49 protein-coding genes, 2 rRNA genes and 1 pseudogene (2 of these 52 running past the window's edge) are annotated in these 57671 nt (G+C 38.9%); 24 read left to right on the top strand and 28 right to left on the bottom strand.

Annotated elements, in window-relative coordinates:
• The 5 genes in view from citC to FTX43_RS04655 are tightly spaced (at most 30 nt apart) and all read right to left on the bottom strand, a layout consistent with a single transcriptional unit that may run on beyond the window.
• Positions 1–396, bottom strand: the 5' portion of a protein-coding gene (citC, locus tag FTX43_RS04675) for a [citrate (pro-3S)-lyase] ligase (RefSeq protein WP_002309876.1). 639 nt of this gene lie to the left of the window's left edge; 396 of the gene's 1035 nt are visible here — the first part of the coding sequence; it begins with the start codon at positions 394–396; its stop codon lies off the left edge, out of view.
• A 12-nt stretch (positions 397–408) separates the two neighbouring features.
• The gene (locus tag FTX43_RS15120) at positions 409–534 is read right to left on the bottom strand and encodes an OadG-related small transporter subunit (RefSeq protein WP_002316536.1); all 126 of its coding nucleotides are present in this window, start codon (positions 532–534) and stop codon (positions 409–411) included.
• A gap of 15 nt (positions 535–549) precedes the next feature.
• Complete coding sequence (locus tag FTX43_RS04665) at positions 550–1665, bottom strand: sodium ion-translocating decarboxylase subunit beta (RefSeq protein ID WP_002344765.1); 1116 nt, start codon at positions 1663–1665, stop codon at positions 550–552.
• 30 nt (positions 1666–1695) lie between these two features.
• On the bottom strand, positions 1696–2094 hold the full coding sequence (locus FTX43_RS04660) for an acetyl-CoA carboxylase biotin carboxyl carrier protein subunit (RefSeq protein ID WP_002309879.1): 399 nt from the start codon (positions 2092–2094) through the stop codon (positions 1696–1698).
• A gap of 18 nt (positions 2095–2112) precedes the next feature.
• Entirely contained in the window at positions 2113–2445 is a 333-nt protein-coding gene (locus FTX43_RS04655) for a hypothetical protein (RefSeq protein WP_002312306.1), read from the bottom strand.
• 410 nt (positions 2446–2855) lie between these two features.
• On the opposite strand from FTX43_RS04655, the gene FTX43_RS04650 reads away from it, so the two are divergent.
• The 3 genes from FTX43_RS04650 (at position 2856) to citG (ending at position 5916) form a co-directional block, all read left to right on the top strand.
• Entirely contained in the window at positions 2856–4202 is a 1347-nt protein-coding gene (locus FTX43_RS04650) for a CitMHS family transporter (protein ID WP_002335107.1), read from the top strand.
• Positions 4203–4340: 138 nt separating this feature from the next.
• On the top strand, positions 4341–5036 hold the full coding sequence (locus tag FTX43_RS04645; protein ID WP_002309882.1) for a GntR family transcriptional regulator: 696 nt from the start codon (positions 4341–4343) through the stop codon (positions 5034–5036).
• Positions 5029–5916, top strand: coding sequence for a triphosphoribosyl-dephospho-CoA synthase CitG (gene citG / locus FTX43_RS04640; RefSeq protein WP_002309884.1), 888 nt, complete (start codon positions 5029–5031; stop codon positions 5914–5916). The genes FTX43_RS04645 and citG overlap by 8 nt, the downstream gene beginning before the upstream one ends.
• On the opposite strand, the gene FTX43_RS04635 is transcribed toward citG, so the two are convergent.
• Complete coding sequence (locus tag FTX43_RS04635; RefSeq protein WP_002312302.1) at positions 5865–6599, bottom strand: response regulator transcription factor; 735 nt, start codon at positions 6597–6599, stop codon at positions 5865–5867. The genes citG and FTX43_RS04635 overlap by 52 nt on opposite strands.
• 54 nt (positions 6600–6653) lie before the next feature.
• Between FTX43_RS04635 and FTX43_RS04630 the strand changes: the two genes are divergently transcribed.
• Positions 6654–8438, top strand: coding sequence for a sensor histidine kinase (locus FTX43_RS04630; protein WP_104835530.1), 1785 nt, complete (start codon positions 6654–6656; stop codon positions 8436–8438).
• 887 nt (positions 8439–9325) lie between these two features.
• Here FTX43_RS04630 and FTX43_RS14865 read toward each other — a convergent pair.
• Together FTX43_RS14865 and FTX43_RS04625 are read right to left on the bottom strand one after the other, a co-directional pair.
• Positions 9326–9463: a hypothetical protein gene (locus tag FTX43_RS14865; protein WP_002320647.1), complete on the bottom strand. Its 138-nt coding sequence runs from the start codon at positions 9461–9463 to the stop codon at positions 9326–9328.
• 94 nt (positions 9464–9557) lie between these two features.
• On the bottom strand, positions 9558–10136 hold the full coding sequence (locus FTX43_RS04625) for a TMEM175 family protein (protein WP_147606802.1): 579 nt from the start codon (positions 10134–10136) through the stop codon (positions 9558–9560).
• 168 nt (positions 10137–10304) lie between these two features.
• On the opposite strand from FTX43_RS04625, the gene FTX43_RS04620 reads away from it, so the two are divergent.
• A complete protein-coding gene (locus FTX43_RS04620) occupies positions 10305–10502 on the top strand; it encodes a hypothetical protein (RefSeq protein WP_002309889.1) in 198 nt (65 codons plus the stop codon).
• Between the two features lie 101 nt (positions 10503–10603).
• On the opposite strand, the gene FTX43_RS04615 is transcribed toward FTX43_RS04620, so the two are convergent.
• On the bottom strand, positions 10604–11422 hold the full coding sequence (locus FTX43_RS04615; RefSeq protein ID WP_002309890.1) for a ZIP family metal transporter: 819 nt from the start codon (positions 11420–11422) through the stop codon (positions 10604–10606).
• Positions 11423–11586: 164 nt separating this feature from the next.
• Between FTX43_RS04615 and spxB the strand changes: the two genes are divergently transcribed.
• Positions 11587–13317: a pyruvate oxidase gene (spxB, locus tag FTX43_RS04610; RefSeq protein WP_002313922.1), complete on the top strand. Its 1731-nt coding sequence runs from the start codon at positions 11587–11589 to the stop codon at positions 13315–13317.
• 431 nt (positions 13318–13748) lie between these two features.
• Here spxB and FTX43_RS04605 read toward each other — a convergent pair whose 3' ends face one another.
• Positions 13749–14270, bottom strand: coding sequence for an HdeD family acid-resistance protein (locus tag FTX43_RS04605; protein ID WP_002309892.1), 522 nt, complete (start codon positions 14268–14270; stop codon positions 13749–13751).
• Positions 14271–14519: 249 nt separating this feature from the next.
• Here FTX43_RS04605 and FTX43_RS04600 point away from each other — a divergent pair, with 249 nt between their 5' ends.
• The gene (locus FTX43_RS04600; protein ID WP_147606800.1) at positions 14520–16142 is read left to right on the top strand and encodes an ABC-F family ATP-binding cassette domain-containing protein; all 1623 of its coding nucleotides are present in this window, start codon (positions 14520–14522) and stop codon (positions 16140–16142) included.
• 128 nt (positions 16143–16270) lie between these two features.
• Here FTX43_RS04600 and FTX43_RS04595 read toward each other — a convergent pair whose 3' ends face one another.
• From FTX43_RS04595 to dnaA, 14 genes are all read right to left on the bottom strand, one after another.
• The gene (locus FTX43_RS04595) at positions 16271–17134 is read right to left on the bottom strand and encodes a DegV family protein (RefSeq protein WP_002316532.1); all 864 of its coding nucleotides are present in this window, start codon (positions 17132–17134) and stop codon (positions 16271–16273) included.
• Between the two features lie 543 nt (positions 17135–17677).
• Positions 17678–18970 carry an adenylosuccinate synthase gene (locus FTX43_RS04590; RefSeq protein WP_002309895.1) on the bottom strand — a complete coding sequence of 431 codons (1293 nt, stop codon included), beginning with the start codon at positions 18968–18970 and terminating at the stop codon, positions 17678–17680.
• Between the two features lie 423 nt (positions 18971–19393).
• Positions 19394–20761: a replicative DNA helicase gene (gene dnaB / locus FTX43_RS04585; protein ID WP_002288373.1), complete on the bottom strand. Its 1368-nt coding sequence runs from the start codon at positions 20759–20761 to the stop codon at positions 19394–19396.
• Positions 20762–21035: 274 nt separating this feature from the next.
• Positions 21036–21488 carry a 50S ribosomal protein L9 gene (gene rplI, locus FTX43_RS04580; protein ID WP_002288372.1) on the bottom strand — a complete coding sequence of 151 codons (453 nt, stop codon included), beginning with the start codon at positions 21486–21488 and terminating at the stop codon, positions 21036–21038.
• 5 nt (positions 21489–21493) lie between these two features.
• On the bottom strand, positions 21494–23467 hold the full coding sequence (locus tag FTX43_RS04575) for a DHH family phosphoesterase (protein WP_002313920.1): 1974 nt from the start codon (positions 23465–23467) through the stop codon (positions 21494–21496).
• Positions 23468–23608: 141 nt separating this feature from the next.
• Positions 23609–23845, bottom strand: coding sequence for a 30S ribosomal protein S18 (gene rpsR, locus FTX43_RS04570; protein ID WP_002288370.1), 237 nt, complete (start codon positions 23843–23845; stop codon positions 23609–23611).
• Positions 23846–23870: 25 nt separating this feature from the next.
• A complete protein-coding gene (gene ssb / locus FTX43_RS04565) occupies positions 23871–24383 on the bottom strand; it encodes a single-stranded DNA-binding protein (RefSeq protein WP_002288368.1) in 513 nt (170 codons plus the stop codon).
• A 50-nt stretch (positions 24384–24433) separates the two neighbouring features.
• Positions 24434–24733: a 30S ribosomal protein S6 gene (rpsF, locus tag FTX43_RS04560; protein WP_002288366.1), complete on the bottom strand. Its 300-nt coding sequence runs from the start codon at positions 24731–24733 to the stop codon at positions 24434–24436.
• A gap of 531 nt (positions 24734–25264) precedes the next feature.
• The gene (gyrA, locus tag FTX43_RS04555; RefSeq protein WP_147606798.1) at positions 25265–27736 is read right to left on the bottom strand and encodes a DNA gyrase subunit A; all 2472 of its coding nucleotides are present in this window, start codon (positions 27734–27736) and stop codon (positions 25265–25267) included.
• 19 nt (positions 27737–27755) lie between these two features.
• A complete protein-coding gene (gene gyrB, locus FTX43_RS04550) occupies positions 27756–29702 on the bottom strand; it encodes a DNA topoisomerase (ATP-hydrolyzing) subunit B (protein WP_002288364.1) in 1947 nt (648 codons plus the stop codon).
• Positions 29699–30823: a DNA replication/repair protein RecF gene (gene recF, locus FTX43_RS04545; protein WP_002309899.1), complete on the bottom strand. Its 1125-nt coding sequence runs from the start codon at positions 30821–30823 to the stop codon at positions 29699–29701. Before recF ends, gyrB begins: the two co-directional genes overlap by 4 nt.
• A complete protein-coding gene (gene yaaA, locus FTX43_RS04540; protein WP_002293125.1) occupies positions 30810–31052 on the bottom strand; it encodes a S4 domain-containing protein YaaA in 243 nt (80 codons plus the stop codon). Before yaaA ends, recF begins: the two co-directional genes overlap by 14 nt.
• Positions 31053–31279: 227 nt before the next feature.
• Positions 31280–32410, bottom strand: a complete 1131-nt coding sequence (gene dnaN, locus FTX43_RS04535) for a DNA polymerase III subunit beta (protein ID WP_002293124.1) — start codon at positions 32408–32410, stop codon at positions 31280–31282.
• Between the two features lie 197 nt (positions 32411–32607).
• Positions 32608–33942, bottom strand: coding sequence for a chromosomal replication initiator protein DnaA (gene dnaA / locus FTX43_RS04530; protein WP_002293122.1), 1335 nt, complete (start codon positions 33940–33942; stop codon positions 32608–32610).
• 521 nt (positions 33943–34463) lie between these two features.
• Here dnaA and rpmH point away from each other — a divergent pair.
• The 4 genes from rpmH to jag all read left to right on the top strand — a co-directional run bounded on the left by rpmH (position 34464) and on the right by jag (position 36663).
• Positions 34464–34598 (top strand): 50S ribosomal protein L34, encoded by a 135-nt coding sequence (gene rpmH, locus FTX43_RS04520; RefSeq protein WP_002293121.1) that lies wholly within the window; start codon positions 34464–34466, stop codon positions 34596–34598.
• Between the two features lie 117 nt (positions 34599–34715).
• Complete coding sequence (gene rnpA / locus FTX43_RS04515) at positions 34716–35072, top strand: ribonuclease P protein component (RefSeq protein WP_002293120.1); 357 nt, start codon at positions 34716–34718, stop codon at positions 35070–35072.
• Positions 35069–35887 (top strand): YidC/Oxa1 family membrane protein insertase, encoded by an 819-nt coding sequence (locus tag FTX43_RS04510; RefSeq protein ID WP_002309900.1) that lies wholly within the window; start codon positions 35069–35071, stop codon positions 35885–35887. Before rnpA ends, FTX43_RS04510 begins: the two co-directional genes overlap by 4 nt.
• A 17-nt stretch (positions 35888–35904) precedes the next feature.
• Entirely contained in the window at positions 35905–36663 is a 759-nt protein-coding gene (jag, locus tag FTX43_RS04505) for an RNA-binding cell elongation regulator Jag/EloR (protein WP_002320644.1), read from the top strand.
• 168 nt (positions 36664–36831) lie between these two features.
• Here the strand turns inward: jag and FTX43_RS04500 are convergent, their stop codons facing one another.
• Positions 36832–37170: a hypothetical protein gene (locus FTX43_RS04500; RefSeq protein WP_002335102.1), complete on the bottom strand. Its 339-nt coding sequence runs from the start codon at positions 37168–37170 to the stop codon at positions 36832–36834.
• 217 nt (positions 37171–37387) lie between these two features.
• Here FTX43_RS04500 and FTX43_RS04495 point away from each other — a divergent pair, with 217 nt between their 5' ends.
• From FTX43_RS04495 to guaB, 11 genes and pseudogenes are all read left to right on the top strand, one after another.
• Entirely contained in the window at positions 37388–38722 is a 1335-nt protein-coding gene (locus FTX43_RS04495) for a hypothetical protein (RefSeq protein WP_147606796.1), read from the top strand.
• 140 nt (positions 38723–38862) lie between these two features.
• A complete protein-coding gene (locus FTX43_RS04490) occupies positions 38863–40146 on the top strand; it encodes a hypothetical protein (RefSeq protein ID WP_147606794.1) in 1284 nt (427 codons plus the stop codon).
• A gap of 188 nt (positions 40147–40334) precedes the next feature.
• Complete coding sequence (gene mnmE, locus FTX43_RS04485; RefSeq protein ID WP_002309907.1) at positions 40335–41732, top strand: tRNA uridine-5-carboxymethylaminomethyl(34) synthesis GTPase MnmE; 1398 nt, start codon at positions 40335–40337, stop codon at positions 41730–41732.
• 16 nt (positions 41733–41748) lie between these two features.
• A complete protein-coding gene (mnmG, locus tag FTX43_RS04480) occupies positions 41749–43650 on the top strand; it encodes a tRNA uridine-5-carboxymethylaminomethyl(34) synthesis enzyme MnmG (RefSeq protein ID WP_065772633.1) in 1902 nt (633 codons plus the stop codon).
• A gap of 233 nt (positions 43651–43883) precedes the next feature.
• A pseudogene (gene rsmG / locus FTX43_RS04475) lies at positions 43884–44596 on the top strand (16S rRNA (guanine(527)-N(7))-methyltransferase RsmG).
• A gap of 11 nt (positions 44597–44607) precedes the next feature.
• Complete coding sequence (locus FTX43_RS04470; protein ID WP_002293108.1) at positions 44608–45375, top strand: ParA family protein; 768 nt, start codon at positions 44608–44610, stop codon at positions 45373–45375.
• A complete protein-coding gene (locus tag FTX43_RS04465; RefSeq protein WP_002293107.1) occupies positions 45362–46252 on the top strand; it encodes a ParB/RepB/Spo0J family partition protein in 891 nt (296 codons plus the stop codon). Before FTX43_RS04470 ends, FTX43_RS04465 begins: the two co-directional genes overlap by 14 nt.
• Positions 46253–46272: 20 nt before the next feature.
• Positions 46273–46464 (top strand): DUF951 domain-containing protein, encoded by a 192-nt coding sequence (locus FTX43_RS04460; RefSeq protein WP_002293106.1) that lies wholly within the window; start codon positions 46273–46275, stop codon positions 46462–46464.
• An 8-nt stretch (positions 46465–46472) separates the two neighbouring features.
• Entirely contained in the window at positions 46473–47573 is a 1101-nt protein-coding gene (gene ychF / locus FTX43_RS04455; protein WP_002293105.1) for a redox-regulated ATPase YchF, read from the top strand.
• Between the two features lie 89 nt (positions 47574–47662).
• Positions 47663–48358 (top strand): DUF1129 domain-containing protein, encoded by a 696-nt coding sequence (locus FTX43_RS04450; protein WP_002309913.1) that lies wholly within the window; start codon positions 47663–47665, stop codon positions 48356–48358.
• 383 nt (positions 48359–48741) lie between these two features.
• Positions 48742–50226 carry an IMP dehydrogenase gene (gene guaB / locus FTX43_RS04445; RefSeq protein ID WP_002293341.1) on the top strand — a complete coding sequence of 495 codons (1485 nt, stop codon included), beginning with the start codon at positions 48742–48744 and terminating at the stop codon, positions 50224–50226.
• Between the two features lie 311 nt (positions 50227–50537).
• Here the strand turns inward: guaB and serS are convergent, their stop codons facing one another.
• The 3 genes from serS to FTX43_RS04430 form a co-directional block, all read right to left on the bottom strand.
• A complete protein-coding gene (gene serS / locus FTX43_RS04440) occupies positions 50538–51809 on the bottom strand; it encodes a serine--tRNA ligase (protein ID WP_002313908.1) in 1272 nt (423 codons plus the stop codon).
• Between the two features lie 293 nt (positions 51810–52102).
• Positions 52103–53311 carry a cell wall metabolism sensor histidine kinase WalK gene (locus FTX43_RS04435; RefSeq protein ID WP_002309915.1) on the bottom strand — a complete coding sequence of 403 codons (1209 nt, stop codon included), beginning with the start codon at positions 53309–53311 and terminating at the stop codon, positions 52103–52105.
• Positions 53298–53987 (bottom strand): response regulator transcription factor, encoded by a 690-nt coding sequence (locus tag FTX43_RS04430; RefSeq protein WP_002295268.1) that lies wholly within the window; start codon positions 53985–53987, stop codon positions 53298–53300. The genes FTX43_RS04435 and FTX43_RS04430 overlap by 14 nt, the downstream gene beginning before the upstream one ends.
• Positions 53988–54727: 740 nt before the next feature.
• Between FTX43_RS04430 and FTX43_RS04425 the strand changes: the two genes are divergently transcribed.
• Together FTX43_RS04425 and FTX43_RS04420 are read left to right on the top strand one after the other, a co-directional pair.
• A 16S ribosomal RNA gene (locus FTX43_RS04425) occupies positions 54728–56287 on the top strand.
• 344 nt (positions 56288–56631) lie between these two features.
• A 23S ribosomal RNA gene (locus FTX43_RS04420) occupies positions 56632–57671 on the top strand; it runs 1875 nt beyond the window's last position.
• The 16S and 23S rRNA genes sit together here, the layout of an rRNA operon.

Below are 57671 nucleotides of genomic sequence, written 5' to 3'. Positions count from 1 at the left end.
TGCTTTGTATTCATTGAAATTCGGTGCTCCTAACTCCATAAAAGCGACTTCTCTCGTTGAAAAGACTTCTTTAAAACCTAACGATCGGAACACTCTTTGATTTTCCAATTTAGTATAAATAAAATAATGCAACTTGCCTTCTTCTCTAAGCTTCTCGATTAAATGGTTGATGATCCGAATCAGAAGTTTTTCCGACTGATATTTTTTACAGACAGCAATGTATTTAATGACCTGCCCTTCATAAGACCCTGAGGCAATCAACTGATCACCATCATAAATACCAACTGTATAATCTGGACACTCGTTTCCACTCAACCCTACAGTATGCAACAATTCCTGCCACTTAATCATTGTTTGATGTTCTTTAGATAGCCAAAGCTGTTTAAGTACGTACATAAAAGCCCTTCTTTATTTTTTTATCGGAAATGTCTTGGTCAGCAGTAAAGAAGCTAAATAAATAATCAAAATCACTACGAATACGCCGCCCCAGCCAAACAATAGTAATTCGAATGCCTTATATAAATCTTCTGTCATTTTTATTCCTCCTTTTTATGTGAGCAGTGCCAAAAGCAGTCCACCTGCGATAACGGAAGCAATCTGACCTGAAACATTCGCTCCAGCTGCATGCATCAAAATAAAATTCTGCGGATCTTCATCTGTTGCCATCTTCTGTATGACTCGACTAGACATTGGAAAAGCAGAGATCCCAGCTGCACCAATCATTGGATTCACTTTTTCTTTGCGGAATAGATTCAGCAGTTTTGCGAATAGCACTCCACCGACAGAATCCATGATAAAGGCTACTAGCCCTAGACCGATCACTATCAATGTATCGACTTTCAAAAATTCTTCGTACTGCATCTTGACAGAAATCGACAGACCTAACAAAATACTGATGATATTCACTAATTCGTTTTGTGCTGTAATAGATAATCGATCCAACACGCCACATTCTCTCAACAAATTCCCAAACATCAAGAAACCCACAAGAGGTAAAGACACAGGTGCAATAAGCCCAGCTACGACCGAAATCACTACAGGAAACAATATCTTAGCTGTTTGAGAAACTTCGCCTGCACGGTAGCTCATACGGATTTGACGTTCTTTTTTGGTCGTTACTGCTTTGATGGCGACTGGTTGGATGATTGGAACTAGTGCCATATACGAATAAGCAGCAACCATAATCGCTCCCATATATTTTGAATTCAGCGTATTCGCTACAAAAATAGATGTTGGCCCGTCTGCGGCTCCGATAATCCCAATCGAGGCTGCGTCATTTAAATCAAATCCTAATAAGACGGCCGCGATTACCGTAAAGAAAATCCCGAATTGAGCTGCTGCCCCAAACAACAGCAAAAACGGATTTTGCAATAACGGCCCAAAATCGATCATCGCGCCAATCCCAATAAATAAAAGTAAAGGAAATAATTCTGTGCTGATCCCCATTTCAAATAAAACTTGAAACGGCCCCGCTTCTCCGCCCGCACTAAGTACCCCTGAATTGGGAAAATTGACCAAAATCGTACCTAGCCCCATAGGCACAAGTAAGGTTGGTTCATATTCCTTTTTTATTCCTAGATACATCAGTATGCCACCGATGATCATCATAACTAAGCGTCCAGGTTCCGTTGCGATCCCAGTTACACCTTCAATCAATGTCTCCATAAACTTCACTTCCTCTTTTTAAATTAACGATCACGAAACCGTAATCAATGCATCACCAGGATTGACCATATCCCCCGCAGTAACATGGATAGCAGCTACTGTTCCAGCTTTTCCAGCTACAATTTCATTCTCCATTTTCATGGCTTCTAAAATCATCAATGGCTGATTCTCCTGAACAGCTTCCCCATTGTCAACAAGTATTCTTAAGATCGTGCCAGGCATCGGAGCAGTGATGGCATCATCTGTTCCTTGAGCTATCGGCGTAAGGGGTGCTGTCTCTCTTTTTAACGGTGTTTCCTCTTCTTGACTTATTGGCTTCTGAACAACAGATTGGCTAGGCATAGACAGTTGTTGAGGAGTGCCGCCAATCTCTTCCATTTCTACTAAATACTCTTTTCCATCAATCGTTAATTTGAATTTACGTAGCATTTTTTCGACCTCCAATAATTATTTCTCTTTTTTTCTCATAATTTTTCTTACAATGAATTGCGATTTTTCTTTTTCTCCTGCTACGATACTTGTCGCAATCATGGAGACAAGTACAGCTTCAGGATTGCGTTCTTGGATACTTCTGACTACGAATCGGCTTTTTGGCTGATCGTTGGCAACAATAGCAGCAGAGATTACACTCACTATCTCGTTATTTTCGGAACTTGTGGGAATATATTCTGGAACCGCTTCCCATTCATCTGAAAATAAAGCTTCGTTTGATGGATGTTTTGTGTGAAATTCTTCTTTTTGCTGCTTTTCTTTTTTGAACAAGTTTTTCAAAAAGTTCAAGCCCTTTCTCCTTTCTCCGTTATTCGACTCATTTCCATTATAAAAATAACTAAAAAATCAGCTAGCATTATTTTATGTTTGAATTGTTTTTTCGCTGTTCCTTTTTTTCAAAAAATAAATAAAACTCTTTAAAACGTTGGTATATAAGTATTTTATTCGAATTAATATTTCGTTAAGAACTTATTAAGCTAAAGCTAAGAAATAAGTTTAGGAATTGTTTTTTCTCTGTTCTTTTTCATCATTCATCTTTTCACTGTATTTCATATTGATTATTCTTAACCACGTTAAGCAATGAATTGATAAAAAACAAAAAGGAGGCGTGAGGTGGCTCAAGAGCCAAATGTATTTATTTTTTTACAGCAACATGTCAACGCTTACATTTATTTTAGAATTAGAGAGGAAGAACTATCATGATACTTACAATTTTATCTTATGCAATGATTATCGTGTTTATGTTTGTCATTATGAAAAAGAAAATGTCACCATTTACAGCGTTAGTTATTATCCCACTTTGTTTTACAATTATCGCGATGCTAGCTGGTGTAGCCGATAAAGGAAATATCGGCGATTTTGTCTTAGAAGGTGTAGCTACTACAGCAAATACAGGGATTATGCTACTTTTTGCTATTTTATACTTTTCAATTATGTTAGACGCAGGTTTATTTGACCCGATTACAAGGAAAATGATCTATTTTGCTAAGGGAGATCCAATGAAAGTCCTAGTGGCGACTGCAGTCGTTGCAGCAGCAGTATCACTAAACGGGGATGGAACGACAACTACATTGATTTGTTGCTCTGCGTTCATCCCAATCTATAAAAAACTAAAGATGAAAATGATGAATCTTGGTGTGCTGATCATCCTTCAAAACACTATCATGAATCTGCTTCCTTGGGGTGGACCAACTGCTCGTGCAATGGCAGTTCTAGAAGTTGATGCGGATATCTTGACTTATTTGCTCCCAGGAATGTTTCTCTCATTGCTTTATGTCATCTTATTTGTTGCTCGTCGTATGGGAAAACAAGAGCGGGCGAGGCTTGGAATCACTGAGTTGACAGATGCAGAAATCAAAGAAATGACAACTGTTTCTGATCCAGATATGCTAAAGATTCGTTGTCCACAAAATTTTTTATTCAATGCTGCATTGACGATTCTTCTCATCGGCTGGTTAGTTGCCAGTTCTTTCATCTCAAGTATTGCTCTTCCACCTATCCTTTTGTTTTTAGTAGGAACATGTATTGCTTTGATGGTCAATTACCCAGTATTGAAAGAGCAATCAGAACGAATCGGCGCAAATGGTGGCGATGCTGTTCAAGTAGTCATCCTTGTTTTTGCCGCAGGAATCTTCATGGGCTTATTCCAAGGTTCCGGTATGGCCACCGCTTTAGCTAATAGTTTCACGCACCTTATTCCTCAGCAGCTTGCTGGGTTTTGGGGATTGGTCATTGCTTTGATCTCTGCACCAGGAACATTTTTTATTTCAAATGATGGTTTCTATTTTGGTGTTTTACCAGTCTTAGCAGAAGCAGGTCGTGCTTATGGATTTACTAATATGCAGATGGCTCTTGCCTCCTTATTAGGACAGGCTTTTCATTTACTGAGTCCGCTAGTCGCATTTATTTATCTACTTTTGCGCCTGACAGGTTTAGATATGGGACAATGGCAAAAAGAAGCGGCAAAGTATGCATTAGGGATCTTCATCATTTTCGTCGTTACGATCATTCTTTTAGGACATATGCCGCTTTACATTCCTCAATAAATAACCATAAAAAAATTAATTCGAAAATTTGTTTTTATATATAATTGTTTTTTGTTATTTTTTTCGTTATGATTCCTTTAGTTGCTTGATTATTTGATTTTTAGAATCCAATTCAGATAGTCAGAAAGGAGTTGGCAAATGAGCTCGATTATTGATGCAGTCAAAAAAAATCTTGATTTTTCACAAAATAAGACCTTGAAAATCTTACTTTACGAAGCGTTTCGAAAAACGATTATTTTAGGAGAAATTCCTGCTGGTACGCGAATCAACGAAAAAGAATTTTCTGAGATCTTGAATATCAGCCGTACCCCGATCCGTTATGCGCTAAAGCAATTAACTACAGAAAAATTAGTCACATATGTTCCTAAAATCGGTGTCGTAGTAAAAGGAATAAGTACGAAAGATGCTCATGAAATCTACGATATTCGAAAATCGCTTGATACACTCGCCGCAATTAAAGCTATGGATCAAATGACAACTGACGATTTTAAAAAAATGAAAGCGCTGTTGATATATGGGGAGAAATTAAATAGAGAAGATCGAGTAGATGAATTACTACAAAATTTCTCCGATTTCAATGCATTTATTTATGAAAAGAGCCAAATGCTTCGGCTAAAAGGAATTGTATTAGAATTGCAATCTTACCTTATCTACTTTCGTGATATTGCCATTCGTTCCTCTAAACGTAGAAATACAGCCCTGGAGGAACATTGGCTTATCTATCGAGGAATGAAAACAAAAAACAAAGAGCAACTCACTTTATTGATCCATGAACATTTAGATCACTCGCTAAAATTCATTCTAGAAGAAATGGAGCGGCAAAAAATTGACTAATCCTTTATTAAAGACCATCAGTAGTTATGCAGAAAAGGCTTTGCTATACGAAGTCTCACTTACTCCAAAACCCGGACTGGTCGATCGCTACTCGAATGGTGCTCATCACGATATGGATTTTTATACTTTTCTCGACAGTATCGTCAGTTTAGCCCCCTTTTTTTATCAATATGCAGAGGCTGGTTATAATCATAAAGGAGATGCTCCTTTACTTTTTGAACAGTTACGAAAGATTGGAAAAAAAGCAGAAAAAGCAATGCTACACGCAACAAATGGTATAAATACACATAAGGGTGCTAATTTCTCTTTTGCGATTCTTCTAGGTGCTACAGGGCTATATATCAAAAAAGGTGCTACCCTTCCCTTTACAAAGAAAGATACTGAGTCTGTCCTTCAAATAGCAAAGCAGATCGTCTCCGGAATAGTAGAAAAAGATTTTCAGCACCTCTCATGTAAAGATAAAGAATCATTGACTTATGGAGAAAAACTTTATCTCGAACACGGCAGTACCGGAATCCGAGGCGAAGCAGCAAGCGGCTACCCTACACTAAATAAGCTGTTAGATTTTTTACGGCAGCATACGCAGAACAACCAAGAGATAAAATACTTATATGCATTGATTTTTTTGATGAGTGAGACACAAGACAGCAATTTGCTCCATCGTGGCGGCTTTGAAGCTTTAAAGCAAGTACAAGCTGAAAGCAGCTATCTGTTCAAAAAAAATTTATCAGCGCAAGCATTTATCCATGAACTGACAATTTATGACCTCCATTTGACCAAACGGCATTTAAGCCCCGGCGGTTCTGCTGATCTACTTGCTTTAAGTATTTATTTTTCATTTTTAGAACATTCCTTGTCTCCATCAGGCAAGAATGTATAGCCGATCCCCCAAATCGTTTTTAAATACTTTGCGTTTTTGGGGTCGGCTTCGATTTTATTTCTTAAATGATTGATAAAAACCATGATCGTATTGGCATCAAAATGCTCATCATTCCAAACACTGCGATAAATTTGTTCTTTGGAAAAGACCTGATCTGGATTTTCCATGAAAAAACGGATCAACTGAAGTTCTTTAGATGATAATTTGATCAGACAATCTTTTTTAAACAATTGATAACGTATTGGGTCAAATCGAAAATCTCCGGCTTTGATCTCTCCTTTTATAGGATGGGCAGACTGGTTGCGAATCGCTTTATTACGATCTAAAGCTGCTGTCACTTGTGCGCGTAAAAGATCTAAAGAAAAAGGCTTAGTCAAATATTGATCTGCTCCTACTTCTAAACCGGTAATCATCGCCTCTTCGCTTTTCTTACCACTTAGAAAAAGTAATGGAACGGCTGGATCTTCTTCTCGGATCAATTGCGCTAAATGATATCCGTCGTTTTCATAATCAAGGCTGATATCAAGTAAAAAAAGATCAAATGTCACACGTGACATGATTTCAATCGTCTTTTCTACTGAGTCGCTTTGATAAACTAAAATGCCTGTAGATTGTAGAGACTTCCAAATCAGTCTCCGAATCGCCGGCTCATCGTCTACAACTAAAATTTTTTCATTTCGCACAAAAACTCCTCCTCTATTTTTATTTGATAGATTAGCAACAGAAAGGAACGAACAATGAAAAAACCTACAAACAAAGGTCTCTATGCTCCCATCGCACTGATCCTGCTGCTGACGATCAGCGGAATTATTTTTACACTTGCCAGTTTTCATACTTCACAAGAAAAAGCTGTAAAATCTGCAGAAGTGCAATTAGCTCAAATCAATCATTCTGCTATTGAATTGATCAAAGAAAAGATTTTTTCTTATCAATGCTTACTGGACAAGTACAGCGGACAAATAAAAAACGAGGAACTTGCTTCTGATTTATCTGATGTCTCTATATCTAAAAATCAAAAAGCTGCAATCGGTATTTTCCTTTTCTCTTCTAATGGTCAACTTATTCACCAATATAAATTTCAGAGTGCCTTTACTGATATACCAAAAACCCTAACAGCTGATCCTTTGTTTTCAACAGCTTTGTCAGAGAATACTATTGAAAATGGTGATGTGTATTTCCATCAACATCACGCTTACATAAATTTATACCAGCAAGTTTCTCTCGCCTCTAAAAAACAAGTTCTACTCGTCATGCCGCTTGATTTACAACAGATTTATCAGACCAATATTTCAAAAGATTCTGCAGTCATCGGCTATACAATGGTCAAAAATGCAGAAATGAAGATCATCATGCATCCTTCTCAGGAACAGATTGGCTTAACAGTGGTAGATGATCGAAAAGAAAAATTCCCAACTTTTGATTTTGCTAGTTTGGAGCAGCTAGAAAAAGAACAACTGAAACATAAAAAAGGCAGCCTGACCTACTATTCATACTGGTGGACAAAAAAACATCCTAAACAAGTGATAAAGATTTCTTCCTATGAGTGGTTTACAGTTGGTAACGCTCGACTTATCGCTGCTAGCAATGAAGATTATTACGAAAGAAATGGGCTGCTCCTACAGGATAACCTGATTACACTAGGATTGTTAATGTTCTTGCTAGTCATTATTTTTTTGTTAACTGTTTCCATCCGCTATTATGTAAAACGAAATGAAACTTACTTAGAGAATATTCGTCTACAAGAACGACAACTGCTTTTACAAGAAAAATATGAGCTGGAAAAAAGTATCCTTCAAGAATCCAAATTAGAGACAATCGGTTTATTGACTACTACGATCGTTCATGACATGAACAACTTCTTGACACCCATGATCGGTAACTTACAGCTTTTGATAGAAGAACGCCAAGAAGATGAACAATTAACTGAAGATTTAAAAGAAATCTATCAATCTGCAGAAAAAGGACTGCAACTTTCTACCAATGTCTTGCGCTTTTCAAAAGTACATTCAGGGGAACAGTCAGTCCATCAAGTATCAGAAACGGTTCAAGAAGCGATACAAACGATTCGTATTTTACTTCCTAAGACAATCATTCTAGATACTGAACTTTCCGCTAATGGAAGTAGCAGATTTGAAAAAGAAGATCTGCAAATCGTCCTCTATAATTTGATAATGAACGCTTATCAAGCAAAAAACGATGCCCATATACACATCACATCAAAAAAATGCGCGGAACTTTCTAAATGCATGACGGATATCCCTGTTTCGCAACAAGGAAAAAATTGGGTCTTTATCAAAATAGCAGATAATGGACCTGGTATTCCAGAAGAAATACGAGATAAGATATTCACTCCGTTTTTTACAACGAAAACTACAGCTGGAGGAACTGGGCTCGGACTATTTATTGTTGCCTCCCTCGTTCGAAAAAATGATTGGCTTCTTCGAGTTAAAAGCAACAAAGAGGGTACGATTTTCCATTTAGCAATCCCTATTCAAAAAAATAGTATCAACACACTCATATGACTGGAGTAGAATACCTGCTCCAGTTTTCCATATGTTTAAAGGAAACATTGTCTGATAGTTTATAAAGAAACTCTTAGATAGGCTTATTCCTCCTTTCAAGTGTATCATTAAAGCGCTATCACAAAAAGTACAGAAATATATATTTTGTTTACTTTCCCTTTTTATTCGTTAAATTGGTTAGGTTTGCTCTTTTTACTTGAAAAACAAGTATTACCATAAGCCGTTCATAATTTAAGTACGCATTTTAATCAAAAATGATTATTTTTTTAGCTTACATGCTTTAAATCTTAGCATTTTCCTATTCGACACTTAAATCGATTGAGAAATCTTCGCTCTTCTTTATACCCCGTATAGGTATATTAATTTGTTACAAAAAGCTTGTTCTATAAATAATTTTTCTTCTTTTCTATCATTTTTCTCTCTTATGAAGGTATCTTTTTCCTTGATTTCTGCCAGTAGATTTTACCTGATCCTACTTTTTGAAGACATTTCAAAGGAAAAAGCAGCAGTTTTTTAGAAGTAGCAGAGAAATCAAAACAAGTGCATCGTTATTTTTTAACTATTAAATAACAAGTTAAATATAGTCGTTTAGTTATTTTTCACTCCTCTGAATTTACTTTTTTAACCCCATCTGAATTCTCGTTAATATTTATTCATTTCTATTGTATATCCCCTGACAAAAGAAAGCTATATGCCTCCTTTAACTAATCTATTGCTTTTTTAGCTATCATAAAGTTATCCACTGTGGAAAAACTAACGATTTATATTTCAATACACTTTCCTAAAAATAAAAATTTTCCACAAATAAAAACAGGTTTACAACAGAATCATACTGCTGTAAACCTGTTTTTATTAAATAGATAGAATGTTAGCTTACATAAAGATGTTTATTTTTTTATTGCTGCGAATAATGTCAAAAATACCGTGACACTAACTACTGTCCAAGTCAAATGACCTTGATCCAAATAAATAAGCATCGTGACAAAACTAGTAATCAGTCCTACATGAAGTCTTTTTTGATCCATCTGCATCCCTCTTTGAATACTAGTATCACTCGGATATTTGATCGTTTGATTATTTTTTCTATATTTTTCTCTTAAATTTTAAACAAAGATCATTTTACCGATATTGTGATTCGATGGTACGGCTGGGGATGATCCAAGAAGCCAGAATCACGATGTTTGCGATCAGCACGGCTACTGGCGCTACTAAATAGCCTAAGACAATTCCTAAGACATTCAAGCCAATCGATAAGTACGATTTCTTGTAATCATTCAGCATCGCCTTCAATGCTTTCTCGTGACCCTTATTTGCTTTGACAAGTTCTTTTGCCAAGATATAATACGCAATGTTAGCGATCAAGGTAACAAAACCATAAGTCATTTCTGGAGCCAGACTATTGATGTACTCACTGATCCATGAAGTGGCAAATGGAAAAAGTGAAAGCGCAAAAATAAAGAAACTATTCGCCCATAAGACCCGTCCATTTATCTTATGTACAACTTGAAATAAATGATGATGATTGTTCCAATAAATCGCTAAGATGATGAAACTGACAATATAGATAAAAAATCGGTAGCCTAATGCTGCGAGCGCCTCCCACGTATCTCCGTTAGGTTCATGAAGTTCTAAAACTAAAATAGTCATGATAATGGCGATTACAGCATCTGTAAATGCTTCAAGACGATTTTTAGGCATGATATTCTCCTCCTTTTCCGCTCTATTTTAGATGATAAACAAGGGAAAAAGCAATTGTTTGATCATTTAAGCAGATGAAGTAAAAATCAGTCTGCAGTTGGAGGTGTTTTTAGAGAATCCCTGTTATACTTTTTCTATAGTAAAGAATGAACAAGAGGAGGGTTTTGTATGCGTCAAAAAAATATGTTCTTAAATATCTTCATGGTTCTTTTAGTGTTGATTGCCGCTAGCTTTGTCATCAGTCTTTTTGTTAGTGTCGTAAGTGGCCTTTTATGGTTTGCGGTCAAAGTTTTGATTCCAATCGCACTTATCATCTGGCTCGTTCGTTGGATCAAAGGCAATACACATCGAAAAAACTATTATTAATGAATCACATGATCACTCCGTTATGATATAACTTACTTAAAAATAGGGTCGCGACATAAGTTCGCGACCCTATTTGATATATCATATATGAATTTTCCCAATTATCCTAATGCTACATCCAAGATCATCATAATGATAAATCCGCTCATAACACCAAAAACTGCAAAATGACGTTTGCTGGACAGTGTCTGCTGTGCTTCGGGAATCAATTCTTCCACCACGACATAAATCATCGCTCCTGCAGCAAAAGCAAGTGCATAAGGAAGCAGCAGCTCCACTTTCGTTACTAGTAGTGCGCCAATCACCCCAGCGATTGGTTCAACGATTCCAGAAGCTTGTCCGTAAACAAAGGCCTTTTTACGGCTCAGACCTTCTTGTCGCAATGGGATTGATACAGCTGCTCCTTCTGGGAAGTTTTGGATACCAATACCTAGCGCCACCGAAACAGCGGCTAGTATAGCGGCTGTCGGATTATTCGCAGTTGCTGCTGCACCGAATGCTACCCCCACGGCTAAACCTTCAGGAACATTATGCAATGTAATAGAAAAAACAAGCAAGATTGTCCGCTTTAAATGGGTAGGCAATCCTTCTGCTTCATGTTGCGGTCCAAAATGCATATGGGGCAGTGTTTTATCTGCCATATATAAAAACACCCCACCTAAACCAAATCCAATACTTACAACTAGCCAAGCAATATCTCCATTTTCTTCTGCTTTTGTAATTGCTGGATCGAGCAAGGACCAAAAACTTGCAGCAATCATGACACCAGAAGCAAATCCTAACATCAAATTTAGCACTTCTTTTTTGATTTCTTTAAAGAAAAAAACCAATCCGGCACCAAGAGCTGTCATAAAATAAGTAAAAGCTGTCCCAGCAAGTGCTTGCTGCCAAGGATCAAGCCTCAATAGCCATTCAACCATGCCATTCCCCTCTCTTGAATCTATTTATGTACTACTCTAGCATATTCCCAAAAACATGACTACATTTTTGTGAAAAGACGAATTAGTTGGGATTTTCGATAAAAAGTTCTATACTCTAGATACCAAAAATTTATGAATCATCATTGCTAAAGGAGTGAAACACCATGTCAAAAATCAATGCAGGAGTCGCAATGGTAAAAGTTCTTGAAAGCTGGGGCATCGACCATATTTATGGCATTCCCGGAGGATCTTTCAATTCGATTATGGATGCGCTATATCACGAAAAAAACGAAATCAAATATATTCAAGTCCGTCATGAAGAAGTCGGTGCACTAGCAGCCGCCGCAGATGCAAAATTAACCGGGAAAGTTGGCGCTGTCTTCGGCTCTGCAGGACCTGGTGCGACACATTTGATCAATGGTTTGTATGATGCACAGATGGACCATGTACCTCTAGTAGCGTTCTTAGGACAAGTTGCTTCTACATCCATGAACTATAACTCTTTCCAAGAATTAAATGAAAATCCTATTTTCGCAGATGTCAGCGTATACAATCGTACAGTCATGACGCCCCAAAGTCTTCCACATGTCGTAGATGAAGCCATTAAAGCCGCCTATGAGCATAAAGGTGTGGCTATCGTAACTATTCCTGTTGATCTTGGGTTTGAAGAAATTGATGAACAACCTTTCTCTACTGCTCACACTCATAAAACAAGTGTGATATTACCAGAAGAAAAAGATTTGCTGGCTGCTTTGCCTTATCTTGAAAAAGCAAAAAAACCAGTTCTTTATGTTGGTCAAGGAACGCGAAACGGATTTCCGCAAATCAAAGAATTCTCAGAACATTTTTCAGTTCCTATTGTCGCTTCCGTTCTAGCAAAAGGAATTATTCCTGATGATTATGAAAACTTTCTTGGTTTTGCTGGACGTGTCGCTACTAAACCCGGAAATGAAGCATTGGCAGAAGCCGATCTAATCTTATTTGTCGGCAGCGACTTCCCGTTTGGACGTGCATTTTTTAATCCAACTGCTGAATTTATCCAAATCGATATTGATGCGTCAAAATTCGGACGGCGCCATGAAACATCTCTGTCGATTCTCGGTGATGCAAACACAGCTTTGCAAAGACTGGTCGAATTAGGTGATACTCGTCCTGCTGATAGCTGGTACCTAGCAAATCAGGAAAATAAAGTAAAATGGGTAAATTGGTTGAAATCTTTTGAAGATCGTGAGGAAGAACCGATTCGACCAGAGGCTGTCTATAAAGAAATCAATCGGATTGCTGAAGACGATGCGATTTTCGTCACAGATGTCGGTAACACGACTATCCATTCTATTCGCTTATTAAATATGAACGGTAAACAAAAACATACAACCTCTGGATGGTTCGCCACTATGGGTAATGGTGTGCCTGGAGGAATTGCCGCACAACTAAGCTACCCAGAAAAACAAGTATTTACCTTAAGTGGTGATGGCGGATTTGCTATGGTCATGCAAGATATCATTACACAAGTTAAATATCAGCTTCCAATTATCAATGTTGTTTTTTCTAATGATTCTTATGGTTTCATCGAAGCAGAACAAGAAGATACGGAACAAAAGAAATTCGGTGTATTTTTAGAAGATGCAGATTTCGGTAAAGTTGGAGAAGCACTCGGAGCAAAAAGCTTTACAGTCACAGAATACTCGCAACTTCGGTTTGCCTTTGATGCAGCCGCAAAATCAGATCGTCCTGTAGTGATCGATGTGAAAATCAATAACAAGCGCCCATTGCCAGTAGAAGATCTGCATTTAGATCCAAGAAAATATTCTGAAGAAGAAATCCAAGCATTCAAAGAAAAATATGAAGTCCATGATTTGCCAGTATTGAATGAATTATATGAAAAGAGGTTGTAAAAACTGCGCTATGCTTCGAGTAATAAGAACGATGGACAGAAAATAGTTCCTCATATTTTCTAGGACGGCGATCTTATTACCGAGAAGCAGCAGGTGGAGCACCGTGTATCAAGAGGTTGTGAAAAAGCTGCCCTGCATCAAGTAATAGGAACAGCCAAACAAAAATAGCTCGTCATATTTTTTCGTTTGGTTGGGCTTATTACCGCAGATGCAAACTTTTGAACACCGTATATCAAGAGGTTGTGATAACTGCGGTATGTTTCAAGTATTAAGATAAAATTTATGCATATTGCTTTTCACATTTTTGCATAAATTTTTCTCGACACCTAAAGATTACCTCGTGCATATTTGTCCATGATAAAAAAGCCAGCTACCAATTGCAACAGTCAAACTGTTACCGGAAGCTGGCTTTTTTATTTGTTTGATTTCACTTATCTAAACGCATAGACGATATGTGTGATGCCGAATAACATAAAATAGAACCCAACTAAAAAGCTTAATGTCAACGCAGAAGAAATTGGATTAAACAATAAGAAAATTCCTAATAAAATTCCTAAAATATTGACGATGATCGTAAACCAATAATAACCTTCACTTACTCCTCTTGCCAAGTCAGCAGTAAATAACGCTAAAACGGAATCAGCAATAAACCATACTGCAAAAACAAAAGGTAATGCTGCGACTCCTGCACCAATATTGAATAAGAAAAAGACGCCAACTAGAATATCGATGATCCCGATTATTAAGGGCATTTTTCCTTTATATCCTGTTAGCTCTTTTAATCTGTTACGTACAAACAGTTCAAATATCCCTTTAATAAATGCAAAAATCGCAAAGACTACTACAATTGCAACTAAATTTCCGACAGGGTCTTGAAATGATAACAATGAGACAAGTACAAATAAAATTCCCAAAATCAATGAGCCCCAGTCGATGGTTCTTTTTTCATCCATTTTCTATCCTTCTTTCATTTCTTTTACAGTTTTATAGTACTCCTTCTTATAAATAACGTCAAAAATTATGCTGTTTCAAACTAAAAAATCCTATAGCAGCTATTTCTACTCCTCTTTTATGTTTATTTTCTTCATTCTGTTTCACGTGAAACACAAAGAATGTTCGATTGCCTTGAATCTTTTACCTTTCCCCTATATAATTCTATAAGACTTGTCAAAAACTAATAATGATAAAAGTGAGGAAAAAAATTGATTACTGTAAATGATGTGAGTTTGCACTTTTCAGACCGCAAACTATTTGATGATGTGAATATTAAATTTACCCCCGGAAACTGCTATGGCTTGATTGGTGCAAATGGTGCAGGTAAATCAACGTTCCTTAAAGTGTTATCAGGGGATCTGCAGCCTTCCACAGGTTCCGTTACTATGGGACCAGATGAACGGATGGCCGTATTGAAACAGAACCATTACGACTATGAAGACTATACTGTACTTGAAACAGTCATCATGGGACACAAGCGTCTGTATGAAGTGATGAAAGAAAAAGATGCAATTTACATGAAAGAAGATTTCACTGACGAAGATGGTATTCGAGCAGCTGAATTAGAAGGAGAATTTGCTGAGCTTAATGGATGGGAAGCAGAACCAGAAGCAGCTGTTTTACTGCAAGGACTGAACATCCCTGAAGAATTGCACCATCAGCAAATGAGTGAATTGACTGGCGGACAAAAGGTAAAAGTGTTGTTAGCACAAACACTATTTGGTAAACCTGATGTTCTTTTACTAGACGAACCAACAAACGGTCTGGATATCCAATCGATCAATTGGTTGGAAGAATTTTTGATTAATTTTGAAAATACTGTGATCGTTGTCTCCCATGACCGTCACTTTTTGAACAAAGTATGTACACATATGGCGGATCTGGATTTTGGTAAAATCAAACTTTATGTAGGAAATTATGATTTTTGGTTGGAATCTAGTCAATTAGCGGCTAAACTCCAAGCGAATGCAAATGCCAAAAAAGAAGAACAAATCAAAGAGCTCCAAGAATTCATTGCTCGCTTTAGTGCGAATGCATCAAAATCAAAACAAGCAACTTCACGTAAAAAAATGCTTGAAAAAATTACTTTGGACGATATCCAGCCTTCTTCTAGACGTTACCCATTCGTTGGATTCAAACCTGAACGTGAGATCGGAAACGACTTATTGCAGGTAGAAAATGTAAGTGTAACGATTGATGGAAAGAAAATCTTAGATGATATATCTTTTAATTTAAGCAAAGAAGACAAGGTTGCTTTTGTCGCAGAAAATGATATAACAACAACAACGCTATTCAAAGTTATAATGGGTGAAATTACACCAGATACTGGAACAGTACGTTGGGGAGTAACAACCAGTCATTCTTATTTACCAAAGGATACAACGAAAGAATTCGACACGGATCTAACGATTTTAGACTGGTTGCGCCAATATGCAAGTAAAGAAGAAGATGACAACACCTTCTTAAGAAGTTTCTTAGGAAGAATGCTGTTTTCTGGTGAAGAAGTATTGAAACCAGTAAATGTTTTATCTGGTGGAGAGAAAGTCCGTTGTATGCTCTCAAAAATGATGCTTTCGAAAGCTAACATACTTGTATTAGACGATCCAACGAACCATTTAGACTTAGAATCAATCACCGCATTGAATGATGGCTTGATGGCATTTACTGGCTCGATCCTGTTTGCCTCTCATGACCATCAATTTATCCAAACATTGGCAAACCGTATCATTGCTGTTTCAGATAAAGGTGTGATTGATCGGGCTGATACGACATATGATGAATTCTTGGAAAACACAGATATTCAAAAACAATTGAACGAGTTATGGGCGTAACGACCTATTTAGCTTAAAAAACAAAAAAACAGCGACCTCTAAGAGATAGAATGCTCATCTATCTTTTAAGAGTCGCTATTTTTGTTACATTCAAATCCTAGGCATTTTTACAGAATGAGTTACTGCTTTTATCGACTGATTCCCATCGAAAAAATCGCGATACAGCCATAGCCTGTGTGACTGGCGATCGTTGGTCCTAAGGGATAAAGCTTGACATCTTTCATCTTTATCTGCTCTTCCAAAAGCCGTTTTGCCTTCTCCGCGCTCTCTAGATCCCCAGCGTAAGCCACATAAACGATTTGATCAAGTGGCGCAACGATTGTTTTTACTGTCTCATTGACGATTGTCTGGATCGACTTGTTCCTTCCGCGAACTTTGTCAACATTCGTCAGCCTTCCTTCTTTATCTACCGTAATAATAGGCTTTACACTCAATAGACTGCCCAGAGTAGCACTTGCTTTGGAAATCCTACCGCCTCGTTCTAGATACTTCAAATCGTCTACAGTTACCCATGAATGGACTTTCAAATAATTTTTTTCCAGCCACTCTAAGGTTTCTTCGATACTTTTCCCTTCTTTTTTCAATCTTGCAGCTTCCAATACTAAAAGCCCTTCCCCGATACTTGCAGCTTTTGTATCAAAAACATAGATCTCAGGGTCTTCATATTCTTCCTTCAGTAATTCAACAGCTTGAAGCGCACTGCTGTAAGAGCCGCTTAATCCACTGGAAAAAGCCACATATAAGACAGGAATCTGTTTTTCCGCATAAGAACGGAAAAATTCTAAATATCGGCCAACATTGATTTGTGATGTCGTAGGCATCGCACCATTTTTCAGCTGATTCATGTAGCGGTCATAATTGAATGTCTTTCCGAGATCATCTACTAACTCTTGATCATTCAATTGGAGATTCATTGATAAAAAATCAATTTTTTCTTCTGCTAATACATGGTATGGCAGATCACAACAAGAATCTGTTACAATTTGATACACATTTTTCAACCCCTTCTCGTTACATTTTACCCTTATCGTCTATTATAGCAAATCTCTTGCGCTAGACACACTTTAACCGGTTTATTTTCGCAAGTTCTAATCAAAATAAGAGGTTGTGACAGAAGTGGTCAGCTTCAAGAAATAAGAAGGAATTTACGAAAATTGCTTCTTAAATTTTTGTGGAATTTCGGCTTATTTCCGTAGAAGCTACTTCTGGACCACCGTGAATAAGAGGTTGTGAAATCAGCGTTTTGACCTGAGTATTAGAGAAAAAAACGGAAAAATAGTTCCTCATATTTTGCCGTTTGTTGAGCGAATACCGAGGGTCAGCTGATTGAACACCGTTTAAGGAAGAGGTTGTGAAAAAGCTGCTCTGCATCAAGCAGTAAGAACAATCAGATAAAAATAGCACTCCATATTTTTCATCTGATTGGGCTTAGTGCCGTAGATGCAAGCCTTTGAACACCATTTATTATTATCGTATAGATAAACACTTCGACTCGCTCTGGTAAGAACGTCCTGATTCAGTCGTCGTTTTTATCCTTAGATTTGCGCCCAGACGCTTTCTAAGATGTTTGTTTGTGTTCTATCAGGTCCGACAGAAAATGTTGAGATACGTACACCAACAAGCTCTGAGATACGACGTACATAGTTACGTGCGTTTTCTGGCAGTTCTGCAAGTGTTTTGCATCCTGTAATATCTTCTGACCAGCCTGGCAATTCTTCATAGATTGGTTTGCAACGGTTCAACTCTTTCAAGCTTGCTGGATAGTGGTAGATTAGTTCGCCATCTAATTCATAAGCCGTGCAAATTTTTACGGTTTCCAATCCACTTAATACATCGATTGAGTTTAAAGATAGGTTGGTAATACCTGAAACCCGTTTAGAATGGCGCATAACTACAGAATCAAACCAACCGACACGACGAGGACGTCCAGTTGTCGTACCGTATTCTCGTCCTACTTTGCGGATTTGTTCTCCTGTTTCATCAAATAGTTCAGTTGGAAATGGTCCATCACCGACACGTGACGTATAGGCTTTGCAGACGCCGACGACTTTATTGATTTTTGAAGGTCCTACACCGCTTCCGATTGTAACACCACCGGCTACTGGATTAGAAGAAGTAACAAAAGGATAGGTTCCTTGGTCGATATCCAACATGACTCCTTGTGCCCCTTCAAACAACACTCGTTTACCTGCATCTAAGGCGTCATTCAAGATAACCGAAGTATCTGTGACGTATTGTTTGATTTGTTGACCATATTCATAATATTCTTCAAAAATATCGTCAAAATCAAGTGGTTCTGAATCGAACATTTTTACAAATTGACGGTTTTTGTCATCTAGATTCAAACGAAGTCGTTCTTCAAAAATTTCTTTATCCAATAAGTCTGCGATACGGATACCTACACGAGCGGCTTTATCCATATAAGCTGGTCCGATTCCTTTGATCGTTGTACCGATTTTGTTTTCACCTTTCGCATCTTCTTGTAATTGGTCCAATTTGATATGATAAGGCAAGATTACGTGTGCGCGGTCAGAAATACGCAGATTACTTGTTTCTACACCTTTTTCATGTAAATAAGCTAATTCTTTGACCAATGATTTAGGATTGACTACGACGCCATTTCCAATCACACTGATCTTGTCTTTATAAAAAATCCCAGAAGGAATCAAATGCAGTTTATAAGTCACACCGTTGAATTTGATTGTGTGCCCTGCATTGTCGCCACCTTGGTACCGTGCAATCACTTCAGCATTTTCACTGAGAAAGTCTGTGATTTTTCCTTTCCCTTCATCGCCCCATTGCGTACCTACTACTACTACAGATGACATGTGAACACCTCGTTCTATATTATTTAATCCTGAACCATTGTATCAATAATAGATACATAATTCAAATAAAATCGAATGATTTTTATTTTTATTTTATAAAAACGCTTAAAAAACGAACTTTTATCGTTTTAGAATGATTGTTAAAAAAGAGGTTGTAACAGAAGTGGTCAACTTCAAGAAATAAGAAGGAATGTACGAAAATTGCTTCTCAAATTTTTGTGGCATTTCGGCTTATTTCCGAAGAAGTTACTTCTGGAACACCGTTTATTCGGAAAAAGGGACTGTGACAAGACTTTTGTCACAATCCCTTTGGAAATCTGTTTTAATTAAGTGCTCTAGTCACTTTTGCAGTTACTCGTCGCATCTTATACGAGTGCTCTTGGTCATTGCGCAAGGCTGAACGCTGCTTCCACAACCTCTTCTTTAAAATTCTTCTCTTGGCGAAAGCGACGAAAATTTATTGTATTCTTTGATAAACAGCAGTTCAACTGTTCCTCGCGCACCGCTTCGGTTCTTCTCGATGATGACTTCGATGACGTTGTCATTTTTTGGCTCATTTCCATCATCGTCATCTCCGCCTTCTCTTTCATAATAATCATCCCGATACAAGAAGGCTACGATGTCCGCATCTTGTTCGATTGATCCGGATTCACGAATATCACTTAGTACTGGACGTTTGTCTTGTCGCTGTTCTACTCCACGAGACAACTGCGACAGAGCAATGACAGGTACTTTCAGTTCTTTTGCCAGTTTTTTCAGTTGGCGAGAGATATCTGATACTTCTTGTTGACGGTTTTCTTTACCGTTACCTTCAATCAACTGCAAATAATCGATTAATATCAAGCCTAGGTTGCCTTTTTCTTGCGCTAGTTTCCGACATTTCGCGCGGATCTCAGAGATCTTGATCCCTGGTGTATCGTCGATGAAAATATTTGCTCGAGAAAGACTTCCCATCGCAACGATTAGATTCGACCATTCTTCTTCCGAAAGCTGACCTGTACGCAAATGGCTGGCTTCAATCGAACCTTCTGCACAAAGCATCCGATTTACAAGAGATTCCGCCCCCATTTCCAGACTGAATATCGCAACAGAACGATCTGTTTTGGTTCCTACATTTTGAGCAATATTCAATGCGAACGCAGTTTTACCTACCGCCGGACGAGCAGCCAGAATGATTAGTTCTTCGGGCTGGAAACCTGCTGTCATTTTGTCCAGACCTTGATAGCCAGTTGGTAGGCCTGTGATTTCTTCATTATTTTGAGCTAGTCGATCGATATTTTCAATCGTTGAGTTCAGTACTTCAGCAATGGATAAAAAGCCGCTTCGATTTCTTTTTTCCGAAACCTCCAAGATACTGCGTTCTGCATCATCTAAGATCGTCTGAACTTCTTCTCCTTGCTCGAATCCTTTTGTAACGATACCCGTTGCTGTCTGGATCAATGTACGCAATAATGATTTTTCTTCAACGATTTTTGCATAGTAGACGATATTTGCTGCTGTCGGAACTGCTAAAGCCAAATCTGATAGGTAACTTAAACCACCGGCATCTTCTAACAAATTTGCTTGTTCTAGTCGGTCTTTAACAGTAACAACGTCAATCGCTTCATTACGATCATTCAACTCGATCATTGTCTCAAAAATAATTTGATGGCCGCGACGATAAAAGTCTTTTGGCTCTATGTACTCCATGGCATCAATGATCGTTTCTGCATCAAGAAAAACAGAGCCTAGAACCGCTTGTTCAGCTTCAATATTTTGCGGTGGGATTCGATCCTGCCACACTTCATTCATACGTATCGCTCCTTGTCTTCAATTGCTTCATTTTACAAGAAAATGATGGAAAAGTCATCATTCGCATCGAAAGTATCCTAAAAAAATAGCTCTCTTTTATTATACTCGTTTTCTTCATGCTATTTTACTATTCTCAAAAAAGAAACCGAAATCAATCTGAAATCGATATGCAGCTTGTGCTTTTGTTGCTACAGCTGCTTTTCTCAGATAAATTTCGGTTTGTCTTTTCTCCTTCTGGTTCTTCTTACCAGCTGAACATCACTATCAAAACTTGTTATTCTTGTACGACATGAACTTTGATCGTAGCCGTCACCTCATGATGCAACTTCACAGGTACGTTTGTGTAGCCTAGTGAACGGATTGGGTTTTCTAGTTCGATTTTTCGTTTATCTAATTTGATTTTGTATTGTTTGTTTAGCCCTTCAGCAATTTGTTTTGAAGGAATCGATCCAAACAAACGGCTGTCTTCCCCTGCTTTTGCTTTTAACTCGACTACCGTATCTTCTTTTTCCAAGAATTCTTTTAATTTTTTAGCTTCTTCCAAGATTTCAGCTTCGTGTTTTTCTTGGGCTTTCTTCTGTCCAGCTAACTGACTGATACTACTTTTCGTTGCTTCTTTTGCCAAGTTATTTTTGATTAGATAATTTTGTGCATAACCTGCTGGAACTTCTTTGATGTCCCCTTTTTTACCTTTTCCTTTTACGTCTTGTAAAAAAATTACTTTCATTTGGATTACTCCTTATCATATATTTGATTCATATTTTCTTTGATTGCAGCAAAAAGCTTCTGTTTTGTTTCTTCAACTGTCGTATTCTCCAGTTGAGTAGCTGCATTTGTGAAGTGTCCTCCACCACCTAAGGATTCCATGATGATTTGGACATTGATCGTACCGGTACTTCGGGCACTGATCCCAATCAATCCGTCTGTCCGCTTCGTAATGACGAAAGCTGCGTTGATATTGATCATCGAAAGCAGTGTATCTGCTGTTTTTGCCGCTATGACACTATTATACTCTTTTTCATCTGTTCCTGCCGCCACAACAATATCAGAAGTCACATACTCGCTTCCAGCAATCAAATGACTGATTTCCAAGTATGTCGCTAAGTCCGAGCTCAATAAATATTGTACTAAGGATGCGTCTGCTCCACAAGACCTTAAATAGCTGGCAACATCAAAAGTTCGTGCAGTTGTACGAACATTGAAACTATTCGTATCTACAACCATCCCTGCAAGTAATAGTGTGGCCTCAAAGCGATCTAAGCGATTCGTTTTGCTGCTTTGGTATTGGATCAGCTCAGAAACTAGCTCTGAAGCGGAAGAGGCTGAAGATTCGATATAAGTCAGCAAAGGCTTGCTTGGAAACTCTTCCCCTCGGCGGTGATGATCAATGATCACGATCTTATCAAATTGCTCATATAGGCTCTGAGAGATCGATAGAGAAGGTTTATGATAATCCACCATCACGAGGAGGTCTTCATCTTTTTTCAGCTCTATGGCGCGTTCTGGAGAGATCAATTGCATTTCTAATTCTGGATGTTTATGGATTTCTTCGAGACAACGTTCTACATCTGGAATGATTTCGTTCTCGTTGATAACGATATAAGCCTTTTTCTGGTTGAAGCGTGCAAGACAACTGACACCAAAAGCAGAGCCTAAAGCATCCATATCCGGAAATTTATGTCCCATGATGAACACATCGCCTGTTTCATCAAAAATCCGGCGCAAAGCAGTACTCATCGCTCGAGAACGGACACGCGTGCGTTTGACATTCTTAGCTGATTTACCGCCATAATAAACAGGTTTCGCACCTTCTTTTACCTCTTTCACGACAACTTGGTCGCCTCCGCGGACTAGAGCAACATCTAAATTGTTCTGAGCTTCTCCACCGATTTCATCGAGGGATCTTGCGCCATAAGCAATCCCCATACTCAAGGTGACAGGCGAGCTCTGTTTTTCAGCTTCTGCTCGAAAGCGGTCCAACAAATCAAATTTTTTATCCATCATCTTTTTCAAATCGATCATCTGCGCGACGAAGAAAAACCGTTCTGCGTTGATTCTTTTGAAAAAGACATGGTATTCATTCATCCAGTCAGAAACTAGTGTAGTGACGAAAGAGTTCAAATAAGAAATCTCTTTATCATCCAATTTATCAATAGCATCTGCATAGTTATCAATAGATAAAATACCGATTACTGGCTGACTGTTCGCCTGATGAAGTTTCAACAACTGGTTTTGGGTGATATCATTAAAATAAACGACACCCTTTACTGTATCCATATCAAACTGAAATGTTTTATCTGCTAGATAGACTTGGTTTTTCTTTTTTTCTTTTGCAGTAAAAAAAGTATCTAACAATTCTTCCTCTGTTAATCCACTTTGATCTTTGACTTTCAATGCTAAAGGATTGAGCCATTCGATTTTTTGGCTTGATGGCTGATAAGCAATCACTCCTACAGGCATGACTTCTGAGACATAAGCCAGATTTGTTTCGGCTACGGTCGAAGCCTGCTGGATTTTTTCACGTTTATTTAAAATAAGCCAGCGTTTCATTTTCAACCAATAGCGAACGCCCCATAAATTCATCAAAAGAATGACCAAAGCGCTAACAAAACGAAATGGTAAAATTAAGACTACCAATACTTCGATTAGTATAAACAGGATAAGGAAGAGAGGTTTTGGGGATAAATGATTGTTTTTATTTTCCATAATTTTCCTCCCATATATGACTAACTTGATTTTACCATAACTTTCGTCATTCAAGCGACTAAACGAATATCGGTTATTTTTACAGAAAAAAAGAATTGAATAGCTGATCAAAAGGATCAGTCATTCAATTCCTCGGATTTATTAGTCTTCGCTAACGAAAGGTAGCAAGCCCATGATACGTGCGCGTTTGATTGCAACAGTAATTTTACGTTGGTTTTTAGCGCCTGTACCAGTTACACGACGTGGCAAGATTTTACCGCGTTCTGAAATAAATCTTTTTAGTAATTCGATATCTTTATAATCGATATATTCAATATGGTTAGCAGCAATGTAATCTACTTTACGACGTTTACGTCCGCCTCTTCTTTGTTGTGCCATTCTATTTCCCTCCTATCAAATTCGTTTAGAATGGTAAATCATCATCTGAAATGTCGATCGTTGAACTTGAGCCGAATGGGTCAGAAGTATCACGGTCGAAATCAGGCATACCGTTGGATGATTGAGATGTTTGATTAGAGTTATTGTTTCCGCCAAATCCGCCAGCTGATTGACCAGAACTTTGGAATCCGCCGCTTTGTTGGCGATTTTCAGATGCAGAACGACTTTCCAGCAATTGGAAGTTGTCAGCTACTACTTCTGTCACGTATACACGTTGTCCTTGCTGATTATCATAAGAACGAGTTTGGATACGTCCAGTAACACCTAAAAGTGTTCCTTTACGAGCATAGTTTGCTAAAGTTTCTGCTGATTTGCGCCAAATCACACAGTTGATAAAATCAGCCTCGCGATTGCCGCTTTGGTTTGTAAAATTACGATTCACAGCCAAAGTAAATGTTGCGACTGCCGTACCACTTGCTGTGTAACGCAAATCTGGATCTTTCGTCAGACGTCCAACTAATACAACATTATTAATCAAAATAGTCATCTCCTCTCATCGTTTTTCTATTGTTTCACATGAAACAACAATTAAGCTTCTTCTTTAACAATCATGTGACGAATGATGTCGTCGTTGATTTTAGCAAGACGGTCAAATTCATTGACAGCATTTGCTGATGATGGAGAAGATACTTTAACGATGTGATAGATACCTTCACGGTAACCGTTCATTTCATAAGCGAAACGGCGTTTTTCCCAATCTTTTGATTCGATAACTTCTGCTCCGTTATCTTTCAAGATTGCATCGAAACGTTCGATTAAAGCAGTTTTTGCTTCTTCATCAATGTTTGGACGAATAATGTACATGATTTCATATTTCGTGTTTTCCATTGATATTCACCTCCCTGTGGACTTTCGGCTCTTAGGTTCCTAAGAGCAAGGAGAGTTATCTAATTAATTAGACTACTCACAAGCTTTGATTATACACTCTATTTTGGTCAAAAGCAATACAGAATAAACAGTTTCAAATATTTTAAGAGAAATTCAATTAATCAAAAAAGCAAGCAAGGGAACTGTGACAAAAGTCTTGTCGCAGTTCCCTTTTTTCGAATAAACGGTGTTCTCCTGCCAACTCCTCGGTCACAAGTCACAATATTCAACAAACATGAGAAGCTATTTTTTTGAAATTGCTCCTTGTGACTCAGAGTGAAACGGCAGACTCACGACCTCTTCCTTAAACGGTGTTCAAAAGCTTGCATCTATGGCACTAAGCCCAATCAGATGAAAAATATGGAATGCTATTTTTGTCTGATTGTTCTTACTGCTTGATGCAGAGCAGCTTTTTCACAACCTCCTACACGGTGTTCCAGAAGTAACTTCTGTCACAACCTCTTTGCTAACTTAAACACTTCATCTTTATGATTATTCTTCTGTTGCTTGCTCTTCAACTGTTTGTTCTACCGCTTCTGGCTCGACTGCTGCCATTGTGACGACTTTCGTATCAGCTTCCATCTTCATCAAACGTACACCCAATGTTGAACGTCCAGTTTGAGAAACAGTCGATACGTTGAAACGGATAATCACACCTTTATCTGTAATCAGCATGATGTCTTCATCTCCAGAAACAGTGGTCAATCCGGCTAGTGGACCATTTTTTTCAGTGATATTCGCCGTTTTGATTCCTTTACCTCCGCGGCCTTTCACTGGATATTCCGATACTTTGGTCCGTTTTCCGTAACCTTTTTCTGTAATCACTAGTACTTCTTGGTCTTCCTTCATCAGGGCTGCCCCAACAACGTAGTCTTCCTCACGCAAACGTATCCCTCTGACGCCGGAAGCTGTACGTCCCATATCGCGGACTGCTTCCTCTTTGAAGGTCACAGAGTAGCCGTTATGTGTGCCAATGATGATATTTGACTGTCCATCTGTCAATAGAACATTGACTAATTCGTCATCTTCTTTCAAACCAATTGCAATCAGACCATTGCTTCGGATGTTAGCGAAAGCAGTGACAGACGTACGTTTAACTGTACCTTGACGCGTCGTAAAGAAGAGGTAGTGGCCTTCTTCTGCTTCTCCCGTCACCGCAATAATTGCTTGGATGCTTTCACTCGAGTCGATACCCAGCAAATTGATGATTGGGATACCTTTGGCTGTACGTCCGTATTCTGGAATTTCGTATCCTTTTGCCCGATACACTTTTCCGTTATTCGTAAAGAATAACAATGTATCATGGGTAGAACAAGAAACTAGATTCTTGACGAAGTCGTCATTGTGGATACCCATTCCTTGGACACCACGCCCGCCTCTTCGTTGAGCTCTGAATTCATTATTTGCCAAACGTTTGATATAACCATTGTTTGTCAGTGTAATAACGATTTCTTCTTCTTCAATCAAATCTTCATCTTCTAGACTTAAGACCTCACCGACTAGTAATTCTGTGCGTCGTTTATCACCAAATCGTTGATTCAAGTCTGCTAATTCATTCTTGATGATTTCTGTGACACGTTCGGGTCTTGCCAGAATGTCAGTCAAATCTTCAATCAGTTTCAATAGTTCTTGGTATTCATTTTCGATTTTTTCCCGTTCCAAACCGGTCAATCGACGCAAACGCATATCTAAGATAGCTTGTGATTGGCGATCGGATAAATCGAACCGTTCGATCATTGTTGCTTTTGCTTCGTCATCTGATTTAGACCCGCGGATAATCGCAATGATTTCATCGATATGATCCAAAGCAATACGCAAACCTTCTAAGATGTGTGCTCTTGCTTCTGCTTTTTCTTTTTCAAAGACCGTCCGTCGTGTGATGACTTCGCGTTGATGTTCGATATAGTTTTCAAGGATTTGTTTCAAACTTAAAACTTTCGGCACGCCTTTTTCGATGGCCAACATATTGAATCCGAATGAATTCTGCAAGGATGTCAATTTGTATAAGTTATTCAAAATAACTGATGCGCTGGCGTCACGACGAACGTCAATGACAATTCGCATGCCTTCACGGGAAGATTCATCCCGCAAATCCGTGATTCCTTCGATACGCTTGTCTCTGTGCAACTCAGAAATCCGTTCAATCAATTTGGCTTTATTGACCATATAAGGTAATTCCGTCACGAGGATCCGTTCTTTGCCATTTGGCATCTCAGTGATCTCAACTTTTGCACGTACGGTAATAGAACCTTTACCTGTTTCATACGCTCTTCGGATTCCTGATTTTCCCATGACCAAACCACCTGTTGGAAAATCTGGTCCAGGTAATACTTCCATCAATTCATTGGTCGTCACATCAGGATTATCCATCAGCAAATCGATAGCCGCTACTACCTCAGATAAATTATGAGGTGGGATATTCGTTGCCATACCCACGGCTATCCCCGTCGTTCCGTTCACCAAAAGATTGGGGAAGCGAGCAGGTAATACAACGGGTTCTTTTTCTGTGTCATCATAGTTGCTTTGGAAATCAACAGTGTTCTTATTGATATCACGCAGCATTTCTGTAGCGATTTTACTCATCCGTGCTTCGGTATAACGCATAGCAGCGGCACCGTCACCGTCAACAGAACCAAAGTTTCCATGGCCATCCACTAGCATATAACGGTAGCTAAATGGCTGCGCCATCCGTACCATTGACTCATAGATCGCACTATCCCCATGAGGATGGTATTTACCCATGACATCTCCGACGATTCTGGCAGATTTTTTATGGGCTTTATCCGGTGTCACACCTAATTCGTTCATGCCGTATAAAATACGGCGATGAACGGGTTTCAGACCATCTCTGACATCAGGCAGTGCACGTGCGACAATAACACTCATCGCATAATCGATGAAGGAGTCTTTCATTTCGCTGGTTAGATTGACATCATGGATGTTTTCTCTGATTTCTTCACTCATTCTTTTTCCTCCTTCATGATTAAATATCTAAGTTCTTCACGTAATGTGCATTTTCCTCGATGAATGCACGACGAGGCTCTACTCGATCCCCCATCAACATTTCAAATATCTGGTCTGCCGCAATAGCATCGTCCACGCTGACGCGGGCCATCATTCGATTACTTGGGTCCATAGTTGTTTCCCATAGTTGATGATCATCCATTTCTCCAAGCCCTTTATACCGCTGAACACTTGGTTTTGGTGAAGCAGGAAGTGAAGCAACGACTTGTTTCAACTCTTCTTCTGCATTCTTTCCTGGTTGTACATACGTGATATTCTTCCCTTGTTTTACCCCGTATAAAGGCGGCTGAGCAATATAGACATAACCAGCTTCAACAATTGGACGCATGTAACGGTAAAAAAGAGTCAGCAGCAATGTACGGATATGCGCACCATCAACATCGGCATCAGTCATGATCACTAATTTATGATAACGAGCTTTCGATACATCGAAATCTTCTCCAAACCCTGTACCCATAGCGGTAAATAAAGACCGGATCTCTTCATTTGCCAAGATCTTGTCCATACTTGCTTTTTCAACATTCAAGATTTTCCCACGAATAGGCAAGATAGCTTGAAATTCTCGATTACGACCTTGCTTAGCTGATCCGCCGGCCGAATCTCCTTCGACGATGAACAATTCGCATTTTTCAGGATCGTTGCTAGAGCAGTCTGCTAATTTTCCTGGCAGATTACTGATCTCTAAAGCACCTTTACGTCTCGTTACTTCACGCGCACGTTTCGCTGCTAGACGAGCTCTGGAAGCTAATAATCCTTTTTCAACGATTTGACGGCCCACACTTGGGTTTTCTAGCAAGAATTTCATGAAATGCTCGCTAAATAACCGATCAGTGACTGTCCGTACTTCGGAATTGCCCAATTTTGTTTTTGTTTGTCCTTCGAATTGAGGGTCAGGATGCTTGATAGAAATAACAGCTGTCAATCCTTCTCGCACGTCTTCACCAGTCAAGTTGTCATCATTTTCTTTCATCAGCTTTTGTTTTCGAGCATAATCATTGATTACCCGAGTTAATGCAGTCTTGAATCCTGATTCATGTGTTCCGCCTTCATACGTATGGATATTGTTGGCAAAACTCATGATATTGGAATGGTAGCCGTCTGTATATTGCATAGAGACTTCAACTGCGATATCTTGCTGCTCACCTTCCAAATATACAGGTTCTGGGAAAATCACGGTTTTGTTTGCATTCAAGTATTCGACATAACTTTTGATCCCGCCATCATAATGGTATTCATTGATGACTGGTTCTTCTTCTCGTTTGTCCTCAATCGAGATACGCATCCCGCGGTTCAAGAAAGCTAGTTCACGGATTCGGGTAGCCAATTTTGAAAAATCAAACTCAGTTGTCTCTGTAAAAATTTCAGGATCTGGCGTAAAGTGAACCGTTGTTCCATGGCGATCCGTTTGTTCAATGATCTTTAAGTCGTCCACTACAGCTCCACGACGATACTCTTGATAGTACACATTTCCTTCTTTGTATACTTTGACATCAAGTTGCGTAGAAAGTGCGTTTACGACGGAAGATCCCACTCCATGAAGACCACCGGAAACTTTGTATCCGCCACCGCCAAATTTTCCTCCAGCATGTAAAACAGTAAAGACCGTTTCAACTGCAGGACGTCCGGTTTTTGCTTGGATATCTACTGGTATCCCCCGTCCATCGTCAATAACAGTGATACTGTTGTCTTTTTCTATAATCACATGGATTTTCGTTGCAAAACCTGCTAATACTTCATCGATCGAATTATCGACGATTTCCCAAACAAGGTGATGCAGACCTTCAGAACTAGTCGAACCGATATACATGCCAGGTCGTTTACGAACGGCTTCAAGTCCTTCAAGTACTTGAATCTGACTGGCATCATATTCTTTAGCGCGTTCTACTAAACTTCTTTCTTCTGTCATTCAGTTTCTTCTCCTTTTAGTTTCCCTTGTCGAACATAAAAAATCTCAGGTTCAACAGTCATTTTATTTTTTACATGGTCAAGTGTCGTCGTTGTTAAGAACGTTTGAACTTTTCCTTCGATTGTTTCCAGCAGATGGAGCTGACGATTATCATCCAGCTCGCTCATCACATCATCTAATAATAGGATTGGATATTCCCCTGTCTCTTCTTTGATCAAATCAATTTCTGCTAATTTGACACTTAGAGCAGTCGTTCTTTGCTGTCCTTGCGATCCATAAGTCTGCACGTTTTTTTGATTAATAAAAAAGGAAAGATCGTCACGGTGAGGACCAACTGTCGTCGTTCCCCGAAAAAGGTCTTTCTTTTTGTTTTGATTCAAAAGTGCGAGAAATTGTTCTTGGATTTGTTCTTGCGTATGTGTTTCTAAAGAATCGACTGCGGTGAGATACTCGATTTCCAGCTGCTCTTTATGATGTGTGATTTGCTGATGTAAAGAATTAGCCCAAAACTCCAATCGCTTGATGAACTGTGCTCTTGCTTTCAATACTTTGCTACCAAACGCTGCTAGTTGTTCGGACAAAATATCCAAATAAAGCAAATCAGTTTGTTTTTTTTCATTCAATTGCTTCAAATACTGGTTTCTTTGCTTCAAAATCGCTTGGTATTGGACAAGATCATAAAGATAAATTGGATTGATCTGACCTAATTCCATATCTAAAAATTTCCGCCTGATCTGCGGGCTGCCTTTTACTAACGAAAGATCCTCTGGTGCAAATAAAATGACATTCATTTGTCCCACGTAAGTACTTAACTTTTTTTGTTCGATATGGTTGATCTTGGTTTTTCGGCCTTTTTTAGATAATAAGATTTCTAATGGGAGAGTGGATGAACCTTTTGCGATCTCTCCTTGGATCATTGCCTGATCGTCATTCCAACCAATCAATTCCTGCTCACTACTTGTCCGATGGCTTCGCGTCATAGCCAATACATAGATACTTTCCAAAAGATTTGTTTTTCCCTGCGCATTTTCACCTAAAAAAATGACCAGATTCTTGGAAAATTCGATGTTCAGCTCTTCGTAATTTCGATAATTTTTTAAATACAGCTTATTCAGCCTCATTATCGTCGTTTCCTTTTTTTACCATAAAAAAAGTTCCTACTTCTGGAACTTCAACCATCATACCGGGATAAAGCTTGCGTCCACGACGATTTTCCGGCTCGCCATCGACTAACACAGTGTTTTCTGCCAAATACCATTTTGCTTGTCCGCCACTACCGATAACGGTGGCTTCTTTCAGCATTTGACCCAACGTCATGAATTCCGTATTTAGAATGACTTGTTGTTTCAATGTCCATCCCTCATTTTCATTATTAAAAGTATACTCTATTATACCTTTTTTTCCGCAATAAAACAAATTTATCCATATATTTTTCCATATAAGACGATTTAATCTAAAAAAGGTGATTTAGACAAAAATAAACAGAAAGCCTTAAAAGAGATTTTAGGGCCTTCTGTTTAAATTTTATTTTTTCTAATTCTTTTCAATTAAATTTTCAATATCTTTGAAAATCTTTGTTAATTTGTACGTACAGGAGTAATCAATTGGATAAATTGAACGCCATCTTCCGTTGGTTCCAACGTGAATGGTCGAATAGCGGAAATAAATTTTACTTTGATACTCATATCTCCAAATGCACGCAACGCTGCTTTCATATAATCCGGGTTGAAAGAAATCTCCAATGGATCGCCACTGCTTGCTGTATAGCTCAAGCTTTCTTCTACTTTCCCGATTTCTGGAGAATTTCCGTATAAAACAACCGCATCTGGACGAATGGATAAACGAACGATATTGTTGCGGCCTTCATGAGAAAGTAAAGAAGCACGTTCGATTGCTGCTAGAAAGCTAGGAACAGAAAATTCGACCTCTGTATTAAAGCTTGATGGGATCAAACGATTGGTATCAGGATAGTTTCCTTCTAGCAAGCGGGAATAGAAATACATTGTTTCCGTTTTAAACAAGACTTGGTTTTCCATAATGCTGATTTCGACGATTTCTTCTTCATTTGTCAATGAGCGAGACAATTCGATCAAACTTTTCCCGGGAATAACAATATCAAAATGATCAGCCGTTTGTTCTACTGGGATCACCCGTTGACTTAGACGGTGAGAGTCGGTAGCTACAGCCAATAAAGAATGATCAGATAAAATAAAATGCACACCCGTCAAGATTGGACGGCTCTCATGCTGTGAAACAGCAAAAACTGTTTCGTTGATTAGTTTAGTCAATACGTGTACTGGTAATTTCATCTGGTTATGACTTTCGACAACAGGAAGATGAGGATAATTATCTGCATCTAATCCATTCACGATAAAATTCGCTTTTCCAGAAGTGATCGCTACTTGTTTATTTTCTAATACTTCTAAAGTAAATGTTTCTTCAGGAAGTCTTCGAATGATTTCGCTAAAGAAACGAGCTTGTAAAACAATTGATCCGGTAGATTCGATTTGCATATTTGCTTTTTCGTTTTCAACAGACAAAAAAGTTTCAATTGATATATCAGCGTTGCTCCCTGTCAAAGTCAAACCTTCTTGTGTCAGTGTGATTTTTACACCTGTCAAAATAGGGATAGTGGTTTTGCTTGAAATAGCTCGTTGAACAGTTTGCAATTCCTGCATAAAGCTAGCTCGGTTTAAAGTAACTTTCATGATGTATCTCCTTTGAATGTTTGTTTATTTATTATTAGTTAAAAAGAATAATAAAAGTAATAGGGCATGTTGATTCTGTGGAAAACTCAAAAAACGCAAGAGAGAAACGAAAAAACAGCTGTGGAAAAAGTGTGTATAACTTTTGCTTGTTTTTTTCTTTTATCCACATGCTATTTTCAGTTGGTAGAATCGACAAATTAATTTAGTAAAAAGTTTTTGATTTCTGATACTTCATTTTGCATGCTGACACTAGAATCCATCAGCTGCTGGATTTTCTCATGGGCATGGATAACCGTTGTATGGTCCTTGCCACCGAATTCAGCACCAATTTTCGGTAAAGAATTATCTGTGAGCTCACGTGCCAAGTACATAGCGATTTGTCTAGGAACAACAATAGATTTGACGCGTTTCTTTCCTTTGAGATCTTTCAATTGGATGTGATAATACTTTGCCACTTCTTCTTGGATCTGCAAAATCGACAATTGAGGATGTCCTTTTCCTGACTTTAACGTTTTCAGCGCATCTGCAGCTAGACTAGTCGAAATATCTTCACTATTCATTGCAGCAAAAGCCTGTACTCGAACAAGTGCCCCTTCTAATTCACGAATATTAGAATCAATTTGTCCTGCGATATAGCTCAGCGTGTCATCTGGGATCTCTAGACGTTCAGCTGCCGCTTTTTTACGCAAAATCGCTGTTCTTGTTTCAAGATCCGGTGGCGTAATATCAACAGAGAGCCCCCATGCAAAGCGAGAAACAAGGCGTTCTTGTAGTTTCGGAATCTCGTTTGGCAACCGATCACTGGTTAGAACGATTTGTTTACCCTCATTGTACAAGGCATTGAAAGTATGGAAAAACTCCTCTTGCGTAGCTTCTTTTTCTGCGAAAAATTGAATATCATCTACTAATAGTAAATCAACATTTCGATATTCTTGACGGAATTCTTCTGCTGTTTTGTTTTGGATCGAATTGATGAAATCATTAGCAAAAGTTTCACTGCTTACATATTTTACTTTGGCATTAGGCTGACTTTGCAGCATTTGATGACCGATGGCATGCATCAAGTGAGTCTTACCAAGTCCTACGCCTCCATAAAAGAAGAGCGGGTTATAAATAGAACCTGGATCTTCTGCTACAACGAGCGCTGCTGCATGAGCCATCTGGTTTCCTTTACCAATGACAAACGTATCAAAGGTATATTTAGGATTCAGCATGGCTTTTTTTAGCGGGCTAGGTGCCGCAACTTTTGGATTTTTTTCTTCTACAACTTCTTCTTGCTCTGCTTCTTCGCCAGTAATAAAGCGAGGGATAATCTCATTTCCTGATAACATATAACCGACTTCAACGATTTTTGTTGCCAGGTTTTTTTCCCAATATTCTTTATGAATCTTGCTAGGAACCTCAACAACGAGCTGGTTTTGATCAAGAGTTCGAGGGTTCGCTGTTTCAATCCATGTATTATAGCTAGCAGGCGATAAATCCTTTTGGTATGTTGCTTTTAATTCATTCCATAAAGCATCGAGGGATACCATATAAGGCCTCCTCCTTCATTAAAAAGTGAATAACTAGTACTAATTTAGCATTTTTTTTAATAGTTTTCCACAGAAACCGAAGAAAAAAATTTTTTAATTACAATTATCCACACAATCGACAAATAAAAAAAGAGAAAAACACAGCTGTCAAAAAAAGTTTTCCACACCACTAATGCACAGGTGGACAACTTGTAAAAATCACTAGATTTCCTCCTGTACCTGTGGATAACAAATGTATATTTATCAATGGTTTAGGGACGAAATGCACAGGGAAACGTCTGGTTGTGGATTACTTTTTTTACACGTGTGTTTTCTGTGTAAAAGTACCTCGTTATTATTTGTGGATAATTCCTGTGCATAACTTTTTCCACATGAGATTCCCATAGAAAAAAATAATCTTGTGGATAAGTTTTGACAATCGATCTTCTATTTTATATTGACAAAATCACTACTTTGTCGTTATACTATCAAAGTATGTCTGTGTTTATAAAATAGATAAGAACATTTTGGAGGTGGAATATATGAAAAGAACATACCAACCAAATAAACGTAAACGTCAAAAAGTTCACGGATTCCGTAAACGTATGAGTACTAAAAATGGACGTCGTGTGTTAGCTAGCCGTCGTCGTAAAGGAAGAAAAGTTCTTTCAGCTTAGGCCACTGGGGTTTCAGTGGTTTTTTTTATACTCTTTTTTAGGGAAATGATGAAAGGACAATCGTAATTATGGTATGATTATGAGCGTAAGTGAGAGATAGAAAAGGAAAGAAAACTAATGAGAAAAGCGTATCGAGTAAAAAAAGAACGAGAGTTTCAAGCCGTGTTTCATACGGGAGATTCTTTTGCTAACCGCAAATTCGTCGTTTACCGTTTGAAAAAACCGGGACAGCCTCATTTTCGAGTTGGTTTATCTGTAGGAAAAAAGGTCGGCAACGCGGTAAGCCGCAATGAAGTCAAACGAAAAATCCGAGCAGCAGTTTATTCTATAAAAGAAGAGATTGATCCGGAGTTGGATTTTATTGTGATTGCTAGACCAAGTGTGAAGGGGCTAACTTATGATGAGGTTCGCTCCAATTTAGTCCACGTCTTAAAACTTGCAAAAATAATCGACAGAGAGGAAAAGAGTAAGTGAAGAAATACAAACGTTTACTTTTGATGGCCGGTATCGTTAGTTTGGTCATCGTCTTATCCGGTTGCGGAACTGGGGAAGTCAGCGCACAAAGTACAGGAATTTGGGATCGTTATATTGTTTATTACTTTGCTGAGGCGATCAAGGCGTTGTCATTTGGTAATGCAGGAATAGGGATCATTTTATTTACATTGATCATCCGTGTAATCTTGTTGCCCCTGATGCATTTCCAAACAAAGAGCATGCGTAAGACACAAGAATTACAACCGAAATTAAAAGCACTGCAGCAACAATATAGTTCAAGAGACCCAGAAACACAAAGTAAATTAAGAGAAGAGCAACAGCGTTTATATGCGGAAAATGGAGTCAATCCATATGCTGGTTGTCTTCCTTTATTGGTACAAATGCCAATCTTGATGGCGTTATGGCAATCTATTTCCCGTGTACCTGAGTTGAAACAAGGTCATTTCTTATGGTTGAACTTAGGGAACGCGGATCCAACATTTATCTTGCCGATTCTAGCAGCAATCTTTACTTTTGCAAGTACGTATTTATCTAGTATGAGTCAAATTGAATCGAATGCATCAATGAAGATCATGAATTTCGTGATGCCTGTAATGATTTTAGTGATGGGTGTCAATTTAGCCAGCGGTCTTTCATTATACTGGGTGGTTTCCAATGCCTTCCAAGTTGTACAAACATTGCTGATCAACAATCCTTTCAAAATTCGAAAAGAACGGGAAGAAGAAGCACGGAAAATCCGCGAAAGAGAACGTGCGTTGAAGAAAGCAATGAATCCTAAGAAAAAACGGAAATAATAGGGGAGGGAATGCTAATGCCGATTTATGAAGCTGCAACAATAGATGAAGCTGTTCAACTAGGTCTAGCTGATTTGGGTTTGACCAAAGACCAAGTTGAAATCGAAATATTGGAAGAAGGAAAAAAAGGTTTCCTAGGAATGGGCCGAAAGAATGCACGGCTTTCGATCCAGCCAAGTATCAGCGAAAAAATTTCTGAAACAGTAGAACAGACGGTAGAAGAGATTTTAGAAGAAGAACCAACAGCTGAGATCGAGGTAGTCAACGAAACGATTCTTGAAGAAAAAACAGAAGAAGTAAGTGAGCTAGGTGATGAAGCAGCTTTAACGGAATTGGCAGTCTATCTTACTGAAATTTCAAAACAACTTGATGCTCCAGCACTTGTTAAAATGGAAAGAGAATCAAATAATATGGTCGTTTTTCATTTAGAAACACAAAAACAAGGGTTACTGATTGGGAAACATGGAAAAACGTTGAATGCACTGCAATATCTGGCACAAGTCTTTATCCATCGTTTAGCAAGAAATAAGCTATCTGTAGTGGTCAATGTAGGCAATTACCGCGAAAAGCGCCAAGAGATTATTCAGCGTTTAGCTGATCGCACGGCTGAAAAAGTAAAACGGACAGGACAGCCTGTTTTCTTAGAACCAATGCCTGCCTTTGAACGTAAACAAATCCATGCGGCATTAAGCAAAGATGAACATGTAAAAACACATTCGGAAGGTGAGGAACCTTATCGTTACTTAGTAGTTGAACCTGCTAAAAAATATTATTGATTCCATTACTTTTTGAATAAATCACGTTGACAAAGTTTTTCAAACCAAGTATATTTTACTAGAAATCATTCTTATCAGAGTATACGATGAAGTAGTCACTAACTTTGATAGAAAAAAGCGGAACGAAACTGTTTTCAGTTTTGCTCCGCTTTTTTTTGTCTATTTCATTTAACCAATCGTCGTTTGGATAAATTGGATCACTGTTCCATAAGCAAAAAGTTCCAGAAAATACTTTCCATCCCGATTTCTTTGCTGATACTCAAAATGACAGTTGATCACCGCATTCGCACCATATTCAAGAACCTTCAACTTTAATTTCCTCTTCGTTGTCAAGAAAAGATCCTCATTGGGAAAAGCTGGGTCAAACAAATCAGCTTCTAAGCATTCTACAACAAAAACGATATCGCGGACGATATATTTTTGATTGATATTTCCTGTAGATAAAACAACATCATTGATCCGAGGATCACTTTCTTCTTTCAATGCATCAGAGTTGAACTGGCTCATTCCTTTTCTCCTTTCAAAAACAAATATTTTAGATAGCGCTCCCATTCTAGTTTACCGTTTTTATGAAGAAAGAAAAAGCATGAATAGAAGAGAAACAATTATTTCTTTATTTTGAAAAAGCTAGAAAATATACAGAAACCACAGATGTTATAATTAATTGGGTATTTCGTAGTCTTAAAAGTTGTTTTACTCAATGAAGGAAGGAAAGGCATATAGAATGAATATATTGACTGAAAAACAAGTAACAGATTTGATCAAATCAGCAAATCGAAAGCGAAATCGTTATTTAAAAAGTGATATCTATGCGCGGGATATGTGCAGTCTTCTTCTACAAAATTGGAATATGCGCGACAATGATACTTTTCTAATAGAAAAGCCTAGTACAACTCCCACGATTGAATTTATGGCAATTTATCAGCAGCTTCTCGATATTCATCCTGAGGAATTCGAAGGACGTGACATCAAAAAAATCAAAGAATCGATTCAAAAAAGTATTTATGGTTCGATCCATACCGAGTTGTTCAGTAACTATATCAATGAATTGAAAAACAATGATCAAGACAGCTTTTTAGTAGTACCTGTTTCATTTTATTATCTAAGTTATAGATCTGCTGATTTCACAAAAAGATCTGATGTTGCAGTGATTATCCAAAAACAAAATAATCAGATAAATGTCCAGATTTATGACAAAGTTCAAATCAGAGCAGTTCGTCCAGATGAATATGCGAAGAAAAAAAATGTTCATAAAAATTCATGGACAAAGGAAGAAATAGCAAAACTAACTCCTATATACACATATGAACTGAGCGATGTTCAATCACTGGTTGACGTTTTACGCATAGGAAGAAATCATTACAATTGGCATGAAAAAGCAGTTCCTTTTCCCAAATATAAGAAGAGTTATTATATTTACAATAAATTAAGTAAGTACGCAACAATAGAAGGATATTCCTCTCATGTAGGGACAATTCAATATGTAAGAGATAACAGCGAAATCAAAAACATGAATGCAGCATTAAAATACATACTAGGAACAAAGTCAGAAATTATTATTGATGGCAAGAAATTCTTTCAAACGAAATACAAAACGTTATCTACGGAACAATTAAATCACACAATAAATGAGCTGATGTTCACGCATTTGAAAAAAATAGGCTATGGACAAGCGACAGAAAATTTCATTAGAAATGCTTATGAAGTCTATAAAGAAGCCAAAAGTCAGCGATCAGCTCTTGATATGATTGACAAAATAGCACATAAATCAGAATGGGGAGGAATCAACAAAAATAATCATTGGATTATCCCGACTGAAATTAGAAAATCCATCGACCATACGCTTTGTTTTTCTTATGGACTGCCTTCTAGCGAAAATAAACAGAAAAGTTGTTATCATTTAACGCCTATTGAAATTCTCTCTGTCAAAATAAAGTGTACGGAATCTAGGCAACAACAACTACACAATATTATCCGAAGAATATCAGTTCCTTCGTTTAGTACGATGGTTGAACGACGAAGAAGACAACAAGAACAAGGTGTTATAAGAGAAGTTTGATAAATAGGTCATTTTTCTTTTTAAAAGAAACGTTAAGATAGCGTTATCCTATTTATTTAGTCTCCCTTTTTTGAAGAAAGATAAATCCTTGCTCATACAGTATTATTCATTTGTTAGAGAGAAGAAAGGAGCGTTTAAAGATGGATCTTTTAGATGCAGCACAAGTAGAAATGCTGATTCAATCAGCGGATAAAAAAAGAGAAAAGTACGTAAATAGCGAAAAATATGTGCCAGAAATGTGCAGTGTTCTTTTACAAAATTGGAACATGATTGGAAATGATATTTTTTTTAAGACGAAACCCAGTACAAGCCCGACGCTTGAATTTATGACCGTTTACCAACAAATCCTCAATGTTTATCCAGATGAATTCGAAGGTCGGGACATCAACAAAATCAAAGAATCCATTCAAAAAAGTATTTATGGTTCAATCCATACAAAATTATTTAAAAATTACATCAATGAGCTAGAGAATAATCATAAAGATAGTTTTTTAGTTGTACCAGTTTCGATGTTTTATAAAGAAAAGTGGTATTCATGGTTCAAAAATGGTCATGGCGTCACTTTCATCATAAAAAAAGAGCAAGATCGTCTGAACGTAGAAGTTTATGATAAAGCACACATGAGAATGCACTGCCCTGATAAAAGAGCATTGAAAAAAAAGATTCAAGAAAAGCTGTGGTTCGATCAAGAGACCCTAAAAATCACCCCAGTTTATGTCTATGAAGGAGTAGAGAAGAAAGGATTGGAAGAAGTGCTTCGGATAGGAAGGCAGCATCTTACCTTTGAAGAAAGAATTAATCCATTTGCTACAGCTAAAAGAACTTATCACATTTTAAACAAGCTAAGTAACTGCACAGAAAAAGAATATGTTGCGAATCATATTGCTACTACTCAGTATGTTCAAGGAAACTGTGAAATAAATAATATGAATGCTTCTTTAAAATATATTTTGGGAACCAGAAAACAAGTCACTATCCACGACAGAAACTTTTGGCAAACGAAATACAAAACATTATCGACAGAAAAATTCAACTATGTAATGAATGAACTAATGATCATGCACTTGGAAAAATCGGGATATGGTAAAGAAGAAGTGAGAAATTTTATTTCAAAAGCCTATGATCATTATTTGGATAGAAAAAAAGAGCGAGAACAGCTTCCACTGGAGAATAAAAAAATCCATAAAGTATTTTGGGGTGATAAATATAACAATGCAATTTGGACAATCCCATTTGTTCCTCGGAAAGAAGTAGTTCCTGAATCCCGTCACATAACAGGAGCGGAAATCAAAGCGATAAGAAATAGGTGTGATCAATTTGATCAGAAAAAAGTAGAAACACTGCGTAAAATCATTATTGATTCCAAGTCAAAAAAGAATCAAAGAACACAAAGAGACAGCCAAAGGCAATTAAATGTAAGGTAATGGAATCAAGTGAGGTACAACTTCATATAACTTGTTTTAAACACTTGATTCCTTATGACAAGTGTGATAACCTATGACCAGAATTTAATCAAGAACAAGCAGTCAAAGTGCGAAGTTCACCATTTATTATGCATAAAGGGTGGAGTGGGCACTTTTTTTGTGCGCAAAATGAAAAAGGAAGTGAAAAAATGGCTGAAATTACTTTAGAATTTGATACGATTGCGGCAATTTCTACCCCGCCTGGAGAAGGAGCAATCAGTATCGTTCGTTTAAGTGGCGATCAAGCTGTGCAACTAGCAGATAAAGTTTATCATTCTGGGAATAAACGACTATCAGAAGTACCAAGCCATACGATCCATTATGGACATATCGTTGATCCTAAGAGCGATCAGCTAGTCGATGAAGTCATGGTCTCCGTGATGAGAGCACCAAAGACATTTACGCGGGAAGATGTAGTAGAAATCAATTGTCACGGCGGGATCGTCGTAGTCAATCAAATTTTGCAGTTACTGTTAAGAGAAGGGGCAAGATTAGCTGAGCCAGGCGAATTCACAAAACGAGCATTCTTGAATGGTCGTGTTGACCTTTCACAGGCAGAAGCTGTGATGGATTTGATTCGAGCAAAAACAGATAAAGCAATGGGGTTAGCCCTCAATCAGTTAGACGGCAATCTGTCTGCCTTGATCCGTTCATTGAGACAAGAGATTTTAGAGACATTAGCCCAAGTAGAAGTAAATATTGATTATCCGGAATATGACGACGTCGAAGAATTGACTACGAAGTTATTGCTTGAAAAAGCACAGATGATCCAACAAAGAATCCAAGCACTACTTGCTACATCCAAGCAAGGAAAGGTTCTGCGGGAAGGGTTAAGTACGGCGATTATCGGCCGGCCAAATGTCGGTAAATCAAGTTTGTTGAACCATTTGTTAAGAGAAGAAAAAGCAATCGTTACGGACATTGCAGGAACGACTAGAGATGTAATCGAAGAGTATGTCAATGTTCGGGGGGTACCGCTCAAGTTAATCGATACAGCTGGAATTCGGGAAACAGAAGATGTGGTGGAACGTATTGGGGTCGAAAGAAGCCGTAAAGCATTAGCAGAAGCAGACTTGATCTTACTTGTTCTAAACCAAAGCGAACCACTGACAGCAGAAGATGAACAATTACTGGAAGCGACAAAGGGATTGAAACGGATCATTCTTCTAAATAAAACAGATTTGCCAGCACAGTTGGAACAAGAAAAATTGAACAAATTGATCGAAAATGAACCAGTTTTTTCAATTTCCGTAGCTAAAAACGACGGACTAGATCATTTGGAATCAGCTATTTCTGATTTATTCTTCAGCGGAGAAACAGGAGAAAGAGACGCTACCTATGTTTCCAATACCCGCCATATCGCATTGTTAGAAAAAGCTTCTCTGTCACTTGAAGAAGTCATTGCAGGTATTGATGCAGGAATGCCTGTGGATCTCGTTCAAATCGATATGACGCGTTGTTGGGATTATCTAGGAGAAGTAGTTGGCGACAGTGTACAAGATGAATTGATCACTCAATTATTCAGTCAATTTTGTTTAGGAAAATAAAAGGAGGAACAAACGATTGAAACATTATGAAGCAGATGCGTATGACGTGATCGTTGTCGGCGCAGGACATGCTGGTTCAGAAGCTGCACTTGCTGCTGCACGTATGGGCTCGAAAACGTTATTACTGACAATAAATTTGGATATGGTAGCATTCATGCCATGTAATCCTTCTGTAGGCGGACCAGCTAAAGGCGTTGTTGTTCGAGAAATCGATGCGCTAGGTGGAGAAATGGGTAAGAATATCGATAAAACCTATATCCAAATGCGTATGTTGAACACAGGAAAAGGCCCAGCTGTCCGAGCATTGCGAGCACAAGCAGACAAACATGCTTATTCAACACAAATGAAACATACGATCGAAAAAGAACCAAATTTGACGCTAAGACAAGGAATCGTCGAAGAACTGATCGTCGAAGATGGTATTTGTCATGGTGTAGTGACTTCCACAGGAGCGAGCTACCGGGCAAAAGCAGTTGTTATTACAGCCGGAACAGCACTTCGCGGAGAAATCATTATCGGTGAATTGAAATATTCATCAGGTCCGAATAACTCTCAACCTTCTATTGGACTAGCGAATCATCTAAAAGAACTTGGCTTTGCTATCGAACGGTTCAAAACAGGAACGCCGCCTCGAGTAAAATCAAGTACGATCGATTATTCTGTTACAGAAGAACAACCTGGTGACAAAGAGCCGAATCATTTTAGTTTCAGCACACCAGATAGTGCCTATAAACTAGATCAGGAATCTTGCTGGCTAACCTATACAGGTGAGACGACTCACCAAATCATTCGAGACAACTTACATCGTGCCCCAATGTTTACAGGGATCGTTGAAGGGGTAGGTGCTCGCTATTGTCCATCCATCGAAGATAAGATCGTGCGTTTTGCAGACAAACCACGTCACCAACTATTTTTAGAACCAGAAGGCTTGAACACAGAAGAAGTCTATGTTCAAGGGTTATCTACTTCTTTACCAGAAGATGTCCAAGTCGACATGCTTCATTCCATCGCCGGTTTGGAAAAAGTAGAAATGATGCGTACAGGATATGCTATCGAATATGACGTAGTAGAACCACACCAGCTCCGTCCGACATTAGAAACTAAAGTCGTTGAAAATCTTTATACAGCTGGACAAACAAATGGTACAAGCGGGTATGAAGAAGCGGCTGGACAAGGGCTGATTGCTGGTATCAATGCAGCTTTGAAAGTTCAAGGAAAAGAACCTTTAGTAATCAAACGAAGTGACGGTTACATCGGTGTTATGATCGATGATTTGGTGACAAAAGGAACGAACGAACCTTACCGTTTGCTGACTTCACGTGCTGAATACCGTCTGCTTTTACGTCATGATAATGCAGATTTGCGATTGACAGAAATGGGCCACCGTGTGGGCTTAGTAAAAGAAGACCAATACAAGGCTTATTTGAAGAAAAAAGAAGCAGTTGAACAAGAAATCAAACGTTTGATGAATGTACGGATCAAACCAACAGAAGAAGTTCAAGCCTTTTTAGCGACGATTAATGCGGCACCTCTAAAAGATGGCGTACTAGCAAGCGACTTTTTAAGACGCCCTGAGATTACTTATGCAGATCTTCTACGGTTTATCCCAGAGAATGAAGAATTGACACGAAAAGAAATCGAACAAGTAGAAATCCAAATCAAATATGAAGGCTACATCAAAAAAGCCATGGAAAAAGTAGAAAAATTAAAACGCATGGAAGCGAAAAAGATTCCAGAAAACATCGACTACGCAGCAATCAACGGATTAGCAACAGAAGCAAAACAAAAATTGCAGAAAATCCAACCAGAAACGATTGCCCAAGCTAGCCGGATCAGCGGGGTAAATCCTGCAGATCTAAGCATCTTAATGGTCTACATTGAACAAGGGAAGATTGCGAAAGTCAGTGAACCAGCGTAATACGTAATAATAAATAGAAGAGAGAACCAGTTTTTGCAGAAATTGCTCAAAGCTAGTTCTCTCTTCTATGTGTATTTTATAAGTGCCATAATAGAAAGAAAAAATCTATCGACTTTTCTTACTTTTCAAATTTTTAAGAATCCATATGGAAGGATTGCATGTCTTGGGATTTTGCGTTAAAGTAGGGAGAGAATCTGTGAAACAATTGCTGTTTCACAATGAAAGGAATAATTATGATACCAGAAGAATTTCGCCAATCTTTGGCAGAAAAAGGGATAGAGCTTACCGATCATCAAATGGATCAATTTGCTATCTATTATCGGACATTAGTCGAATGGAACGAAAAAATGAATCTTACAGCTATTACGGATGAAAAAGACGTATACCTGAAGCATTTTTACGATTCGCTTACATTAGCATTTGAAGTAGACTTTACGCAACCTTTATCTTTATGCGATGTCGGTTCAGGAGCAGGGTTTCCTAGCATACCTTTAAAAATTGCCTTTCCTGAATTGCAGATAACGATTGTTGATTCTCTGAATAAACGAATAACCTTCTTGTCTGAACTAACTCGATTATTAGGAATCGATGCTTCCTTATATCATGACCGGGCAGAAACATTTGGACAAAATCCTCAATTTCGTGCATCATTTGACCTTGTCACTGCTCGTGCAGTTGCTCGTTTGAATGTGTTAGCAGAATTATGTTTGCCCTTGGCTAAACAAGAAGGCTATTTTTATGCATTGAAAGCAGCAAAAAGTGAAGAGGAACTGACAGAAGCAAAACAAGCGATTGCTTTATTAGGTGGTAAATTCCTCAAAGAAGAGGCAGTTACCTTGCCGAATGTCTCTGACCAACGGCATATTATCGTCATTCAAAAAAGAAAATAACCCCAAAGAAATACCCAAGAAAGCCCGGTCTGCCTAATAAGCAGCCAATCAAATAGGAGGAGAAGAGATGGCACAAATAATATCTGTTGCGAACCAAAAAGGTGGCGTCGGCAAAACAACGACGACGGTAAATCTAGGTGCTTGTCTTGCCAGCCTTGGCAAAAAAGTATTGCTAGTGGATATGGATGCCCAAGGAAATGCTACCAGTGGTGTCGGGATCAGAAAACCCGATGTGACAAAAGACATCTATGACGTTCTAGTCAATGAATTGCCAATTGATGAGGCGACTTTGATCACTGAACACGAAAATTTGAGTATTGTGCCTGCGACTCTCCAATTAGCAGGAGCAGAGATCGAATTGACATCAATGATGGCAAGAGAATCAAGATTAAAAGGATCTTTAGCAGAAGTCAGCAGCCAGTATGATTATATCTTGATCGACTGTCCGCCTTCTCTTGGCCATTTGACAATCAATTCATTTACAGCAAGTGATTCGATTTTGATACCTGTTCAGTGTGAATATTACGCATTGGAAGGATTAAGCCAATTACTGAATACGGTTCGTTTAGTTCAAAAGCACTTCAATCCAGAATTAGAAATAGAAGGTGTCTTGCTGACCATGTATGATGCACGAACAAATCTGGGAAATGAAGTCGTAGAAGAAGTACGCAAATACTTCCGCGAAAAAGTCTATGAAACAATCATCCCAAGAAATATTCGTTTATCAGAAGCACCTAGTCATGGAAAACCGATCATCGACTACGACCCACGTTCTCGGGGAGCTGAAGTCTACCAAGCATTGGCAAAGGAAGTGGTAAGTCGTGAAGAAAAGTAAAGGATTAGGCCGAGGAATCGATGCATTGTTCCAAGATTTAGAAAACTTAGAGACGGTGGATGTAAAAGATGATACTGTGGTCCAGTTGCCATTGAATGAGCTGCGACCAAATCCGTATCAGCCGCGTAAGACATTTGAAGAAGTATCTTTGCAAGAACTAGCTAATTCTATTGAACAATCAGGCGTCTTCCAACCAATCATCGTACGCCGTTCTGCAGTAAAAGGATATGAGATCATCGCAGGGGAAAGACGTTTTCGAGCGTCCAAACTAGCTGAAAAAGAAACGATCCCTGCTATCGTCAGAGACTTTGACGAAGAAGCAATGATGCAAGTAGCCGTGTTGGAAAACTTGCAACGGGAAGATCTGAATCCATTAGAAGAAGCAGAAGCGTATGAAATGCTGATGAAAAATCTGAAACTGACACAAGCAGAAGTGGCTAGTCGTTTAGGAAAGAGCAGACCTTATATCGCCAATTATTTGCGCTTGCTTTCTTTACCAGATCTTGTTAAGGAAATGGTGCAAGATCAACGTTTATCTATGGGACAAGCTCGTACGTTGTTAGGCTTGAAAAACAAATCATTGATCTTGAAATTAGCCAATCGTGCAGTAACTGAAAATTTAACTGTCCGCCAACTGGAACAGATCGTTTCTGAGTTAAATCAAAACGATGGAAAAGAAAAGAAAAAAATCCCAAGGCTAGCAAAGGAAAAACCATATTATATCCGAGAAAGCGAAGATCGTTTGATGGATAAATTCGGTACGAGCGTAGCTATCCAAGAAAAAAACGGGAAAGGTAAGATCGAGATCGAATACCTTTCTCAAAAAGATTTGACACGAATTCTTGATATCTTGAATATTCAATTTGATGAAGAATAAACAAAAAGGAGGCTATTTTTATGTACGACTTGCACGATATCGTTGAAATGAAAAAACCTCACGCTTGCCAGACGAACCGCTGGGAAGTCATTCGAATGGGCGCAGATATCAAAATCAGATGTATGAATTGCGGACATATCGTCATGATGACCCGTCGAGATTTTGAAAAGAAATTAAAAAAAGTAATTGAAAAAAATGCAGAGAAAGAGTGAATAAATTTATGGCATTGACTGCTGGAATTGTTGGGTTGCCCAACGTAGGAAAATCAACTTTGTTTAATGCGATCACAAAAGCAGGAGCAGAAGCAGCAAACTATCCCTTTGCGACGATCGACCCTAACGTAGGGATGGTAGAAGTACCTGACTGGCGTCTGCAACGCTTAACAGAACTTGTACATCCGAAAAAAACTGTTCCGACGACTTTTGAATTTACAGATATTGCTGGGATCGTAAAAGGCGCAAGTAAAGGAGAAGGTTTGGGGAATCAATTCTTAAGCCATATCCGCCAAGTAGATGCTATTTGTCACGTTGTACGCTGTTTTGATGATGATAATATCACTCACGTAGAAGGTCGCGTCGATCCACTAGAAGATATTGATACAATCAACTTGGAACTAGTGTTAGCAGACTTGGAATCTATCAACAAACGCTATACTCGTGTAGCAAAAGTTGCTAAAACCAAAGATAAAGATGCAGTGGCAGAGCTAGCTGTATTGGACAAAATCAAACCTGTACTGGAAGAAGGAAAATCTGCTCGAACGATCGAATTCACAGAAGAAGAACAAAAAATCGTTAAATCACTATTCTTATTGACGACAAAACCGATTCTTTACGTAGCAAATGTGTCAGAAGATGATGTGGCAGATGCAGACGCGAATCATTATGTACAAGAAGTGCGCAACTTTGCTGCAGAAGAAAATGCAGAAGTGATCGTGGTCAGCGCTCGTGCAGAAGAAGAAATCGCAGAATTAGATGAAGAAGACAAAGCGGAATTTCTAGAAGCTTTAGGAATCGAAGAATCAGGTTTGGATCAGTTGATCCGTGCCGCTTACGATTTGTTAGGCTTAGCTACTTACTTTACTGCTGGGGAACAAGAAGTACGTGCGTGGACATTCAAAAAAGGAATCAAAGCGCCACAAGCAGCAGGAATCATCCATTCAGATTTCGAACGTGGATTTATTCGTGCGGAAACTGTCTCTTTTGAAGACTTGGATCATTATGGAAACATGCATGCAGCAAAAGAAGCTGGACGTGTTCGATTAGAAGGAAAAGATTATGTCGTACAAGACGGCGATGTAATGTTATTCCGCTTTAATGTGTAAAAGGGCTATCAAACTAGCTGTAGAATATGGTAGAATGTCTTTTGTGACGACCGTTGAGAAAAGGAACGGCTAAGGAGGACTATTAGATAATGGAACCAGAACAATTACGAGAAATCGTAAAAGAAAACAATAGTTTAGAAACAAAATTAACCAAAAGAAATCAACAGTACATTTTTGATTTGAAAAAATCTTTAGAAGCAGCGAATTTGTCTGAAGAAGAAAAAGTAAAAGCCCTTCATGACATTCTGCCTACTTTAGTTGCAGAACAAAAAGGCGGAAAAACAGCTCGCCAATTGTTCGGGACAGTCTCTGAAAGAACGGAAGCAATCATCAATAAACCAGCAGAAGTACAAAATACATCGACCCCTTTATTGATGTGGTTGGATAATACGTTATTACTGCTTGGTCTATTAAGTATCATGATCGCGATTACCGGATTGTTTTCACGTGGAACAACGCCAGCTTATGGATTCTCTACACTCGTTCTAGGTTCTGCAATCGGTGGCTGGGTCTTTTATATGATGTACAAGTACATCTATCAGTATGAATACCCAGGAGCAGATCGAAGCAAGAAACCAGGAATGGGTAAAACATTGCTTATCCTAGGTGGAACGACACTTCTTTGGGTCGTGCTGTTTTCTGCGACAACGCTATTGCCACCAGTTATCAACCCAGTATTAGATCCGATAGTAGTTATCATCATCGGAGCAGCAGCTTTAGCCGTCCGTTACTACTTGAAGAAAAAGTATGGGATCATTGGAAGTTTATCCGTTCCAAGAAGATAAACCAGAAAGCAGAGCAGTAGCTTTACTAAATATTAAGAGGTAGTAAAGGACCTTATTCCGTTTATCCATAGTTAAATAATAGCAAGGGACTGTGACAAAATTCTTGTCACAGTCCTTATTTGTAAATAAACGGTCTTCAAAAGCCAGTTTATCGGTATTAAGCCAAATCTATGCAAAAATATGGAAAGTCATTTTCACAAAATTTTTATTAATACTCGAAACTAAGTAGCTTTTTCACAACCTCATTTAGCATACACACATATGTAAGCGGTTTATATTGGTATTCTATGAGAAAGCTAATTTGATTCCATGTAGATCATTGACTTAAATGAAAAAATCAATTATTTTAATAGATAAACTAAATTAGAGGAGTGGTACTAAAAATGTCCAACTGGGAAACAAAGTTCACGAAAAAAGGATTTACTTTTGATGATGTCTTATTGATACCAGCAGAAAGTCACGTGTTACCAAACGAAGTGGATATGAGCGTACAATTAGCTAAAAATATTAAGTTGAATATTCCAATCATCAGTGCAAGTATGGATACCGTTACCGACAGCAAGATGGCCATCGCTATGGCAAGACAAGGCGGATTAGGTGTGATCCATAAAAACATGACGATCAGCCAGCAAGCGGATGAAGTAAGAAAAGTCAAACGTTCTGAAAGTGGTGTCATCATTGATCCGTTCTTCTTAACACCACAGCATCTTGTAGCAGATGCAGAAGAATTGATGAGCAAATACCGTATCAGCGGTGTGCCAATCGTTGAAACACTTGAAAACAGAAAATTGGTAGGGATCATTACAAACCGCGACATGCGTTTTGTAACAGATTACCACATGCCCATTGCTGATGTGATGACAAAAGACAACTTAGTGACTGCCCCAGTAGGTACCTCTCTAAAAGATGCAGAAAAGATTTTGCAAAAACATAAAATCGAAAAATTACCAATCGTTGATAACGAAGGTCGTTTAAGCGGATTGATCACAATCAAAGATATCGAGAAAGTGATCGAATTTCCAAATGCAGCAAAAGATGAACATGGTCGATTACTTGTAGCAGCAGCCGTTGGTGTAACAAGCGATACATTCGAGCGTGCGAATGCTTTATTAGAAGCAGGGGTAGATGCAATCATCATCGATACAGCTCATGGACATAGTGCAGGTGTAATCCGAAAAATCCAAGAAATCCGTTCAACTTTTGCAGATGCAACATTGATTGCTGGGAACGTTGCGACGGCTGAAGCGACAAAAGCTTTATATGATGCAGGGGTGGATGTCGTAAAAGTCGGTATCGGACCAGGATCGATTTGTACGACACGTGTGGTAGCCGGTGTAGGTGTACCTCAGCTCACAGCTATCTATGATGCAGCATCAGTTGCTCGTCAATATGGCAAAGCGATTATTGCAGACGGAGGAATCAAGTACTCTGGTGACATCGTCAAAGCATTAGCTGCCGGCGGACATGCAGTTATGTTAGGCAGCATGTTGGCGGGGACAGATGAATCACCAGGTGAATTCGAAATCTTCCAAGGCCGTCGATTCAAAACATACCGAGGTATGGGTTCATTAGGCGCGATGGAAAAAGGTTCAAAAGACCGTTACTTCCAAGGTAGTGTCAATGAAGCAAATAAATTAGTACCAGAAGGAATCGAAGGTCGGGTTGCTTACAAAGGAAGTGTTGCAGACATTATTTTCCAAATGATCGGCGGTTTGCGTTCAGGGATGGGTTATGTTGGGGCAGCCAATTTACAGCAATTACGTGATGAAGCGCAATTCATCCAAATGAGCGGCAGTGGATTAAAAGAATCACACCCTCATGATGTACAAATCACGAAAGAAGCACCAAACTATTCAGTTGAATCTTAAAAATACTAAAAAAAGAGTGGTGACACATGTTGTGTCACCACTCTTTTTTTAAGTAAACAATGTTCCTTTTTAAACGGTGTTCAATCAGCTGGCCCTCGGTATTAGCTCAAAAAACGGCAAAATATGAGGAGCTATTTTTCCATTTTTTTCTCTAATACTCAGGCCAGGACGCTGATTTCACAACCTTTCGATAAACGGTGTTCAAAAGCTTGCATCTGCGGTAATAAGCCCAACCAAACGAAAAATCAGAGGAGCTATTTTTGTTTGGCAGTTCTTATTACTTGATGCAGGACAGCTTTTTCACAACCTCTTTATTTAATAACTTTCAGATTACCCATATAAGGAACGAGCGCTTCTGGAACTGTGACAGAACCATCTTCATTTTGGTAGTTCTCCAAAACGGCAGCTACTGTACGGCCAACCGCAAGTCCTGAACCATTCAAAGTATGAGCGTAGTGGATTTTTCCATCATTATCGCGATAACGAATCATGGCGCGGCGTGCTTGGAAATCTTCACAGTTAGAACAAGAACTGATTTCACGATAAGTATCTTGTGCAGGAATCCATACTTCTAAATCATAAGTTTTAGCTGCAGAAAAGCCCATGTCTCCAGTTGATAAGGCCATTACACGATAAGGCAAATGCAGTTTTTTCAATATATCTTCTGCATCAGCTGTCATTTTTTCCAATTCTTCGTAAGAATGTTCTGCATCCGAGAATTTGACCATTTCTACTTTATTGAATTGGTGAAGACGGATCAGTCCTCGAGTATCCCGACCGGCACTTCCAGCTTCAGAACGAAAAGCAGGACTTAGTGCAGTGAAATAAACAGGTAAATCCGCACCATCTAAAATTTCATCATTATAATAGTTAGTCAATGGGACTTCAGCTGTCGGAATCAATGTTAAATCAGTATTCTCCAATTGGAAAACATCTTCTTTGAATTTTGGAAATTGTCCTGTACCAAACATCGCTTTACTGTTGACGATATAAGGAGTGATCATTTCAGTATAGCCGTGTTCGTAAATATGCTGATCAAGCATGAAGTTGTAGACTGCACGTTCTAATCGAGCGCCCAACCCTTTATAATAAACAAAACGGCTACCGGCTACTTTTGCGCCACGTTCAAAGTCTAAAATATCCAGATTTTCTGCAATTTCCCAGTGTGGTTTTGGCTCAAAAGCAAATGTACGTGGTTCGCTCCAACGACGGATTTCTACATTGTCCTCTTCGTCTGATCCAACTGGCACAGAATCATGGGGAAGGTTTGGCAAAGTAGTGGCAATTTGTTTCAATTTTTCATCTACTTCAGCAATTTCAGTATCCAATGCTTTGATGTTGCCACCAACTTCTTTCATTTCAGCGATTTTAGCAGAAGCATCTTCTTTTGCACGCTTCAATTGAGCGATCTCAGCAGAAACGTCATTTCGATATTTTTTCAATTCTTCACTTTTGACTAGTAATTTGCGGCGGTTTTCATCTAGTTCCATGAATTCAGCTAATGTTTCTTTTTTAACGCCCCGAGTCATCAATTTTTCTTGTACTTCTTCGATATTTTGTCGCATCATTTTTACATCTAACATATGATTTCCTCCTTTTTGAAAATAAAAAAAGACTGATCCATCCCCTTATTCTTGGGACGAATCAGTCTGAAATTCGCGGTACCACCCAAGTTCAGCATAAGCTGCACTTGTTGAACACATAACGGCTGTTGAACCGACCTTTCTTATTTCGAAAGGGCACGTAAACGAACTGGAACTTCCAAATTACCCTTTGCTGATTTGCACCTGCCATCAGCTCTCTGAAAAAGAATAAAGTGTACTGGGTTCTGTGTTTTTCATTTATTCTAATAATTGTAATAAGAATAGCGAATATTTCAGCTTTCGTCAATAACTTCCTGTGCATCAATAGGTAATTTTTCATTTTTCTTGATTGGAAGGTGCATGATGAAAGAAGTCCATTGCTTATCTGATTTTGCATAAATGTAGCCACCATGTAAAGCCACAATACTTTGAGCGATTGCTAAACCAAGCCCAGTTCCTCCAGTTGCTTGTGACCGAGATTCTTCTACACGATAAAAGCGGTCGAATAGATTATCGATTGCCTGTTGTGGGATCATTGCTCCATTATTTTTGACCGTTGCAACAACTTCTGAACCGACACGTTCTACTTCGATCACGATTTTCGTTGCTCCTTTTCCATATTTCAACGCATTCGTCAAAAGATTATTGAAGACACGTACAAGTTTTTCTGTATCGCCATCCATGATAAGGGAATCTACTTTTGACTGCACAAGTATTTGGATATTTTTTTTAGAAGCTTCCAACTCAAAATCAGCTGCTAACTGTTCGATCAACTGGATCATATCAAAGGCAGAAAAATTTACTGGGACAGCAGGCTGGCGTACCTTAGTGTATTCAAATAAGTCGTCCACTAAAGATTTCATCTGCTTTGCTTTAATATAAGCGGTATGTGTATACTTTAAAAGATCTTCTTCTGAGTGATACTGACCATCTTCTATCAATCCTAGATATCCAATGATAGAAGTAAGTGGGGTACGGATATCGTGACTAACATTTGTGATCAATTCATCTTTTGATTTCTCGATTTTACGTTCGTCTTCAATCGCTGCTACTGTGCTATCTACCAATCCATTGATACTTGTTACAACTCGGCTTAAGTCACCACTAAGTTCAAAAGGGATACGATGATCATAATTTCCATTTGCGATGTAATGAAGTTCACTGATGATATGTCGTAATTGCATTTGGCGATATCTTCGAATCAAACGCCAATACAAAACACCGATATCTAATAGAAAGAAAAAGGGAATAATAAAGTTTCGACCGTTCCAAAATAAATCAGTGTTCAATCGTTCCGCAAAAATATTCTTTGAATCCCAAATAGCATTCGTTAAAGAAGGTGAACTATTAATTACCGAACTGATAACAACCAAAATAGAAACATTTAATAGAAGTAAAAGGATGATCGTGATGATTCCTTCCGCTAACAATTCGCTGATTTCTTTTGAAGTCAAGTTGATCCGACGGCGTTTTTCAGTTGCTCGTTTACTATCTTGCGTCAATTTTATAGCCCACTCCCCAAACGGTTTGAATGACTTTTTCACCACCAGTTGCTTCTTCGATCTTATCTCTTAAATGGCTAACATGAACCATGACAGTTTTAGCAGAGACAATACTTTCTTGTTTCCAAACACGCTCAAAAATTTCATCTGCGCTAAATACTCGATTAGGATGACTAGCAAGTAAGTAGAGGATACCGAATTCCAAAGCTGTTAACTGGATTTCTTTCCCATCAATTGTTTTAACTTCATGAGAGTCTTTGTTGATGATTAATGCATTTACTTCTAATACATCAGGCTGATCTGGGGCGATCTGCATTTTTGTACGTCGTAATAGAGACTTTACTCTAGCCATTACTTCTAATGGATTAAACGGTTTGGTTACATAATCATCTGCACCAGCCACCAGTCCTTTGATCTTATCCATATCAGTAGTTTTTGCTGTCAGCATAATGATTGGGATTTGAGATTCTTTTCGTAGCTCTTTCACTACTTGCATCCCGTCCATCTCTGGCATCATGATATCTAAAATAAGTAATTCAATATCAGGGATTGTTCTGATTTTAGATAATGCTTCTTTCCCATCATAAGCTTTTACTGCTTCATAGCCTTCATTGTGAACATAGATACTTAATAATTCAACGATTTCTTTATCGTCGTCAGCAATCAAAATTTTCATAAATAAATCCTCCAGAGTCATATTGTTACTATTATTCTAGCAAAAAAAAGCAGAAATAGATAAAAGCAGCACTTTGTTAAGGAAAATTTTAGAAGGTGAGAGATTTGGTCCTCATAAATAGGACAAAAACATGAACATTAAACTGAAAATAAAAGGATTTTTCGTTTTTTAAGGTTATAAAGACGAACAAAAAAGGAGCAGAACTAACTAACAATCATATAAGCTGGAAATGTTGATAAATAAGCATTTTCTTATTGACTTTCGTATGTGATGTTGATATATTATTATTTGTTCAAAAGAACACCAATAACTTAAAATAATAAAAAATAAGTTATTGACATGTTGATAGTGACATGATAAGATAACTGAGTCGTTAAAAAAGAACAGCTTGCGAAGGTTGATTCTATTGAAAAAAACTTCAAAAAAGTTCTTGACAAATAACAAACGACAAGTTATGATAAATGAGTTGCTGAAAGATTTCAAAAAAATGAAATCGAAAAAAACTTTTAAAAAAGAGTTGACAATCACTTGCCACTCTGATATGATATAAAAGTTGCTACGGCAGCCAAAATAAATCGGAAAAACATTTCCGATGAAGTAGACCTTTGAAAACTGAACAAAGTAAGACAAACCAAATGTGTAGGGCGTCTTGATTCAATTCAAGACAACAAACATTTTTAACAAGCAAGCAATATGCTAGCAAACAAATTGAGCTTAACAATCGTAAGATTGTTCGAACTTTTTATGAGAGTTTGATCCTGGCTCAGGACGAACGCTGGCGGCGTGCCTAATACATGCAAGTCGTACGCTTCTTTTTCCACCGGAGCTTGCTCCACCGGAAAAAGAAGAGTGGCGAACGGGTGAGTAACACGTGGGTAACCTGCCCATCAGAAGGGGATAACACTTGGAAACAGGTGCTAATACCGTATAACAATCGAAACCGCATGGTTTTGATTTGAAAGGCGCTTTCGGGTGTCGCTGATGGATGGACCCGCGGTGCATTAGCTAGTTGGTGAGGTAACGGCTCACCAAGGCCACGATGCATAGCCGACCTGAGAGGGTGATCGGCCACATTGGGACTGAGACACGGCCCAAACTCCTACGGGAGGCAGCAGTAGGGAATCTTCGGCAATGGACGAAAGTCTGACCGAGCAACGCCGCGTGAGTGAAGAAGGTTTTCGGATCGTAAAACTCTGTTGTTAGAGAAGAACAAGGATGAGAGTAACTGTTCATCCCTTGACGGTATCTAACCAGAAAGCCACGGCTAACTACGTGCCAGCAGCCGCGGTAATACGTAGGTGGCAAGCGTTGTCCGGATTTATTGGGCGTAAAGCGAGCGCAGGCGGTTTCTTAAGTCTGATGTGAAAGCCCCCGGCTCAACCGGGGAGGGTCATTGGAAACTGGGAGACTTGAGTGCAGAAGAGGAGAGTGGAATTCCATGTGTAGCGGTGAAATGCGTAGATATATGGAGGAACACCAGTGGCGAAGGCGGCTCTCTGGTCTGTAACTGACGCTGAGGCTCGAAAGCGTGGGGAGCAAACAGGATTAGATACCCTGGTAGTCCACGCCGTAAACGATGAGTGCTAAGTGTTGGAGGGTTTCCGCCCTTCAGTGCTGCAGCTAACGCATTAAGCACTCCGCCTGGGGAGTACGACCGCAAGGTTGAAACTCAAAGGAATTGACGGGGGCCCGCACAAGCGGTGGAGCATGTGGTTTAATTCGAAGCAACGCGAAGAACCTTACCAGGTCTTGACATCCTTTGACCACTCTAGAGATAGAGCTTCCCCTTCGGGGGCAAAGTGACAGGTGGTGCATGGTTGTCGTCAGCTCGTGTCGTGAGATGTTGGGTTAAGTCCCGCAACGAGCGCAACCCTTATTGTTAGTTGCCATCATTCAGTTGGGCACTCTAGCAAGACTGCCGGTGACAAACCGGAGGAAGGTGGGGATGACGTCAAATCATCATGCCCCTTATGACCTGGGCTACACACGTGCTACAATGGGAAGTACAACGAGTTGCGAAGTCGCGAGGCTAAGCTAATCTCTTAAAGCTTCTCTCAGTTCGGATTGCAGGCTGCAACTCGCCTGCATGAAGCCGGAATCGCTAGTAATCGCGGATCAGCACGCCGCGGTGAATACGTTCCCGGGCCTTGTACACACCGCCCGTCACACCACGAGAGTTTGTAACACCCGAAGTCGGTGAGGTAACCTTTTGGAGCCAGCCGCCTAAGGTGGGATAGATGATTGGGGTGAAGTCGTAACAAGGTAGCCGTATCGGAAGGTGCGGCTGGATCACCTCCTTTCTAAGGAATATTACGGAGACTACACAATTTGTTTTTACTTTGTTCAGTTTTGAGAGGTTTACTCTCAAACACTTTTGTTCATTGAAAACTGGATATTTGAAGTAAATGTAAGTAATACAAACCGAGAACACCGCGTTGAATTTGAAAGCTAAACAAATTGTTTAGCCTGAAGCAAAATAGGCGGACGACCATGAAATCTTTGATTTTATGAGACGATCGATCTTTTTGCCGCACAGGCTGATTTGTGAGCTGGATAGAGTTTTTTAATAAGTTCAATTGCTTATTTTCTTGATCTAACTTCTATCGCTAGAAGAAGGATCAAAACCCAACCGAAAGGTTGATAAGGTTAAGTGAATAAGGGCGCACGGTGGATGCCTTGGCACTAGGAGCCGATGAAGGACGGGACTAACACCGATATGCTTTGGGGAGCTGTACGTAAGCTATGATCCAGAGATTTCCGAATGGGGGAACCCAACATCTTTAATAGGATGTTACGATTGTGTGAATACATAGCACATTCGAGGTAGACGCAGAGAACTGAAACATCTAAGTACCTGCAGGAAGAGAAAGAAAATTCGATTCCCTGAGTAGCGGCGAGCGAAACGGGAAAAGCCCAAACCAACAAGCTTGCTTGTTGGGGTTGTAGGACTCCAATATGGTCGTTCTTTCAGATAGTCGAATGACTTGGAAAAGTCAGTCAAAGAGGGTAAAAACCCCGTAGACGAAATGTGGAAGACACCTAGGAGGATCCTGAGTACGGCGGAACACGAGAAATTCCGTCGGAATCCGGGAGGACCATCTCCCAAGGCTAAATACTCCCTAGTGACCGATAGTGAACCAGTACCGTGAGGGAAAGGTGAAAAGCACCCCGGAAGGGGAGTGAAATAGAACCTGAAACCGTGTGCCTACAACAAGTCAAAGCCCGTTAATGGGTGATGGCGTGCCTTTTGTAGAATGAACCGGCGAGTTACGATTGCATGCGAGGTTAAGTTGAAGAGACGGAGCCGCAGCGAAAGCGAGTCTGAATAGGGCGTTTGAGTATGTAGTCGTAGACCCGAAACCATGTGATCTACCCATGTCCAGGTTGAAGGTGCGGTAAAACGCACTGGAGGACCGAACCCACGTACGTTGAAAAGTGCGGGGATGAGGTGTGGGTAGCGGAGAAATTCCAAACGAACTTGGAGATAGCTGGTTCTCTCCGAAATAGCTTTAGGGCTAGCCTCGGAATTGAGAATGATGGAGGTAGAGCACTGTTTGGACTAGGGGCCCATCTCGGGTTACCGAATTCAGATAAACTCCGAATGCCATTCATTCATATCCGGGAGTCAGACTGTGAGTGATAAGATCCATAGTCGAAAGGGAAACAGCCCAGACCACCAGCTAA

It is taken from the genome of Enterococcus sp. DA9 (genome assembly GCF_008000875.1).
Lineage (GTDB): Bacteria > Bacillota > Bacilli > Lactobacillales > Enterococcaceae > Enterococcus_B > Enterococcus_B lactis.
The sequence above is the reverse complement of the archived record's forward strand: the minus strand, read 5'-3'. Positions and strand labels throughout refer to the sequence as shown.

Excerpts from the sequence above, each read along its gene's own strand:
- FTX43_RS04660 (WP_002309879.1), bottom strand. The coding sequence starts at position 2,094 with ATGCTACGTAAATTCAAATTAACGATTGATGGAAAAGAGTATTTAGTA.
- rpsF (WP_002288366.1), bottom strand. The coding sequence starts at position 24,733 with ATGGAAAACACGAAATATGAAATCATGTACATTATTCGTCCAAACATT.
- dnaB (WP_002288373.1), bottom strand. The coding sequence starts at position 20,761 with ATGAATGAAGTGTGGCAGGATCGAATCCCACCGCAAAATATTGAAGCT.
- FTX43_RS04460 (WP_002293106.1), top strand. The coding sequence starts at position 46,273 with ATGTACGACTTGCACGATATCGTTGAAATGAAAAAACCTCACGCTTGC.
- dnaA (WP_002293122.1), bottom strand. The coding sequence starts at position 33,942 with ATGGTATCCCTCGATGCTTTATGGAATGAATTAAAAGCAACATACCAA.
- FTX43_RS04470 (WP_002293108.1), top strand. The coding sequence starts at position 44,608 with ATGGCACAAATAATATCTGTTGCGAACCAAAAAGGTGGCGTCGGCAAA.
- FTX43_RS04450 (WP_002309913.1), top strand. The coding sequence starts at position 47,663 with ATGGAACCAGAACAATTACGAGAAATCGTAAAAGAAAACAATAGTTTA.
- spxB (WP_002313922.1), top strand. The coding sequence starts at position 11,587 with ATGTCAAAAATCAATGCAGGAGTCGCAATGGTAAAAGTTCTTGAAAGC.
- FTX43_RS04500 (WP_002335102.1), bottom strand. The coding sequence starts at position 37,170 with ATGAGCCAGTTCAACTCTGATGCATTGAAAGAAGAAAGTGATCCTCGG.
- FTX43_RS04665 (WP_002344765.1), bottom strand. The coding sequence starts at position 1,665 with ATGGAGACATTGATTGAAGGTGTAACTGGGATCGCAACGGAACCTGGA.
- gyrA (WP_147606798.1), bottom strand. The coding sequence starts at position 27,736 with ATGAGTGAAGAAATCAGAGAAAACATCCATGATGTCAATCTAACCAGC.
- FTX43_RS04605 (WP_002309892.1), bottom strand. The coding sequence starts at position 14,270 with ATGGATGAAAAAAGAACCATCGACTGGGGCTCATTGATTTTGGGAATT.
- FTX43_RS04630 (WP_104835530.1), top strand. The coding sequence starts at position 6,654 with ATGAAAAAACCTACAAACAAAGGTCTCTATGCTCCCATCGCACTGATC.
- dnaN (WP_002293124.1), bottom strand. The coding sequence starts at position 32,410 with ATGAAAGTTACTTTAAACCGAGCTAGCTTTATGCAGGAATTGCAAACT.
- FTX43_RS04625 (WP_147606802.1), bottom strand. The coding sequence starts at position 10,136 with ATGCCTAAAAATCGTCTTGAAGCATTTACAGATGCTGTAATCGCCATT.
- FTX43_RS15120 (WP_002316536.1), bottom strand. The coding sequence starts at position 534 with ATGACAGAAGATTTATATAAGGCATTCGAATTACTATTGTTTGGCTGG.
- FTX43_RS04590 (WP_002309895.1), bottom strand. The coding sequence starts at position 18,970 with ATGTCATCTGTAGTAGTAGTAGGTACGCAATGGGGCGATGAAGGGAAA.
- FTX43_RS04495 (WP_147606796.1), top strand. The coding sequence starts at position 37,388 with ATGAATATATTGACTGAAAAACAAGTAACAGATTTGATCAAATCAGCA.
- FTX43_RS04650 (WP_002335107.1), top strand. The coding sequence starts at position 2,856 with ATGATACTTACAATTTTATCTTATGCAATGATTATCGTGTTTATGTTT.
- FTX43_RS04615 (WP_002309890.1), bottom strand. The coding sequence starts at position 11,422 with ATGGTTGAATGGCTATTGAGGCTTGATCCTTGGCAGCAAGCACTTGCT.
- FTX43_RS04490 (WP_147606794.1), top strand. The coding sequence starts at position 38,863 with ATGGATCTTTTAGATGCAGCACAAGTAGAAATGCTGATTCAATCAGCG.
- rpsR (WP_002288370.1), bottom strand. The coding sequence starts at position 23,845 with ATGGCACAACAAAGAAGAGGCGGACGTAAACGTCGTAAAGTAGATTAC.
- serS (WP_002313908.1), bottom strand. The coding sequence starts at position 51,809 with ATGTTAGATGTAAAAATGATGCGACAAAATATCGAAGAAGTACAAGAA.
- FTX43_RS04575 (WP_002313920.1), bottom strand. The coding sequence starts at position 23,467 with ATGGAAAATAAAAACAATCATTTATCCCCAAAACCTCTCTTCCTTATC.
- FTX43_RS14865 (WP_002320647.1), bottom strand. The coding sequence starts at position 9,463 with ATGGATCAAAAAAGACTTCATGTAGGACTGATTACTAGTTTTGTCACG.
- gyrB (WP_002288364.1), bottom strand. The coding sequence starts at position 29,702 with ATGACAGAAGAAAGAAGTTTAGTAGAACGCGCTAAAGAATATGATGCC.
- FTX43_RS04430 (WP_002295268.1), bottom strand. The coding sequence starts at position 53,987 with ATGAAAATTTTGATTGCTGACGACGATAAAGAAATCGTTGAATTATTA.
- rplI (WP_002288372.1), bottom strand. The coding sequence starts at position 21,488 with ATGAAAGTAATTTTTTTACAAGACGTAAAAGGAAAAGGTAAAAAAGGG.
- guaB (WP_002293341.1), top strand. The coding sequence starts at position 48,742 with ATGTCCAACTGGGAAACAAAGTTCACGAAAAAAGGATTTACTTTTGAT.
- ychF (WP_002293105.1), top strand. The coding sequence starts at position 46,473 with ATGGCATTGACTGCTGGAATTGTTGGGTTGCCCAACGTAGGAAAATCA.
- mnmE (WP_002309907.1), top strand. The coding sequence starts at position 40,335 with ATGGCTGAAATTACTTTAGAATTTGATACGATTGCGGCAATTTCTACC.
- recF (WP_002309899.1), bottom strand. The coding sequence starts at position 30,823 with ATGAGGCTGAATAAGCTGTATTTAAAAAATTATCGAAATTACGAAGAG.
- jag (WP_002320644.1), top strand. The coding sequence starts at position 35,905 with ATGCCGATTTATGAAGCTGCAACAATAGATGAAGCTGTTCAACTAGGT.
- FTX43_RS04645 (WP_002309882.1), top strand. The coding sequence starts at position 4,341 with ATGAGCTCGATTATTGATGCAGTCAAAAAAAATCTTGATTTTTCACAA.
- FTX43_RS04620 (WP_002309889.1), top strand. The coding sequence starts at position 10,305 with ATGCGTCAAAAAAATATGTTCTTAAATATCTTCATGGTTCTTTTAGTG.
- rnpA (WP_002293120.1), top strand. The coding sequence starts at position 34,716 with ATGAGAAAAGCGTATCGAGTAAAAAAAGAACGAGAGTTTCAAGCCGTG.
- rpmH (WP_002293121.1), top strand. The coding sequence starts at position 34,464 with ATGAAAAGAACATACCAACCAAATAAACGTAAACGTCAAAAAGTTCAC.